The 57671-nt window shown below is 44.8% G+C and carries 52 protein-coding genes and 1 other RNA gene (2 of these 53 running past the window's edge); 29 read left to right on the forward strand and 24 right to left on the reverse strand.

Annotated elements, in window-relative coordinates:
- Positions 1-123: a transfer-messenger RNA gene (gene ssrA / locus BW716_RS02410) on the reverse strand (it extends 251 nt beyond the left edge of the window).
- 239 nt (positions 124-362) lie between these two features.
- Between ssrA and BW716_RS02415 the strand changes: the two genes are divergently transcribed.
- Positions 363-605 carry a hypothetical protein gene (locus tag BW716_RS02415; protein WP_143708695.1) on the forward strand — a complete coding sequence of 81 codons (243 nt, stop codon included), beginning with the start codon at positions 363-365 and terminating at the stop codon, positions 603-605.
- A 55-nt stretch (positions 606-660) separates the two neighbouring features.
- Here BW716_RS02415 and rseP read toward each other — a convergent pair whose 3' ends face one another.
- The 3 genes from rseP to BW716_RS02430 all read right to left on the reverse strand — a co-directional run bounded on the left by rseP (position 661) and on the right by BW716_RS02430 (position 4829).
- Positions 661-1995: an RIP metalloprotease RseP gene (gene rseP / locus BW716_RS02420; protein WP_083720586.1), complete on the reverse strand. Its 1335-nt coding sequence runs from the start codon at positions 1993-1995 to the stop codon at positions 661-663.
- Positions 1996-2103: 108 nt separating this feature from the next.
- The gene (locus BW716_RS02425; RefSeq protein ID WP_083720588.1) at positions 2104-3270 is read right to left on the reverse strand and encodes a 1-deoxy-D-xylulose-5-phosphate reductoisomerase; all 1167 of its coding nucleotides are present in this window, start codon (positions 3268-3270) and stop codon (positions 2104-2106) included.
- 62 nt (positions 3271-3332) lie between these two features.
- A complete protein-coding gene (locus BW716_RS02430; RefSeq protein WP_083720807.1) occupies positions 3333-4829 on the reverse strand; it encodes a GH3 auxin-responsive promoter family protein in 1497 nt (498 codons plus the stop codon).
- Positions 4830-5174: 345 nt separating this feature from the next.
- Here BW716_RS02430 and rplU point away from each other — a divergent pair, with 345 nt between their 5' ends.
- The 6 genes from rplU (at position 5175) to BW716_RS02460 (ending at position 9093) form a co-directional block, all read left to right on the forward strand.
- A complete protein-coding gene (gene rplU, locus BW716_RS02435; protein WP_072359712.1) occupies positions 5175-5477 on the forward strand; it encodes a 50S ribosomal protein L21 in 303 nt (100 codons plus the stop codon).
- Positions 5478-5505: 28 nt separating this feature from the next.
- Positions 5506-5778, forward strand: coding sequence for a 50S ribosomal protein L27 (gene rpmA, locus BW716_RS02440; protein WP_083720590.1), 273 nt, complete (start codon positions 5506-5508; stop codon positions 5776-5778).
- A 73-nt stretch (positions 5779-5851) separates the two neighbouring features.
- On the forward strand, positions 5852-6130 hold the full coding sequence (locus BW716_RS02445) for a hypothetical protein (RefSeq protein WP_083720593.1): 279 nt from the start codon (positions 5852-5854) through the stop codon (positions 6128-6130).
- 189 nt (positions 6131-6319) lie between these two features.
- Positions 6320-7972: a DNA polymerase/3'-5' exonuclease PolX gene (locus tag BW716_RS02450; protein ID WP_083720809.1), complete on the forward strand. Its 1653-nt coding sequence runs from the start codon at positions 6320-6322 to the stop codon at positions 7970-7972.
- A 6-nt stretch (positions 7973-7978) separates the two neighbouring features.
- Positions 7979-8602 (forward strand): DsbA family protein, encoded by a 624-nt coding sequence (locus BW716_RS02455; RefSeq protein ID WP_083720595.1) that lies wholly within the window; start codon positions 7979-7981, stop codon positions 8600-8602.
- Complete coding sequence (locus tag BW716_RS02460; protein ID WP_083720597.1) at positions 8599-9093, forward strand: GNAT family N-acetyltransferase; 495 nt, start codon at positions 8599-8601, stop codon at positions 9091-9093. Before BW716_RS02455 ends, BW716_RS02460 begins: the two co-directional genes overlap by 4 nt.
- Positions 9094-9380: 287 nt before the next feature.
- Here BW716_RS02460 and BW716_RS02465 read toward each other — a convergent pair whose 3' ends face one another.
- Positions 9381-10283, reverse strand: coding sequence for a type IX secretion system membrane protein PorP/SprF (locus BW716_RS02465; protein ID WP_083720599.1), 903 nt, complete (start codon positions 10281-10283; stop codon positions 9381-9383).
- 50 nt (positions 10284-10333) lie between these two features.
- Positions 10334-16378 (reverse strand): Calx-beta domain-containing protein, encoded by a 6045-nt coding sequence (locus BW716_RS02470; RefSeq protein ID WP_083720601.1) that lies wholly within the window; start codon positions 16376-16378, stop codon positions 10334-10336.
- A 524-nt stretch (positions 16379-16902) separates the two neighbouring features.
- On the opposite strand from BW716_RS02470, the gene ahcY reads away from it, so the two are divergent.
- Both ahcY and BW716_RS02480 read left to right on the forward strand, forming a co-directional pair.
- Positions 16903-18231: an adenosylhomocysteinase gene (gene ahcY / locus BW716_RS02475; protein WP_083720603.1), complete on the forward strand. Its 1329-nt coding sequence runs from the start codon at positions 16903-16905 to the stop codon at positions 18229-18231.
- Positions 18232-18316: 85 nt separating this feature from the next.
- A complete protein-coding gene (locus BW716_RS02480; RefSeq protein ID WP_083720605.1) occupies positions 18317-19054 on the forward strand; it encodes a pyridoxine 5'-phosphate synthase in 738 nt (245 codons plus the stop codon).
- Here the strand turns inward: BW716_RS02480 and porQ are convergent, their stop codons facing one another.
- The 5 genes from porQ to BW716_RS02505 form a co-directional block, all read right to left on the reverse strand.
- Positions 19055-20089: a type IX secretion system protein PorQ gene (gene porQ / locus BW716_RS02485; RefSeq protein WP_083720607.1), complete on the reverse strand. Its 1035-nt coding sequence runs from the start codon at positions 20087-20089 to the stop codon at positions 19055-19057.
- 129 nt (positions 20090-20218) lie between these two features.
- Complete coding sequence (gene lon / locus BW716_RS02490) at positions 20219-22621, reverse strand: endopeptidase La (RefSeq protein WP_083720609.1); 2403 nt, start codon at positions 22619-22621, stop codon at positions 20219-20221.
- 219 nt (positions 22622-22840) lie between these two features.
- Positions 22841-23464, reverse strand: coding sequence for a porin family protein (locus BW716_RS02495; protein WP_083720611.1), 624 nt, complete (start codon positions 23462-23464; stop codon positions 22841-22843).
- Positions 23465-23626: 162 nt separating this feature from the next.
- The gene (locus BW716_RS02500) at positions 23627-24574 is read right to left on the reverse strand and encodes a hypothetical protein (RefSeq protein WP_143708696.1); all 948 of its coding nucleotides are present in this window, start codon (positions 24572-24574) and stop codon (positions 23627-23629) included.
- A gap of 54 nt (positions 24575-24628) precedes the next feature.
- The gene (locus BW716_RS02505) at positions 24629-25888 is read right to left on the reverse strand and encodes a metallophosphoesterase (protein ID WP_083720616.1); all 1260 of its coding nucleotides are present in this window, start codon (positions 25886-25888) and stop codon (positions 24629-24631) included.
- 345 nt (positions 25889-26233) lie between these two features.
- On the opposite strand from BW716_RS02505, the gene BW716_RS02510 reads away from it, so the two are divergent.
- From BW716_RS02510 to BW716_RS02550, 9 genes are all read left to right on the forward strand, one after another.
- On the forward strand, positions 26234-26914 hold the full coding sequence (locus BW716_RS02510) for a metal-dependent hydrolase (protein WP_083720618.1): 681 nt from the start codon (positions 26234-26236) through the stop codon (positions 26912-26914).
- 95 nt (positions 26915-27009) lie between these two features.
- Positions 27010-27831: a ParA family protein gene (locus BW716_RS02515; protein WP_083720620.1), complete on the forward strand. Its 822-nt coding sequence runs from the start codon at positions 27010-27012 to the stop codon at positions 27829-27831.
- Positions 27815-28747: a ParB/RepB/Spo0J family partition protein gene (locus BW716_RS02520; protein ID WP_083720622.1), complete on the forward strand. Its 933-nt coding sequence runs from the start codon at positions 27815-27817 to the stop codon at positions 28745-28747. Before BW716_RS02515 ends, BW716_RS02520 begins: the two co-directional genes overlap by 17 nt.
- 28 nt (positions 28748-28775) lie before the next feature.
- Positions 28776-29468 (forward strand): DUF5683 domain-containing protein, encoded by a 693-nt coding sequence (locus tag BW716_RS02525; protein WP_143708697.1) that lies wholly within the window; start codon positions 28776-28778, stop codon positions 29466-29468.
- A gap of 25 nt (positions 29469-29493) precedes the next feature.
- The gene (gene dapB, locus BW716_RS02530) at positions 29494-30210 is read left to right on the forward strand and encodes a 4-hydroxy-tetrahydrodipicolinate reductase (RefSeq protein WP_083720626.1); all 717 of its coding nucleotides are present in this window, start codon (positions 29494-29496) and stop codon (positions 30208-30210) included.
- A 30-nt stretch (positions 30211-30240) separates the two neighbouring features.
- Complete coding sequence (locus BW716_RS02535) at positions 30241-30666, forward strand: Rrf2 family transcriptional regulator (RefSeq protein WP_083720628.1); 426 nt, start codon at positions 30241-30243, stop codon at positions 30664-30666.
- A gap of 144 nt (positions 30667-30810) precedes the next feature.
- A complete protein-coding gene (locus tag BW716_RS02540; protein ID WP_083720630.1) occupies positions 30811-31494 on the forward strand; it encodes a phosphoadenylyl-sulfate reductase in 684 nt (227 codons plus the stop codon).
- 80 nt (positions 31495-31574) lie between these two features.
- On the forward strand, positions 31575-32483 hold the full coding sequence (cysD, locus tag BW716_RS02545; protein WP_083720632.1) for a sulfate adenylyltransferase subunit CysD: 909 nt from the start codon (positions 31575-31577) through the stop codon (positions 32481-32483).
- Positions 32484-32516: 33 nt separating this feature from the next.
- Positions 32517-33764 (forward strand): sulfate adenylyltransferase subunit 1, encoded by a 1248-nt coding sequence (locus BW716_RS02550; RefSeq protein ID WP_083720634.1) that lies wholly within the window; start codon positions 32517-32519, stop codon positions 33762-33764.
- A 107-nt stretch (positions 33765-33871) separates the two neighbouring features.
- On the opposite strand, the gene BW716_RS02555 is transcribed toward BW716_RS02550, so the two are convergent.
- Positions 33872-34825, reverse strand: coding sequence for an NAD-dependent epimerase/dehydratase family protein (locus BW716_RS02555; RefSeq protein ID WP_083720636.1), 954 nt, complete (start codon positions 34823-34825; stop codon positions 33872-33874).
- Between the two features lie 235 nt (positions 34826-35060).
- Here BW716_RS02555 and kdsA point away from each other — a divergent pair, with 235 nt between their 5' ends.
- Together kdsA and BW716_RS02565 are read left to right on the forward strand one after the other, a co-directional pair.
- On the forward strand, positions 35061-35882 hold the full coding sequence (gene kdsA / locus BW716_RS02560) for a 3-deoxy-8-phosphooctulonate synthase (protein ID WP_083720638.1): 822 nt from the start codon (positions 35061-35063) through the stop codon (positions 35880-35882).
- A gap of 125 nt (positions 35883-36007) precedes the next feature.
- Positions 36008-36409, forward strand: coding sequence for a hypothetical protein (locus tag BW716_RS02565; protein ID WP_083720641.1), 402 nt, complete (start codon positions 36008-36010; stop codon positions 36407-36409).
- A gap of 58 nt (positions 36410-36467) precedes the next feature.
- Here the strand turns inward: BW716_RS02565 and BW716_RS02570 are convergent, their stop codons facing one another.
- Positions 36468-36689, reverse strand: coding sequence for a PspC domain-containing protein (locus BW716_RS02570; protein WP_083720643.1), 222 nt, complete (start codon positions 36687-36689; stop codon positions 36468-36470).
- A gap of 222 nt (positions 36690-36911) precedes the next feature.
- On the opposite strand from BW716_RS02570, the gene BW716_RS02575 reads away from it, so the two are divergent.
- Both BW716_RS02575 and BW716_RS02580 read left to right on the forward strand, forming a co-directional pair.
- Complete coding sequence (locus BW716_RS02575; protein WP_083720645.1) at positions 36912-39179, forward strand: aconitate hydratase; 2268 nt, start codon at positions 36912-36914, stop codon at positions 39177-39179.
- Between the two features lie 77 nt (positions 39180-39256).
- Complete coding sequence (locus BW716_RS02580) at positions 39257-39892, forward strand: hypothetical protein (protein ID WP_083720647.1); 636 nt, start codon at positions 39257-39259, stop codon at positions 39890-39892.
- Here the strand turns inward: BW716_RS02580 and BW716_RS02585 are convergent.
- Both BW716_RS02585 and BW716_RS02590 read right to left on the reverse strand, forming a co-directional pair.
- Entirely contained in the window at positions 39872-40237 is a 366-nt protein-coding gene (locus BW716_RS02585) for a DUF4421 family protein (RefSeq protein ID WP_083720649.1), read from the reverse strand. The genes BW716_RS02580 and BW716_RS02585 overlap by 21 nt on opposite strands.
- 21 nt (positions 40238-40258) lie before the next feature.
- Positions 40259-40750, reverse strand: a complete 492-nt coding sequence (locus BW716_RS02590; RefSeq protein WP_083720651.1) for a metallophosphoesterase — start codon at positions 40748-40750, stop codon at positions 40259-40261.
- Positions 40751-40869: 119 nt separating this feature from the next.
- On the opposite strand from BW716_RS02590, the gene purU reads away from it, so the two are divergent.
- The gene (purU, locus tag BW716_RS02595; RefSeq protein ID WP_083720653.1) at positions 40870-41733 is read left to right on the forward strand and encodes a formyltetrahydrofolate deformylase; all 864 of its coding nucleotides are present in this window, start codon (positions 40870-40872) and stop codon (positions 41731-41733) included.
- Between the two features lie 36 nt (positions 41734-41769).
- Here the strand turns inward: purU and BW716_RS02600 are convergent, their stop codons facing one another.
- The 7 genes from BW716_RS02600 to BW716_RS02630 all read right to left on the reverse strand — a co-directional run bounded on the left by BW716_RS02600 (position 41770) and on the right by BW716_RS02630 (position 48737).
- Positions 41770-42372 (reverse strand): hypothetical protein, encoded by a 603-nt coding sequence (locus BW716_RS02600; RefSeq protein ID WP_083720655.1) that lies wholly within the window; start codon positions 42370-42372, stop codon positions 41770-41772.
- 35 nt (positions 42373-42407) lie between these two features.
- Positions 42408-43352 (reverse strand): formimidoylglutamase, encoded by a 945-nt coding sequence (hutG, locus tag BW716_RS02605; protein ID WP_083720658.1) that lies wholly within the window; start codon positions 43350-43352, stop codon positions 42408-42410.
- Positions 43349-44554: an imidazolonepropionase gene (gene hutI / locus BW716_RS02610; protein WP_083720661.1), complete on the reverse strand. Its 1206-nt coding sequence runs from the start codon at positions 44552-44554 to the stop codon at positions 43349-43351. Before hutI ends, hutG begins: the two co-directional genes overlap by 4 nt.
- Complete coding sequence (gene hutU / locus BW716_RS02615; RefSeq protein ID WP_083720663.1) at positions 44551-46221, reverse strand: urocanate hydratase; 1671 nt, start codon at positions 46219-46221, stop codon at positions 44551-44553. Before hutU ends, hutI begins: the two co-directional genes overlap by 4 nt.
- The gene (gene hutH, locus BW716_RS02620) at positions 46199-47767 is read right to left on the reverse strand and encodes a histidine ammonia-lyase (RefSeq protein ID WP_083720665.1); all 1569 of its coding nucleotides are present in this window, start codon (positions 47765-47767) and stop codon (positions 46199-46201) included. The genes hutU and hutH overlap by 23 nt, the downstream gene beginning before the upstream one ends.
- 9 nt (positions 47768-47776) lie before the next feature.
- Positions 47777-48259: a MarR family winged helix-turn-helix transcriptional regulator gene (locus tag BW716_RS02625; RefSeq protein ID WP_083720667.1), complete on the reverse strand. Its 483-nt coding sequence runs from the start codon at positions 48257-48259 to the stop codon at positions 47777-47779.
- An 88-nt stretch (positions 48260-48347) separates the two neighbouring features.
- On the reverse strand, positions 48348-48737 hold the full coding sequence (locus BW716_RS02630) for an SET domain-containing protein (protein ID WP_083720669.1): 390 nt from the start codon (positions 48735-48737) through the stop codon (positions 48348-48350).
- 94 nt (positions 48738-48831) lie between these two features.
- On the opposite strand from BW716_RS02630, the gene BW716_RS02635 reads away from it, so the two are divergent.
- Positions 48832-49701 (forward strand): bestrophin family protein, encoded by an 870-nt coding sequence (locus BW716_RS02635; RefSeq protein WP_083720671.1) that lies wholly within the window; start codon positions 48832-48834, stop codon positions 49699-49701.
- Positions 49702-49752: 51 nt separating this feature from the next.
- On the forward strand, positions 49753-51129 hold the full coding sequence (mgtE, locus tag BW716_RS02640; RefSeq protein ID WP_083720673.1) for a magnesium transporter: 1377 nt from the start codon (positions 49753-49755) through the stop codon (positions 51127-51129).
- Here the strand turns inward: mgtE and BW716_RS02645 are convergent.
- On the reverse strand, positions 51126-51647 hold the full coding sequence (locus tag BW716_RS02645; RefSeq protein ID WP_143708698.1) for a histidine phosphatase family protein: 522 nt from the start codon (positions 51645-51647) through the stop codon (positions 51126-51128). The genes mgtE and BW716_RS02645 overlap by 4 nt on opposite strands.
- A 192-nt stretch (positions 51648-51839) precedes the next feature.
- Here BW716_RS02645 and glmS point away from each other — a divergent pair, with 192 nt between their 5' ends.
- The 4 genes from glmS to BW716_RS02665 all read left to right on the forward strand — a co-directional run bounded on the left by glmS (position 51840) and on the right by BW716_RS02665 (position 57364).
- Positions 51840-53675 (forward strand): glutamine--fructose-6-phosphate transaminase (isomerizing), encoded by a 1836-nt coding sequence (gene glmS, locus BW716_RS02650; protein ID WP_083720677.1) that lies wholly within the window; start codon positions 51840-51842, stop codon positions 53673-53675.
- Between the two features lie 15 nt (positions 53676-53690).
- Positions 53691-55901 carry a DUF4954 family protein gene (locus BW716_RS02655; RefSeq protein ID WP_083720679.1) on the forward strand — a complete coding sequence of 737 codons (2211 nt, stop codon included), beginning with the start codon at positions 53691-53693 and terminating at the stop codon, positions 55899-55901.
- A 243-nt stretch (positions 55902-56144) separates the two neighbouring features.
- Positions 56145-56684: a hypothetical protein gene (locus BW716_RS02660; RefSeq protein ID WP_083720681.1), complete on the forward strand. Its 540-nt coding sequence runs from the start codon at positions 56145-56147 to the stop codon at positions 56682-56684.
- A 116-nt stretch (positions 56685-56800) separates the two neighbouring features.
- Positions 56801-57364, forward strand: a complete 564-nt coding sequence (locus BW716_RS02665) for a DNA-3-methyladenine glycosylase I (RefSeq protein ID WP_083720682.1) — start codon at positions 56801-56803, stop codon at positions 57362-57364.
- Here BW716_RS02665 and BW716_RS02670 read toward each other — a convergent pair whose 3' ends face one another.
- Positions 57365-57671 carry the final stretch of a cytochrome-c peroxidase gene (locus tag BW716_RS02670; RefSeq protein ID WP_083720684.1) on the reverse strand. It continues 740 nt past the right edge of the window, so 307 of the gene's 1047 nt are visible here — the last part of the coding sequence; the start codon falls outside the window, past its right edge — the gene reads right to left on this strand; the stop codon is at positions 57365-57367.

Below are 57671 nucleotides of genomic sequence, written 5' to 3' on the forward strand. Positions count from 1 at the left end.
GGCAGCCATGGCGTAGTTAGATTCGCCTTTTGAAGTTTGGGTATTCAGATTTACGTGCTAATTATCCAACGCACGACATGCTTACACTTTCAAAGACCTATGCTGTCAAAACCGGGCAGCCCCAGATTTGCTTTCGCAGCTAACAAAGATAGGGGATATTTAGATATAAATAAAATAGAGAAATGCTCTTTTATCTTTGACAAAAGCCAATACTAATGATGAATACCTGCAGCAGGCTAAAAATGAGAAGCAGGGAATCAATACGATAACACACTTGTAATCAATATCTTGAGAGGTTTATTATTTGGAGGGCCAGGGAAAGTTAAGTAAATTAGAAGGTATAAACCATTAAACAGATTACAATGTCGGATTCACAATTTACTATAGTGCTGGGTGCACTTAGGTCAATGGAACAGAAACTGGACCTGCGGTTTATGGCCGTTTATAACAGGATAGAAAAACTCGAAAAAAGACTGAATTCAATGGAGATCAAATTTGACCACAAATTTGAAATGATGGATGTAAGGTCAGAAAAAACAGAATACAGTCTGGATGAGTTAGATAGACGATTATTAAAATTAGAACCTCAAATCAGTATCGCATAAAAAAAGAAGGAAGAAGCCTTTCGACCTCTTCCTTCTTCAAAATTTAAATTTATACTTACTTCCCAAATATACTTCTGTAAATATCTAACCCATTCGCATACAACAGCAACCCAAACAATATTACCATCCCCACGATCTGTGCATACTCCAGGAATTTCTCACTCGGCTTTCTACCTGTTACCATCTCATAAATCAGGAATAACACATGCCCCCCATCTAACGCAGGAATCGGCAGAATGTTCATAAACGCCAATATGATAGACAACAACGCCGTCATTTCCCAAAATGACATCCAATCCCACTCTCCAGGAAACAACTTCGCTATCGTCATAAAACCACCCAAAGACTCACTCGCCTTTACTTCTTTAGACACAAAAATCAAACGCAACTGCTGCACATAACCCACCAGCGTATTGATACACTTATCAAAACCAGCCGGAATCGCTTCAAAGAATGTAAAATGTTTGATTGAGAAGGTAAACATCTTCTCGATATTCACATTCAAACCTAACACCGCTTTTTCAGGTACACGCACCGTTAAGTTCACCGTATCTCCACCACGCAATACCTGCAGTGGTACGGATTTATTTACATCCTTTACTATTTCCTTTTTGTACTCATGATAATAATAAGCAGGCTGTCCGTTCAATGTCAGGATCTGATCGCCCTTACGGATACCAGCACTATCTGCCGGTGTATTGGCAGCTACTGTATCTACCAGGAAAGGCACTCTCACATCCATGAGAGAATTCTTATGCTTGATCATCTTACCCACAAATCCTTCCGGAATGGCGATATCTATTTTCTGTCCATCGCGGGAGATCTGGATAGTTTTTGCTTCACGCAGTACAATCTTACCAGGAATCGCTTTGAAGTTTTCCACAGGTTCATTCGCTACACTCACGATCATATCTCCATCTCTCAGTCCAATCGTCTGTGCCAGTGAATCGGCAGCAATACCGTAAGTGGTGTTTGCTGTAGGCAGGTAGGTTTCACCCCAATGCCATAACATCATGGAATAGATGAGGAAACCTAATAGCAGGTTCACCGTCACACCACCAATCATGATAATGAGGCGCTGCCATGCTTTTTTGGAACGGAATTCCCATGGCTCCGGTGGCTTGGCCAGCTGTTCGCGATCCATGCTTTCATCTACCATTCCGGAGATCTTAACATACCCCCCCAATGGCAACCAGCCTATACCATACTCCGTCTCACCTTTCCTGAATTTGAATAATGAAAACCAGGGGTCAAAAAAGAGATAAAATTTCTCTACGCGCGTCTTAAACAGTTTTGCAGGGATAAAATGTCCGAGCTCATGCAATACTACCAGTATAGATAGTGACAGTATCAACTGCGCGGCTTTAACCAATATTTCTTGTGTTGTCATGTATGCTTTGTCTGACAGTAAATATATGTTGTTTTTTCTCTATAACAGGGAATGGCAAAGATAGCCGGTATAACTGCGATATCGCAGCTATGCTATGTTATAAAGTTCTTAAATTATGATAGCGTTGATCATATTATTCGCGTGTTCCCTTGCTGCCAGGTCACTTTCATAGTAATCATGCAGGGTTGGCTTTTCGATGAATGGCACCTTGCCCATGATTTCTTCTATGACATCTGTCATCTGCAGGAAGCCGATACGGTTCTTCAGGAACGCATGTACCACCTCTTCGTTTGCCGCATTCATCACACACGCCGCATTACCCCCCTTCAGCATTGCCTCGATAGCGATACCCAGGTTACGGAAGGTCTTGGTATCAGGTTGTTCGAATGTGAGGTTGGAATAGTTCCTGAATGAGAAACGGGGGAAGTCATTTTCCAATCTTGTAGGATATCCCAATGCAAACTGGATAGGCAGTTTCATATCAGGCAGCCCCATCTGGGCTTTCATGCTACCATCTACAAACTGTACCAGGGAGTGAATGATGGATTGCGGATGGATCACCACCTCGATCCTGTCAGGATCAATGTTGAAGAGCCAGCGCGCCTCGATCATTTCCAGCCCTTTGTTCATGAGGGTTGCACTATCAATAGTGATTTTGGGTCCCATGCGCCAGTTTGGATGCTGGAGGGCATGGTCCTTTTTCACATTGATGAGGAAGTTAGTTTTTTTACCCAGGAAAGGACCACCTGAAGCGGTGAGGATCATCTTTTCCACTTTGGCCGAAGACTCGCCCATCATACACTGGAAGATTGCTGAGTGCTCAGAATCTACCGGTATTACGGGTACATTCCTTTTTCTGGCAGCACCCATTACGATATCACCGGCTACGACAAGGGTTTCCTTGTTCGCCAGGGCGATGGGGGTACCTTGTTCAATGGCAGCCAGAGTTGGCGCCAGGCCGGCAAAGCCCATGATGGCAGCCAGCATCATATCGATCGAGCTCCAGGCAGCCACTTCTACCATAGCTTTGGCACCGGCAAATACCTTGATGCCTTTGTCAAAGAGTACTTCCTTTACGCTTTCGTATTTTGATTCATCAGCGATCACTACTGCATTAGGTCTGAATTTGAGGGCCTGTTCTATGAGCAGATCTGCATTGACACCAGCGGTCAACACTTCGACACTGAACTTATCAGGATGCGCCTCTATTACCTCCAGCGCCTGGATGCCAATTGATCCTGTGGAGCCAAAAATGGCTATATTTTTCTTACTCATTGTTGCAATAATAAGGGAATTACAAGAAATGCGGACATGGGTAGTCCGACATCTGTCCTGCTTTATGCCAGATAATTCATCAGCTCGTCCGCTAATGTTCTGTCATTGCTCAGTCTGGGCACCTTGTTCTGACCACCAAGTTTGCCCACAGACTTCATATAATCTATAAAACCCTGTTTTTTTACTGTTCTGATCTTTAATGCTTGCAGAATGTTGCCGGTGAGCAGGTCGTCGTAATAAATATTCTTTTTACGAAGATTGTCATCCACTCTTTTTGCAAAGGCGTTGATGTCTGCAGGCGGGTTTTCGAACTCCACAAACCATTCATGGTAAGGTAGTTCGCCAGCTTCAGGACTTACCATAGGTGCTACGGTAAACTCCGTGATCTGTAAATTATCTTCCTTCGCTGCTGTCATCAGGCTGTGCTCAACTTCTTCGCCAATCACGTGTTCACCGAAAGCTGAAATGAAATGTTTAATACGACCGGTTACCAGCAAACGATAAGGATTGGTGGATACAAACTTCACTGTATCGCCAATGTTATATCCCCAGAGACCTGCGTTAGTGCTGACTACGAGGGCGTAGTTGACACCTACTTCCACCTCTTTCAGGGAAAGACGGGTAGGATGCTCGTTGAAGATCTCATTAGCAGGTATGAATTCGTAGAATATACCAGAGTTGGTATTGAGCAAAAGACCTTGGTGCTCCTGTGTATCCTGGAAGGCGAAGAATCCTTCGGATGCCGGGAAAGTCTCGATGGTATTGATCGGACGACCTACAGATGCCATGAGTTTTGCACGGTAAGGTTCAAAGTTCACACCACCATATACGAGTACATTGAGGTTTTTGAACAGTTCACCCACAGGCTTTCCACTACGCTCTATCAATCTGTCAAAGTACATCTGCATCCATGGTGGAATACCAGAGATGAGGGTCATATCCTGATTAATGGTTTCGTCTACTATTTTATCCAGCTTGGTTTCCCAGTCTTCGATACAGTTTGTTTCGTAAGTGGGCAGCTGATTGGTACGCAGGTAGCGGGGTACGTGGTGGTTCACGATACCACTGAGGCGGCCATAAGGAGTACCTCCCACCCTTTCCAGCACGGGAGAGCCGGAGAGGAAAATGAGTTTACCATCGGCAAAGTCAGTGTGCCCGGTTTCTGCCATGTAGTTAAGCAGCGCATTCCTGGCTGTATCAATATGATTAGAGATAGAATCCTTGGTGATTGGAATATACTTTACCCCACTGGTGGTACCAGATGTTTTGGCAAGGTAAATGGGCAAGCCTTTCCAGAGTATGTTCTGTTTGCCTTCTTTAATTTTATTTATATAAGGCTTGAACTGTTCATAGTCTCTGATAGGCACTGCCTGTCTGAAATCATTATAGGAATGGATATTGTCAAAGTGGTGGTCTTTTCCAAATTCGGTCTTCCTGCCTGTTTTAATCAACTCCTCCAGGATAGCTTCCTGGTCTTCTACCGCCCTCTGCATCTCCTTCCTGATCCTGTTGGCTACAATGGAAGCAAATGGTTTGGCAAGCAGTGATTTAAGCTTCATGCCCATTATTTTAGAATATGTGAAAGGACAAATGTATAAAATAAAAATTGTTATAAAAGGAATGGAATGAACTGCATGTGCGCAGTTTTTTTGCTGGTGTCAGCCCAATTTGCATATTAGTTAAATTGGCGCTGATTGTGGCTTTTAAGGAAATGTTGCGCATAGTGGTTCGTGGAGCTTACATATAATAACAAACTATATTAAAATAAACTACGTATCTTTGAAAATGTATGGTATTCTCCTTTAAAACGTATGCTTTGACGGCAAACGTATTTTAAATATGGAGAAAACTTTGTCAATTTAAAAACAAATCCTACTTTTGCAGGAAATTATTTTTGGATCACTATGTTTGCAGTTGTAAAAATCGCAGGTCAGCAATTCAAAGTACAAAAAGACCAAGAAATCTTTGTACAACAGTTGCAGGGAAATATTGGAGATAAAGTGCAGTTCTCTGAAGTGTTGTTAATAGATAATGGCGGCGCGCTGACCGTTGGCACTGATGTAAAATCAGTAGTTAAAGCAGAAATCCTGAGCCACGTTCAGGGAGATAAGGTTATTGCTTTTAAAATGAAACGCAGAAAGGGTTTCAGGAAGAAAGTTGGACACCGTACTCACTTTACGAAGATTCGTATTTCAGAAATTGCTTAATTAATTAAAGTTTTAAACTTCCATAGAAATGGCACATAAAAAAGGTGAAGGTAGTGTAAAGAATGGCCGTGACTCTCAAAGCAAAAGGCTGGGAGTAAAAATATTTGGTGGTCAACCTGCTGTATCTGGCAACATCATCGTTCGTCAGCGCGGTACAGTTTACCATCCAGGTCCTAACGTAGGAATTGGTAGAGATTTTACCATTTTTGCGGTAGCTGATGGTGTTGTTGAGTTCAGAAAAGGACGCGAGAACAGAACCATCGTTTCTGTAAAATCATTTGACACCACTGCCCAGGCGTAAGCTTGGCGCAGTGTTTGCCATAAAGTTTTTTTTAATACCCAATTTTAATTACTAACCCAAAATTCAAAAAACAATGGCAACAATTAAAAAAGCGGCTAAAAAAGCTGCTCCTAAAAAGGCTGCTGCTAAGAAAGCAACCGCTAAGAAAGCTGCTCCTAAAAAAGCTGCTGCTAAGAAAGCAACCGCTAAAAAAGCTGCTCCTAAAAAAGCTGCTGCTAAGAAAGCTGCTCCTAAAAAAGCTGCTGCTAAGAAAGCTGCTGCTAAGAAAGCTGCTCCTAAGAAGAAGGTTGCTGCTAAGAAGAAAGTGGTTGCTCCAGCTCCACAGACTGATGCTCCTTCAACTGAAGCATAATTACGATTTTACACACTGTGAAATAAAGGTTCTGGTGAATAACCAGGACCTTTCGTGTTTTTATAGGAGTTTGAATTGGCTTGCTGCAGTAAGGTAGAGGGATTTAAAATCTTTTTAATGAAAGATCTTTTATTTTTTGCCGTTGAAATTCCATCTTTAAAAACCGAAATTCGCAGTTCAAATCAAATTATGCCGGATAACAGCACTATCGCAGACAACTTCTCGTTGCTGTCCAAACTCATGGACATCCACGGTGAAAACAGCTTCAAAGCAAAGTCGTTCGCCAATGCAGCATTCACTGTAGAAAAACTCACCACTCCCCTACAGGAAATGCACACTGAGGAGATCGCCAAAATCAAAGGATTCGGCGAATCCATCAGCAAAAGCATCCAGGAAATGCTGCAAACCGAACAATGGAGCCTACTCGATACCTATATCGACAAAACTCCATCCGGCATTCTCGAAATGATGAAGATCAAAGGCCTGGGACCTAAAAAAATCGCTTCTATCTGGAAAGACCTGGAAGTAGAATCCCTCGGCGAACTTCTCTACGCCTGCAACGAAAACCGCCTCATGCTCCTGAAAGGCTTCGGCCAGAAAACGCAGGACAGCGTAAAACAAAGCATCGAATTTTATTTCAGTAACCGCGACCGTTACCTCTTCGCCGAAGTGGAAACCCTCGCCAATGAACTGGAAAAAGAAATACAAACACTGTTTGCACCAGCCGCCGTTTCCCTCACCGGACAAGTTAGAAGAAACGAAATCATCATCGATGAAATAGAACTGGTTGTAGACGCCGCACCTGAAATCATCAGAGAAAAATTAAGCCTCACCTTCATAGAAGAAACACCTCACTCCCTGCTGTTTCAACATGCGCAAAAGGTAAAAGTGAGGATCTATCCATCTGCCATCGACGATTTTGGTAAATCACTTTTTCTTACTACCGCCACTCCCGCTTTCATCGAAAGCTTTTTTGCCGCTGGCGGCGCTGCCGGCCTTACACCCGGTGCTACAGAAGAACAAATCTTCTCACAGGCCAACCTGCCCTACCTCCCACCCTGCCTCCGCAACGACGGCAGTATGCTGGAAGTACAGCAGCTCCCTCACCTGATCACACCACTGGATATCAAAGGCATCATCCACTCACACAGTACCTGGAGCGATGGTCAATATACCCTCGAAGAAATGGCCCTCGCCGCCAAAGCACAGGGCTTTGAATACCTCGTGATCAGCGACCACTCCCGTTCTGCATTTTATGCTAACGGACTTAGTATTGAGCGCATTGCTGAACAACATGCACAGATCGATGCACTCAATCAACAACTCGCACCTTTCCGCATTTTCAAAAGCATTGAAGCTGATATTCTCAACGATGGCAACCTGGATTATCCGGACGAAATTCTGGCTTCCTTCGACCTCGTTATCGCTTCTGTTCACTCCAATCTCAAAATGAGTGAAGAGAAAGCAATGAGCAGACTACTGAAAGCAATTGAAAATCCATATACCACTATCTTAGGCCACATGACCGGACGACTCCTGCTGAGCCGTAACGGTTATCCTGTAGATCACCGCCGTATCATAGAAGCCTGTGCCGAGCACAATGTTGTCATTGAACTGAATGCACATCCCCGCCGACTCGACATCGACTGGGAATGGATACCTTATGCACGCGAAAAAGGCGTACTGCTCTCCATCGATCCCGATGCCCACAGTATAGCCGGTTATAAAGATGTTTACTACGGAACTTTAGCCGCCCGCAAAGGAGCTCTGACTGCCGATGGTAACCTGAGTAGCTATTCAAAAGAAGCTTTAGAAAACTATATCCACAACAGGAAAAAATAACGAACAATGAAACTTATCTATATCTATGATCCCATCTGTGGATGGTGTTATGGCTTTACGCCCGTGATCCAGGAGATCCAGGAGCAATTTAAAGGAGAGATATCGGTAGAGATACTGTCTGGCGGCATGTTATTAAGTGCCAACCGCCGCCCTGCCTCCGCAATGTACAACTACATCAAGGAAGCACACAAACAGGTCGAAGCTACCACCGGCATTACCTTTGGTGATCCTTTCCTGAACGAATACCTGCGCTCAGACGATATCATGGACTCTGAAAAGCCCAGTATCGCACTGACCATATTCAAGCAATACCAACCGGAAAATGCCGTGAACTTTGCTCATGATATGCAGGTAGCACTCAACTTTGAAGGCAAGAGCCTTAATAATAACGATACCTACATTCCCATTCTGGAGAAATACAATATTCCGGTGCAGGCCTTCCTGAACAACATGAAGGAAGATGATAACAAATACGCTACCAACCAGGAGTTTAATATCGTACAGCAATGGGGAATCACCGGTTTTCCAGCTGCTATTCTTGAAAAAGACGAACAGTTATACCTGGTAGCCAGTGGCTTTACTCCTAAAGCAAGACTGTTGCAGGTGATTGAGGAGATAAAAAATAAATGATGTATCAGATCACGCATGCTACCACGCAGGAAATTCCCATTATACAGGAACTGACCAACCAGATCTGGCCAGCTACCTACCTGTCTATCCTTCCCCAGGCACAACTGGACTATATGATAGCCTTGATGTATAATACGGAAGAACTGACCAGACAACTCACTTCCGATCATACCTTTCTGCTGATATGGGATGGAGAAAGGACCATTGGTTTTGCAGGCTATAGCCCGAAAGAAGAGCCTGGTGTGTACAAGCTGAACAAAATATACCTACACCCTGACTACCAGGGAAAAGGCGCCGGCAAATTCCTGCTTAACACCGTGATCGATACAGTGAAAGCAACAGGTGCACACATACTGGAACTGAATGTAAATAAGTATAACAAGGCCCGTTATTTCTACGAGAAAACCGGGTTTGAAGTATACGAAGAGAAAGATATAGATATTGGAAATGGATACTGGATGAATGACTTCGTGATGAGGAAAGTGCTATAAAAAATCCAGCCTGGTAAAAATACCAGGCTGTTTCCCAAGTTAACCATTAAAAGACACAACTTTTCTAATTAAAATCTTTTGGTGTTTTCCAGCTTATAGGTTACTGGCTTTGCACCGCTATGAAAATACATACGATAAATGTTTAAACACGGATTTCCTTTGGATTTATTTTTTTTATTTTTTTCCAGCTCTTCATTATCAACTAGAAATCAAGCAGATAGAAAAATAAAATTCCCGCACTTTTGGTGCGGGAACTGATGACCCCGTAGGGTGTTTCGGTTATTAGACTAAAAAAGTCGGGGCAAAATCTCGTGATCGCTACTCCATCCAAATCTATAGCTAATCATCAGCTCATGTGATACTGATTGTGCGCCTTTGAGATTTGAATTTGTAGGTGTATCGTATGAATATCCCATTTCTAATTGTGGTGTCAATCTAACACCTACCATTCCAGTGACTGTCTTCTCTGATCTCCACGAAGCTCCCAGCCATACCAGCTCTTTTAAGAGTACACTGGCATTGAAATCGTAATTCAATCCTGATCCCTTCACATCTCTCAACAGCAATGTAGGCTTGAATTTCAGATCCTCATTGATATCAAATACATAGGCTGCCTGCATGTAATAGTGTGGTTTCGTCACAATCCTGTTTACACTTTTTCCAATGTCAAAACTCTTGAACATAGGCGCACCCAAACCTAAGTAAAACTTCTCTGTAAACAACGCAAATCCGAAGCCAACATTTGTTTTCATGTAACTCAGGTTGCTGGCAAATGTAGGATCTGTAGTAGTCAGTGTACTATTATTCTCCTTATACTGCGACATTCCTACTATCAATCCCATCGCAAGATGTAGCTCTTCTGTAAGGTCAACTTTCTGTGATGCAAAAATATTTAAATCTGTACGGGTATCTACTGTGATACTCTCCCTCATGGCAGATAATCCAAGTGTAGTTCCCCTTTCATTAAGTGGTGAATAAAATGAAAATGTAGCAGTTTTGGGGGCTCCGTCTACTCCCACCCATTGATTACGGCCATCTACTGTAAGTCGGGCTGACTCATCCATGCTTGCATAGGCAGGATTGATGGCCAGGCCATTGAACATATACTGGGAATAGATAGGATCCTGTTGTGCCTTTGAAGGCAGGTAGCAAGCAAATAGGACAAACAGGGTAATTATTACTTTCTTCATATATACGGATTACAGCGAATGGAGGCAGCTGCCTCCATTCGCTGGTTTTCTTATGATCTCTTTATGACAAGGAATCCGGTGTATTTAATCTTTTTACCTGACGCATCTGTTGCATGGATAATGAAGAAATAAGAACCATCCGGAACATCCTGATTTTTTGCACTTCCTGTATTCGCCTTTCCGTTGAAATTGTTTGAACTGTTATTATAGCCTTTCGTTGTAAATACAGTACCACCCCAACGATTGAATACTGTTACTTCATTATCAGTATAGGAATCAATATTTTCAATGTACATCACGTCGTTGCCCAATCCATCGCCGTTTGGAGACATTGAAGGATGTACGCGCAGATTACCGTTATTGTTGTCCTGCCATCTGCCATCGGTGATAAAACGCTCTACATAATCAGGTACACCATCACCATCTGAATCACAATCCATACAGATTTCAATCAGACCTGTAGCTGTGCTCACTGAATCGAGGGTTGGTAAGTTCTGCATAGAAGTTACTGTCGCTCTGAGCAAACGCATACCAAACATTTTGTTCTTTTCCACACTATTTACCAATACCGGAATTGAGGTAGAATTTGTATTTGGCATAATGAGCAATGGTGTTACTGATGCATCGTAATCCTTACCTGCAACTGCCACACTTGTACCACTCAGCAGTTCACTTTTCCCTGGTTCGTAGAACTCATAGTAGATGGTGATAATACGAGAGCTGGCGCGGGTCATAGACAGTTCGAACGGCAGTGGTACACCTGTTGTATCAAAAGGTACTACAACGGAGAACTGACTCTTGCTAAATGATATTTTCAGTGTGTCATTATCTGTTACAGAGTTCTTTACTTCATTTGCCAGACCTACATAGTAAGCAGGACCGCTGCTCAACGGATCGTATGCCTGTATGGTTGCCTGTACCCATCCATCATCATCATTCAGTTGGTTGTCGTCTACTACCACGGTAAAGGATGTTTCCTGTGAACCCGCAGGCAATGTTACGACTACTTTGTTCCCAGATGTTGTTCCTCCATGGATGGTCGTCGTTCTATAAACATCGCTCGTTACTGCTACTGTAATAGGTAGATCCAGGTTGATAGACTTCGTAGTTCTTAAGTAGAATTTCACAGAGTCGCCTTCCGCAATCGTACTGGTAGATGCAAACAGGTTTACTGAAGGTGTATCTACGTTATTGTTATAAATAAATACTGTTGAAATAGAAGCACTGGTGCTCAGCGGCCAGGTTACCAACGGAATGTTGGAGGTCACACCAGCCAATGCAGCAGTGACATATTTGACACTACCTGCTGTCAACAAACCGGAAGGCACAACATTGAATGTCGCCATGCTGGAACCGGCAGGGATCGTCACACTACCACTCAGTGCTACGTAATCAGTACCTGCTACTGCTGTACCTCCCACATTGTAAGTCACTTTTACATCCTGTGTAGCTACCAGTGTAGAGTCGTTGAACCTGACACGGAACTGCCCACTTGTTGATGGCTGATAAGCATCGGCCATACGTTCGATCAACATAGTACGTGCCTCTGCCTGTTCACCGGTATCACTGCTTTCATCATCAAATACGTTCATGTACATGGTAGAGGTGCTTACATACAGACTCTTCGTTGCACCACTTTGTACCGTTGTAGCACCTGTCAGATTTACCTGGAGTACCAGGTTACCCTGCAGGATAATGTCGTCTATGATATATACCGGTACTGTTACTTCAAGGCTGCCTGCAGGAATCGTAACGGTCGTTTGCACATTCTTGATATTGGTACCAGCGTAGGTAGTGGTCAGCGTTACACTTACATCTGTAGTTGATACAGCTGGCATCACGACTTTGAATGCACCGTCTGTAGCTGGTTCTGCGGCATCGGTTACTTTCTCAAGTGTGATTGGCTGACCTTCCGCATCCAGAATATTGAGCGGTGCGATGGATGCAAATGTGTATCCGGTTGCACTGTCTTTGAACTGTAATACGGTTGGACCTTCTATTTTATAATTGTTAGGTATGTTCAGGAATAAGGTGACATAGTTACTGTCTTTCGGCAGTGTCACGAACCTTGGCAGACCTGTATAATTTGTTGTATCGGCAGTAGATGATTCATCTGCTACTACTGTGATGATGATATCGCTCGCTGAAGTTACACTACTGTTTGCAAAACCGATGGTTACTTTGGTAGTGTTGCCTTTGTGAATGCTGCTTGAATCGATGATCATCTGCAGCTGTGTGCTGGTGCTTACATCGTCAATGTAAATATCCAGACTGTCTACAGTTACGGTGCTCATATCAGGTGTGTTCCCTAATATTCTCAGCAGTTCAGAACCTTCGATGATATTATCTGCTTTTGCAGTGATGACGAAATCAACATGACCAGAAGTATCAATCGTTACTGTAGTTGGTACACCTGCGTAATCGCTGGCACTTGCTACGGAGAGATTGCTTGCTGTTACATTCAGAGACACTGGTGAATACAATTTGATACCATCAGGGAAGCTGGCTCTTACTGTATATGTACTACCTTCTTCCACATGACTACCCTGTGATGCAGGTTCTGGTGTGAAGGTAATTTTCATATTTGCAGGATCATCAGCAGTTGCGTCTATCATATTCAATGTCACAGAATCACTTGGGTAACCTGCTGCTTCGATCAATACTACCAATGATTCATTGTCTCCTATTATATTATCAGTCAGTGCTGATACAGGAACAGGAATTGTCACTGAATTGGTTGTCAGCGTCACTGTCTGTGGCAGTCCGGCGTATCCGCTGCTAGCCTGTGAACTATTGCCACGGCTCAGGGAGATTGTCAACGGTGCTGTAGGTACATTGCCACCTGGTAAGGAGATCGTGATGTATGCACCCGTACCACCTTCTACTATATCCGTACGATCTGTAGTGATGACAAGGCTACCTAATTCAGTTACATCCTTGATGGTGACGCTTGCTGCCTGATTAACGGTAACACCTGCAGACAGTGTCGTTGCAGCTGTACCACCCAAAATCAATTGCTCATCGCTTTCCAGGATATTATCCTGAATGATTTTGATCGCAGTTACATTCGAAGAAGGATGCGTGGCATCGAGTGTGATCGTAGTTGAATCCAGTGTGAAGTCAGATGCATCAGCAGTAGAACCAGTTACAATCGTTGGTGTAATTGTAATCGGCACTTCGGTGGTGATACCTGAAGGCAGACTGAATGTATAGGTGTATGCACGACCTTCTTCCATCGTCGTTGCACTCGGTGTGATAGACACAATTCTGTTGGCAGCATTGTCGCTGGTAGCATCCTGTATAGAGCCGGAGATGGAATTGATCGTTAATCCTGAAATTGTAGTAGTAGCTGCATTGAAAGTAAATGCTTCGGTATTCTCCAGAATATTATCTGTCAGTGCGCTAAAGCCATTTGTCACCGTTTTGCTATTGACATTTGGTGGCATGTAAATCGTATTGCCAGCACCGATATAATAATCAGATGGAGAAGCTACGGTCGTACCACCAGGTGTGAGCACTATCGCCAGTGAATCGCCTGCCATGATACCACTCTTTGCAAATGCCAGGGTGAGGTTGGAACTATTTCCTTCTTTGAGAGAAGGTGTTGTCATAGTCAGGTTCAGCACCTTATTGCCGGAGATCAATCCGGTAGTATCCTTGATCGTGATCAGACAGGAGTCTTTGATATAACCTGATGGAGAAGCGACTACATAATATGATTCGTCATTTTCCAGCAAGCTGTCTTTCACCGCTTTTACTGTGAAAGTGGCATTTGTTTTATTCTTAGCGATGGTGATAGTACTGAGCGACAATGTCGCATCGGAAGCAATTGCTTTAGATGAAACACCTCTTGCGATAGGAATGCTCATGGCAGATGCTGCCTTCAGTCCATTTGGCAACGTTACTGTCACTGTACTGGTAGCACCTTCCAGCAATGTAGCCGGAGCAGGTGTCATGATCAGTGCCATAGCTGAATCGTAATCCGCATCCTTAATTTTAAGGGTATCACCTTTATAAGGATAAGAACGACCCGCACCTACATTATCTACTGAAGTAACATCCAGGATCAGGTATTCTGGTGTAGGACCTTCCAGTAAACCATCAGCGTAAGCTATGATATAGATGTTCGCACCTGTACCCAGTTTTGGAATTGTTACCGGACCATTATAATACCAGAAGTCAAAGTCATCTCCATCAGTGGCAGTTGATTTACTATAATTAAGATCTACGTTGACCGTGATGGGGACTTCGGTACTTACGCCGTCAGGGAGCTGGAACCGCACATAGCCTTCATAACCTTCCGTCATCGGATTGACTGAAGTTGGATTAACCAGGCTCGAAACGATTTTCGCATATGCAGCATTATAGTATGTACTATCGTTGATAGTCAAATTTTGCTGGCCTGTCACGTCAATACCTAATATGGTGCCCTTGAACTGCAATACCAGGTTCTCTGTATTTTCCAACACTTTATCGGATTTGGCAGAGATGGTAAAGTCAGAACTGTATGTACTGTTTGCAGGGATAGTGATGGAAGTAGGTACTACATAATCGGTATCACCTGCGGTAGAAGAAGTATGTGTAGAGAAACTTACCACTACATCTTCAGGAGAAGTAGAGGTCAGTTTCAATCTTGCTTTTGTAGCATTACCTTCCAGGATAGCAGTGCTATCCATGGTGAGGGTCATACCACGGGCTTCATCATCTACAATGGTGAAATCACACTGTGATGTACCGGATATGGAGATCAGGTCCGTACAGGTCGCCGTCAGTTTGAGGCGAAGGGTACGACTGTATTGCAACTGGTCGTTGCCGATGATATGAAGGTTAGGGATCTTTACGGTTTTGGCAGTCGTATAGTCACCTGCAGGAATCAGTGCACCCTGTTCTGCCAGGGTAAAGTCGGTACCTCTTACGGCCGGATGTGTGTAACTATAAGTTGAGTCGTACTGTAATAAAACATAAACCGGGGCATTGAGTTTGCCACCGGACACTTTTAACGTTACGCTTGAATCAATATGCTCTCCCTGCGCTGCACTACCTTCATTGGTAGATAGGGTAGCACTCGAAAACTGTACCGACACATTGCCCCATCCCGTGACAGGTATGGAATCGACCATCGCTGCTACTGTATCGAACTCCGTCTTGGTTGTACCATAACCGGATAATACACGGAAAGTCCTGTAGTTCACAGGAGTAGCGGTAAAGTTGTTGTCGTAGATCGGCATAGTACGCATGATACCCATAGAACGACCACGACCATCCACGCCATCAGCAATTACGTTGTGCGGATATAATCCATCATCATCCAGGTAGAACCTGTTTTCAGGAATGGATGCTTCCCAGGATTTGAATTTCCTGTACATGCGATACACATGGCTACGGGGAGATTCTGCTGTTTCAGAGCAGGCAGCATCTCTGTACATACCAATGGTAGTTGTATCACTATTGATAAATCCATATCCACATTTACTGGCTTCATCCGGATCGGCAGTCGCATTTGGCCCCATTACCACCTGCTCTGACAGATAGAACAAAACGCTGGTATAGTCGTTCGTACTTACCTGAGGCATGTGCATAACATAATCCAGGAAGAAGTAACTGGTATTCTTTACATAAGTAATAATACAGGTCACTGTACCCGTTTGTCCGGTTGGATACTTGTAATATGGATCTAGGATAGTACCTACTACATGAATTTTATAAGGATCGGCGTAAGAACCAGTACCAGATATAGGAGAGACATAACAACTGGCAGGAGCCTTTGGGGTGGTTTCGTCTGTCATATGTGACAGGTTCTTAAAATCGAAAAAAGCCCTCATACCCAGAGAACTATCTGCCCGGTTGTAGCTTTCCGTAAGACCATTGCGGGTCACCACGATGCTACCATCGGTATAGATATCGATCTTCAGGTCTTTAGAGCCGCTGGCACCCCCTGTAGGATTGATAGTAGCCTTTACAGTCTGCGCGATAACCTGACTCTGACTGCATATCAATAACAAAAGTACTGCAAAGAACATCCTTTTAAGTGTATGTGACACTTTCCGGGGTGTGGCAGTTGCATTCCTTTTCACAGAATTGGGAAGCTTGAACATAGTAAAGCGTGTAAAGTTCTATAATCCATCTAATTTCTTTAGTCAGCCATGTTTCAACCATTAGAGAAATGGCTAAAAGCCTTCACGAAAATGCAAAAAGGCATGGTAATGAAAACGTTACCTGCAACAGTATTGTAGGAATGAGGGATTGGGACACGATGCTGATTCACGAAAGGCAATTAATCAATCATTCACTGTACATCACACTGCGCAATAAGATAACCATAATATATCGAAATACAAACATATTCAATATTCCATATTTAGACAAAATATTTTATATTAATTGTTAATATGTTGACCCAATAAATGGGGATAAGTATCTCTCCTGATTCAGGATCATGTTATTGTGAATTCACATATTTATCCACATTCCATTATTTTAAGGCAAAACCGGTGGTATTTTAACGGGGGCTAATATTCTGTTTCAAAAAAACGCTTGTTCTGTTTTCCACAATAAAAAAAGAACAAATGCATTGTTTTTACCCATAAAATAAATTTAGATTTGCACAAAACAAGTAATAATGTCTACAATAGCTAAATCTAACATTGACTTTGCTCTTCCTTATAAAGTAAAGGATATGTCTCTGGCAGAGTGGGGACGTAAAGAAATCGAGCTGGCGGAAGCTGAGATGCCAGGTCTGATGTCGCTGAGAGAAGAATATGGTAACAGCAAGCCACTGCAAGGTGCGCGTATTGCTGGTTGCTTACATATGACCATCCAGACAGCTGTGCTGATCGAAACCCTGGTACACCTGGGTGCGGAAGTACGCTGGAGTTCCTGTAATATCTTTTCTACCCAGGATCACGCTGCTGCCGCTGTTGCTGCTGCAGGTGTACCTGTATTTGCATGGAAAGGTCTGAACGAACAGGATTTTGACTGGTGTATCGAACAGACCCTGTTCTTCGGTGGTGCTGACCGTCCGCTGAACATGATCCTGGATGACGGTGGTGACCTGACAAACATGGTGTTTGACAAATACACTGAACTGATCCAGCACGTGAAAGGGCTGAGCGAAGAGACTACTACTGGTGTACACCGTTTATACGAGCGTATGCAGAAAGGTACTTTGCCTATTCCTGCTATCAATATCAATGACTCTGTTACCAAATCTAAATTTGATAACAAGTACGGTTGCCGCGAATCCTGCGTAGATGCGATTCGTCGTGCTACTGACGTAATGATTGCCGGTAAAGTAGCTGTTGTAGCTGGTTTTGGTGACGTAGGTAAAGGTTCTGCTGAGTCTCTGAAAGGAGCTGGTGCACGTGTGATCGTTACTGAAATCGATCCTATCTGTGCGCTGCAGGCTGCTATGGAAGGTTACGAAGTAAAGAAAATGTCTGATGCTGTAAAAGAAGCTGATATCATCGTAACCACTACCGGTTGCCGCGATATCATCACTGGCGAGCACTTCAAACTGATGAAAGATAAATGTATCGTGTCCAACATTGGTCACTTCGATATCGAAATCGACGTTGCATGGTTGAACAAGAACTACGGTAATACCAAGGTTGAAATCAAACCACAGGTAGATAAATATACTATCGATGGTAAAGACATCATCCTGCTGGCTGAAGGTCGCCTGGTAAACCTGGGTTGTGCTACTGGTCACCCATCTTTCGTGATGAGTAACTCCTTCACCAACCAGGTACTGGCTCAGCTGGAACTGTGGTTACATACTGAAAATTATGAGAACAAAGTTTACGTACTGCCTAAGCACCTGGATGAGAAAGTTGCCCGTCTGCACCTGAAGAAAATCGGTGTGGAACTGGATATACTGACTCCAACCCAGTCTGAATATCTGAGCATTCCTGCAGAAGGTCCTTATAAGCCTGATTATTACAGATATTAATAGCGTTTTTAGCGCACAAAAAAAGGGGCTGCCAGTAGTGGTAGCCCCTTTTTGTTTTTAGTGGCTTAAAAGTTACTTTTGTTATATGACAAAATTGAGCGTAAATATTAACAAGTTTGCCACCCTGCGCAATGCCAGAGGCGGTAACCTCCCGGATATATTGAAAGTAGCACAGGATTGTGAACGTTTTGGAGCCGACGGTATCACCGTTCACCCAAGACCAGATGAGCGTCATATCCGTTATCAGGACGTACTGGACCTGAAGCCGTTAGTCACTACAGAATTCAATATCGAAGGCTATCCTTCGAAAGAATTTATCGACCTGGTCCTGTCGGTAAAACCAGAACAGGTTACACTGGTACCAGATCCCCCACATGCCATTACCTCCAATACCGGATGGGATACTATTGCTAACCAGTCATTTCTGAAAGAAGTGATCGGTACGTTCAAAACTGCTGGTATCAGGGTGTCTATCTTCCTGAATGCAGAACCTGAAAAAGTAGAAGCGGCTAAAACTGCCGGTGCTGACAGGATTGAATTGTATACCGGTCCTTATGCAGAGGAATTTACCAATGCAAGGACACAACAACAGAACTTTCAACTCCTGAACGATTATAAGAATACTGCCCGTGCTGCTACCGCTATCGGGTTGGATATCAACGCAGGTCACGATTTAAACCTGGACAACCTGCGCTTTTTCAAGCTGCATATTCCACAGCTGAAAGAAGTATCCATCGGTCACGCATTAGTATGTGATGCGCTGTACCTGGGGCTGGAAAACACGATTCAATTGTATAAGCGACAACTGAAGGTGACCGAGTAATTAATAACTCCATTCCTTCAGGGGCAAATTTATTCCGAACTGGTTCAGCGCAGCACTGCGCTGATACCAGGCCCTCGCATAACGAAGCTGGATCTTTCTCGTCACCACTCCTACCCCTGCCGAAAACCCACTCAAACCCCTTAACTGAGGATCTGATAATTCCTGCCTGCGCAAATGATTATACCCCGCTGTCAGCGTCACAAAACGCCCTATTTCCCAATGTGCAGCCAGTACAAAATGCCTGAATATTTTATCTACTGCCTGTCCACTTGTTTTTACCGTATCGCCGTTGGTGATTAAGCTGCTTTCCTGGAATCCGGGATCTGCATAACGCACGTCGTATTGATAAATGTGATGGAGCGTGGCGGATAACTGTAATGGAAGCTGATTCAGCTTTTTTGAGATACCTACCTGTAAATCAAATGGTAAAGGCTCCTGGTTACCGGGGGTATAAGTGCTAAGCTGTACCCCCATATTTTTTGCCAGAAGCCCTGCCTGCCAATGGTGGGTAGTGTCTTCGTAGGTAAGGCCAAAATGTAATACAAGCCCTGTGGAATTGTATTGCTGGTAGCTGGATTGTACGAATTGCAAGGTGGCTCCATAGTGCCATCTTTCTAAATACTGACGGGAGGCAGTCACCTGGATGGCCATATCGCGGGGCCGGAAAGCACCCTGGATACTACCGGTAGCATCTGTTTGTGTAATGAAACCGTAGTCGATATATTGAATGCCAGCGGCAAAGGTGGTTTGCAACCGATCGGAATGATAACCAAACAACGCATGGCCATACAGTACATCCGCAAAATAGCTGGTGTAGTTGAGTTGGAGATTTGTATGCATCTCCGGACGTAATAATGCTGGGTTCAGTGTAGAAAGTGCAATGTCATTTCCAAGCTGGCTTACATTGATACTGCCAAGGGAAGTTTGCGCCGGAGATACCGGAAGGTCTAAGAATGCAAATGTAGCTTTCCCTCCCAGTACCTGGGCAAAAGAGGATTTGGTAAGGAGGAGGAATAGGAATATGATTCGGTACATTCAGACAAATATACAAAAACAATAAGGCCATTCTGCCGGGGAGCAGCATGGCCTTACTATAAAACCCTTAAAACAATCAACATATATCCATCGCCGGTCCCAACTGTGAAAAGGGCCGGCATAGACTTGTTACTTCTTTAATAACGCAATATCGATCACTTGGTTCATTTCTTTTACAAAATGGAACTTTACCCCTTTGATATAATCGGGATTAATTTCCTTGATATCTTTTTCATTCTGCCAACAGAGGATGATTTCTTTAATCCCCGCCCTTTTGGCAGCTAAGATCTTTTCTTTGATACCTCCCACTGGCAATACCTGTCCGCGGAGGGTGATTTCGCCCGTCATAGCCAGGTAGGATTTCACCTTTCTGCCTGTGAATACGGAAGTTAAAGCTGTGAGCATGGTGATACCAGCACTTGGACCATCCTTCGGTACAGCGCCTTCAGGTACGTGAATGTGTACATTCTTTTCCCTGAACTGCTTTGAATTGATATTGAACTGGTGAGAGTTTGCCTGCAGATAGCTCAATGCTGTGCTGGCAGATTCCTTCATCACATTGCCCAGGTTACCGGTCATCTGCAGATCTCCCTTGCCTTCACTAAGGCTGCTTTCGATGAAGAGGATATCTCCACCTACATAGGTCCAGGCCAGACCAACGGCTACCCCGGGAGGATTACCCACCTTGTAAATTTCGTTTGAATAGCGGGCCTTGCCCAGTATTTCTTCTACATGTTCTTCGGTCAGACTGTCTGGTACCTCTTCTTCCAGCGCTACATCCTTGGCCAGGGACCGCATGATGGACGCCATTTGTCTGTCCAGCTCACGCACACCACTTTCGCGGGTATAGTCCTGGATGATCCTGTCCAGCACACTGTTACTAATCCTCATTTTCAGCTGCTTGAGGCCATGGGCTTCTTTCTGCTTAGGAACCAGGTGGCGCTTGGCGATTTCTACTTTTTCCTCGACGGAGTAACCGCTCAGGTCAATGATTTCCAGACGGTCACGCAGTGCAGGACTGATGGCATTGATATCATTGGCTGTCGCAATGAACAGGACCTTGCTCAGGTCATATTCCAGCTCCAGGTAGTTGTCGTAGAAGGTGCCGTTCTGCTCAGGATCCAGTACTTCCAGCATAGCGGAACTTGGATCGCCACGGTGATCGTTGCCAATCTTATCGATTTCGTCCAGTATCATCACCGGGTTAGAAGTCTTTATCTTGCGGATGCTCTGCAAGATACGGCCAGGCATCGCCCCGATGTAAGTCTTTCGGTGACCACGAATCTCGCTTTCGTCATGCAGACCACCAAGGCTGAGACGTACATATTTACGGCCAATAGCACTGGCGATGGAACGACCGAGAGAGGTCTTACCAATACCCGGAGGGCCTACGAAGCAAAGGATGGGTGACTTCATGTCACCTTTCAGCTTCAGTACGGCCAGGTATTCAAGGATACGCTCCTTGATCTTGTCCATGCCATAATGGTCATTGTCCAATATCTTTTTCGCCTTTTTCAGGTCGTAACTGTCTTCAGTATAATCCTGCCATGGCAAGTCCAGCATCAGGTCCAGGTGGTTGTACACCACCGAGTAGTCAGGTGTGCTGGGGTGCATACGCTCCAGTTTTTCAATTCCTTTGCGGAAAAGTTCACCGGCAGCTTCTGTCCATTTTTTCTTCTCTGCTTTGCGCTGAAGTTCCTTTACCTCACGGTCGTTGCTGTCACCTCCCAGTTCTTCCTTGATGGATTTGAGCTGTTGCTGCAAGAAGTATTCACGTTGTTGTTTGTCAAGATCCGCCTTCGTTTTGTTGGTGATCTTGTTCTTCAGTTCTGCCAGCTGTAATTCTACCTGCAACAGTTTGAGCAGGAGTTCTGCACGTGTGCGCAGGTTATTGATTTCCAGCAATTGCTGTTTTTCTTTCAGGTCGCAGTTCAGATTGGAGGATACGAAGTGCACCAGGAACGATTCATTTTCAATATTCTTGAGAATGATGCTGGCTTCTGATGGCAGATTCGGGGACAACTGAATGATTTGTCCTGCCAGGTCCTTGATAGTAGAGATGTATGCGTCAAACTCCGGATCGTCTGTTACAATCTCGTCGTTTAGTATATCTATACGTGCCTTGAAGTATGGATCTTCTGCAACGATCTCATTGATTTTAAATCTTTTGCGACCTTGTATGATGATGGTAGTACCACCATCTGGCATTTTGATCAGTTTTACGATGCGGGCCACAGTTCCTACATCTGCCAGATCGGCAATGATGGGATCTTCCACTGTGCTATCTTTCTGAGCGACTACGCCAATGAGCTTATCGCCGCGATAGGCATCGTTTACCGCTTTAATGGATTTATCTCTGCCAACCGTGATGGGCAATACCACACCAGGGAAAAGTACCGTATTTCTCAAAGGTAAGAGAGCTAGCTCCTCGGGTATATTATCTTCTTCCTGCCCCTCCCCGTCTTCATTTAGCGGGATGATTGGCATGAATTCCATTTCCTCTTCTGAATTCGTTAAGTAAAATCTATTCATCTCCGTAATTTAAATTCAAAAAGTAGCCATTTTGTCAGCCAGTGGCTATTCTTTTCGCCTTTTTTCTAAGCATAGGTATATTGTCAAGTTTAATGCCACGAAAAAAGAAAATGGCCTTCTATTATAAATATACATAATACCGTTTCCATTAAGTTTAAAATAAAAAACTCGCTTTTACAAGGCGTAAAAGCGAGTTTTTAGGAGGAAGATGATAGATGTTTACAACGTCACACCAACACCCAGTTGAATTGCCTGATTCTTCCAGTTGCCGGAATTGGTCACATCGTCTACTTTCTTCACATCGGTGAAGCCTACGATGTAACGGGCACTGATATTTACAATTGGCAGCTGGATCCACAGACCTGCTACGCCAGCAACATCGCCGCCATTGAATGCATCGTTCGCACCTTTGAATACATTTTTGTTAGATACCAGTGCACTGAACTGAGGACCTACCTGCAGTTTGATACGAGGGGTACCCAAAGAGAAGTTTGCCAGGATCGGAATACTCAGGTAATTCAGACTGATCTTTTTACTATTGTTTTCCGGATCATTCAGGTTATCAGAATTATACACTTCACTAAAGTCGCTGGTTGTTTTAGTTTTAGTAGATGAGAAGACCAACTCACCCTGTACACCGAAACCCTTAGTCAGGTTGATCTGTGCAAAACCACCCAGGTGGTAGCCAAGGTTAAAACCATCTTTGTAGCCTTTACCATCCAGTTTACCCAGATTGGCACCGCCTTTCAGACCAAAACGTAAGAATCCGGACTGGGCGTTAACAGTAGTAGAAGAGAATGCAGTTACACACAGTACTGCCACGGCGAAAAACAGTTTTTTCATATAGCGTTTTTTTTCAACAAGGTTTTTAAGTAAACGGATAAATGGTTTTTCTATTATTTATAAGACGGGCCACAAAAAAAATACCCTTACGCCGACATAGCGAAGTGAGCAAATTCTATGCTAAATTTCTTATTGTATGAAAATGTGAAGGAAACAGGAAACCTATTTTTTTAATGTATAGGCTACGCGTGCAGTGAAGTAGCTTACAATTTTCTTATCCTGCCCCTGGAATGGTTGGAATACGGTGAAAGATGGTGCTAATGTAAATTTACCCAATAGATAGGAGGTACTTACTGTCAGATCCAATGCCCGAATTTCAAATCCTTTGTTGGACGAGCGTTCCGCTTCAGGACGAAATATTTCCTGCGGCCCATCACCCTTCATCCAGGGAGAACGGGAGATATATTGAAATGCACGTAAGTTGCTGTAATAATGGGCGGTACCCATTGTCAGTCCCATTGAAGGAGTGAGCAGGAGGGCATCGTCCTTTTTCAGTACATCCACAAAAATAAATGGATGGCGGATGGCTGCTACGATATTAAAATCATTGCCAGATACGTTGCGGGTAGGCGCAGGTTCGCCGTTCTGACCTTTTGGTCCGGTCACTTCTTCAAAATTTCCCCAACCGAAATCCAGGCTGACACCAGGTTGTATCCACCAGTCACGGTAATAGAAGTAAGCGAATAATTCATTATTAATAGGTGTAGCAGGAACGTCGGCAGAATCAGCAAAAATATACCGGGTATAGGATATACCAGTCATAAAATGCTTACTCTTTGAATAATCGTACCCGGCAGAAAGATCCCATTCAAACCATGGCGTACCAATTGAGTTGAACAGATAATAATTACTGACGGTACCATAAAATCCACTTTTATGATAATATCCAACTGTAGGAGACAGGAAGGTTTTCATAACCACTGGTCGTTCTCCATTGTTCACTTTACTACCGTATGCAGGGTTGTTACCATATCCAAGCCCTACTATCAATTCACTTTTCTCCCGCTTTTTCAGCAAGGAGTCAAGTTGCTTTTCCAGTTCAGCCAAGGACTGGCTCCATACAGCCTGACTACAAAACAGAAATAAGAAAATACAAAAGCAGCGGCGCATGCACGTAGCGTTTAACTTAGCTGCAAGATAAGTGAAATTAATTAACAATGCTGTTTACACGAGTTCAATCACGGTTATTTCGGGCAGGATACCCACTCTGCCTGGGTATCCGAGAAACCCAAAGCCACGGTTTACATACAAGCGCTGATTCCCTTCTCTGTACAATCCTGCCCACTCTTTAAAGACGAAACGGGAAGGGCTCCATTTGAATCCGGGAATTTCGACGCCGAATTGCATGCCATGCGTATGCCCGGCCAGCATCAGATCAATATCGGGGTATTCTGTTCTGACCTGTGCATCCCAATGGGTGGGATCATGTGACATTAATATTTTAAAGGGCAGATTTTCAGCGCCTTCATAAGCTTTCTTCAGATCACCGTATTTTGGAAAACGGGCCATTGCACTCCAGTTCTCAATACCAAGCAACCCAATTTTTTCACCAGCTTTTTCCAGCACCACATGTTCATTCATCATCAGGCGCCAGCCCATATCGGCATGTACCTGTTTCAGGGCTTCGAGGTTTTGCATACGGAGGTGGCTAAAACCACTGGCATCTTTGTCGGGCCATGCGTGATAATCGCCATAGTCATGGTTACCCAATGTAGAATAAACTCCCATAGGGGCCTTAATCTGGCTAAACAGGGATTTATATTGATCCATTTCTTCCGTCAGCTCGTTTACCAGGTCCCCCGTAAACAACACGATATCAGCCTTTTGTGCATTTATCATTTCCACACCCTTGCGTACAGCGTCGTAATTATCAAAGCTACCGGAGTGAATATCAGAGAGTTGTAATATTCTCAGTCCTTTGAAAGCAGGTGGCAGATTTTTGAAGGCAAGCTTCATTTGCCTCACCTTATAATTATACTTATTGGAGAGACCATATATAAAGGTGGCGAACATCCCCCCACCGGAGATCAATGCTAACTGGGTGAGAAAACGGGAACGGGAGATACCTCTCACAGTCATGTCACTTGGAGCAGGTGCCGAAAACCGTTGTATAATCCAGGTAACTCCCCTACGCAGGTCATCTAATAATAAGAAGACAGCCACCAGCAATTTGGCGAACACTACGGCAAAGATGATGGTGAGTATATACCCCTTCAGATGTTTGGACCAATCCTCCCAATGGAGGTATGGCAAGAGCATCACCATGAGTAATACCAATGCCGAGATGACCCAGTAGGTAGTAAAAGCAATGGTTTTTAAACGGGCGGCCGCACCGTAAAAGACGGCCCTGATGGCCATAAATACATATAAATCAAGTAAAAATAGTAGCCCGGCTAGTATGAATGTGTTTAATCCTGCGCGCATCTGCTTATCTTATTCTTATTAAATTAGTCTTACAAAAATAGTGCGACCATTGCTAAAAATAGGTAGACGAATGAGCGTGGAACATATTGCATGGAACATTACTTTTTTTCTATTTCATTTAACATTATGCACTAAATTATTGAATTTCAATTTATTAACAATCAAAAGAGTGAAGTTCTGTGAATAAATAAATATACCCCCTCCGTTGAATTTTCTTTAATCGTTGTATTTTTGTCGAACTTGGGTTATTTATATATACTAATGAATAGTACAGTGGCATTGAATTTGCAGACTGGTGTATTCTAATTTATTGATTGTTAAGGCATAAAGACACTCTAGAAAGATATGGAGCTTACATTTTACGGTCATTCCTGTTTTGCAGTAGAAATAAAGGGTAAAAAGATAGTTTTTGATCCGTTTGTCACTTACAACGAGTTAGCGAAGTCTATTGACGTTAATACACTGGAAGCTGACTATATATTTATGTCACATGGTCACGAAGATCATATTGCTGATCTCGTTCCATTGGCTAAGCGTACACAAGCTACTGTCGTAGCTGTACCTGAAGTGTTAGGCTGGGCAAAGAAACAGGGCGTGGAAAAAGGCCACCCTATGAACATAGGCGGTAAATGGAACTTTGACTTTGGTACAGTAAAGTGTGTAGTAGCTACCCATTCCAGCTCTAATCCTGATGGGTCTTATGGCGGTAACCCGGTAGGCTACGTGTTCACCACAGAAGAAGGTAACTTCTATTTTTCGGGCGATACCGGGCTGACCATGGATATGCAGCTGATTCCCCGCTGGGCGAAATTAGATTTTGCAGTGTTACCACTTGGAGATAACTTCACTATGGGAGCAGAAGATGCGATCATAGCCGCAGAATTTATTGATTGTAAAAGAATTGTCGGCATACATTACGATACATTCGGTTATATAAAGATAGATCAGGAGAAGACGAAACAACAGTTTGCCCAGGCAGGTTTGGAATTGCTATTACCCGCAATAGGAACTACTATCGATTTATAAGAATAAATATATATTACACCTATGGTGAAGGACTATTGTCTCAACCATGATCTATTTATTATCCTATAGTAAACCTAAGAAATACCTAATCAACAATGGCAAGAGTAATTGCAATCGCGAATCAAAAAGGTGGGGTAGGAAAGACTACCAGCGCTATTAACCTGGCAAGCAGCCTGGCAGTGCTGGAGTATAAAACACTGCTGGTGGATGCCGACCCACAGGCAAATAGCACCACCGGTTTGGGCTTTGACCTCCGCAACATACATCACAGTTTATATGACTGTATGGTAAACGATGGTATGGCCAAAGACGTGACGCTGGAATCGGATACGCCGAACCTGAAAGTACTCCCCTCCCATATTGATCTGGTAGGTGCTGAACTGGAGCTCATCAACCACCCGAACAGGGAACAGGTGATGAAGCAGGTAATTGACGGTGTACGGGATGAATATGACTTTGTAATAGTAGACTGCTCCCCGTCTCTGGGTCTGATCACAGTAAATGCCCTCGTGGCATCTGACTCTGTGATCATTCCGGTACAGTGTGAGTTCTTTGCACTGGAAGGTCTGGGCAAGTTATTAAATACAATAAAAATCGTTCAGAGCCGCCTGAATACAAACCTGGCCATCGAGGGTATCCTCATGACCATGTATGATGGCCGCCTCCGCCTGAGCAACCAGGTAGTGGACGAAGTGAAACAACATTTTGAAGAAAGCGTGTTCAATACCATTATTCACCGTAATACCAAACTGGGTGAAGCACCAAGTTTTGGTAAATCCGTGATCATGTACGACGCGGCAAGTACAGGTGCTATCAATTACCTGAACCTTGCCAAGGAAATACTGCAAAAGAATAATTTCACACGTATTAACCTTGAAGATAAAATATTAGCAATCAACAATGAGCAATCAGAGTAAGGGCACTCCTAATAAGAAAGAGGCGCTGGGTAAAGGTATCCGCTCGCTGCTGGCAAACATTGATACTGACCTGAAGCAAACCTCCAACGCGCTCAATGAGCAGGTGGTGGTACAGGCCACTGGTATCGAGCGTCTTCCGCTGGACCAGATTGACATCAATCCAAAACAGCCGCGCCGGGACTTCGATGAGAAGGCTTTGCAGGAACTGAGTATGTCCATTTCTTTGCACGACGTAATCCAACCGATTACCGTGTCAAAACTGGGCCCCAAAAAGTACCAGCTGATAGCAGGTGAACGCCGTTTGCGCGCCAGCCGGATGGCAGGTCTGAAAGACATTCCTGCTTACATCCGCCAGGCCAATGACCAGGAACTGCTGGAACTGGCCCTGCTGGAAAACTTACAGCGCGAAAATCTGAACGCCATTGAAATTGGCCTGAGCTACAAACGCCTCATGGATGAGGTGATGCTCACCCAGGAACAGGTGGCTGACCGTATGGGTAAAGAAAGAAGTACGGTTACCAACTACATCCGTCTCCTCAAACTGCCACCAGATATACAGGTGTCCGTAAGAAACGGACAAATCAGTATGGGTCACGCCCGTGCACTGATCGCCGTTGAAAATGTGGAAAAACAACTCTTCATCTTCAACGAGATCATGCAGAATGGCCTTTCTGTACGCCAGACCGAAGAACTGGTACGGAAAGTATCCCATATCGATAAAGGGAATGTAAAAAAACCAGCTAAGAGCACATTACCTCCTCCTTATCAGAAAATTGAAGATAACCTGGCCAGCCACTTTTCCACAAAAGTAAAACTGGATAGAAACAAGAACGGTAAAGGAAGTGTAACGATCGAGTTCTACTCCGATGAGGAACTGGATAGTATATTAGAAAAAATAGACTTATACGGTGGCTAAAAAGTCCGGAAACATACTTCATTTTTTATTGCGCATTTGTTTCCTGGCCTTGCCGGCATTATGCATTCTGCATACTGTTGCCAATGCACAGGACAGTACCAAAGCTGAATGGTTGAAAAAACAACAGCCGGATAACCGTAAAGACAGTGCCCAGCTTTTTATTACTAAGAAAGATTCATCAGTAGTAGTCAAAAAAGACTCTGTTGGACCAATCGTACAACCACCCATTCATAGTCCCCGCAAGGCGGCCCTCTACTCAGCAGTACTGCCAGGTCTGGGCCAGATCTACAACCGGGAATACTGGAAACTGCCACTCGTTTACGCGGCAATGGGTATCACTACCTACACGTATATCTTCAATATGAACAAATACAGGACCTACCGCGATGCCTACCGTATACGTATGGACGGTAACGCGGATACCGTAGACGACTACGTAGGTCTGTACAGCGATGCCGGTCTGAAATACCTGCGTGACGGATACAGAGAGTATGTTGATTACTCCGTACTCGTATTCGTACTCGCGTATGGCCTGAATATCCTGGATGCAACCGTATTTGCCCACCTCCGTAACTTTGACATGAGCGATGACCTGAGTATGAAGATCACCCCTACCGTGATCGACAACCGTGCACTGGGCGTAAGCATCAAAATCAACCTCGGTGGTTCAAAAAGAAAGTCTGTGAGTTCACTGGCAATGGCCGCTCCTACCAAATGGTAAAACATATACAATCAACATACAAAGGATGAAAATAGCGTTAATTGGTTACGGGAAAATGGGCAAAACGATAGAAGCCATTGCCGTTGCAAAAGGACATGAGATCTTAGCCCGTATTGATAAGGATAGCCAGGAATTACTCAATAAGGAAAACCTGCAGAAAGCCGATGTAGCCATTGAATTTACCGGACCAGAAACTGCCTACAATAATATCCTGAAGTGTTTTGAAGCCAATGTACCTGTGATCTGCGGCAGCACCGGCTGGCTGGAAAATCTGCCAAAGGTAACAGCACTGTGTCTTGAAAAAAATCAGGCTTTCCTGTATGCAAGTAACTTCAGCATTGGCGTAAATATCTTCTTCGAGGTGAACAAGCGACTGGCCGAACTAATGGCTCACCAGCCACAGTACAATGTACAAATGGAAGAGATTCACCACACCCAAAAGCGCGATGCGCCAAGTGGTACGGCAATCACCCTGGCTGAACAGGTGCTGGCAAAAGTAACAAGGAAACAAAACTGGGTAAATACTGATACAACAGCACCCGCTGAACTGTCTATCATTTCCAAAAGAATAGATCCGGCACCAGGCACACATATCATCAACTATACCTCCCCTATCGACGACATCACCATCACCCATACCGCTCATTCCAGAGAAGGTTTTGCTTCTGGTGCAGTCGTAGCCGCTGAATGGATCCAGGGCAAAAAAGGAGTGTTCGGGATGAAGGATGTGTTAAGTCTGTAGTATTTAAAAAGGGGTTATCTTTGTATAAGTATGCTATCGAAAAAAACACAATACGCTTTTCATGCACTTATTCACCTGGCAGAGAATCAAGATAAAGGACCAATCCTGATATCTGAAATTGCGCAGGAAAAAAATATATCCATTAAGTTCCTGGAAAACATTTTGCTGGAGTTGAAAAACGCTGGTATTCTGGGAAGTAAAAAGGGTAAAGGCGGTGGCTATTATCTGATGAAGCCTCCAAAGGAGATAGCCCTGGCTAAAATCATCCGCCTGCTGGACGGGGCCATTGCCCTGCTGCCATGTGTGAGCCTGAACTACTATGAGCGATGTGAGAATTGTAAAGATGAGGCGGTTTGCGGGCTCAATGAGGTGATGAGTAAAGTGCGGGATGCTTCCCTGAAAATTCTGGAAAACAAGACTTTAAAAGATATCTTAACCAGACAGGTTACCATCTAATAAACTGATTATCAATTGAATCCCGCTACATTACGTAGCGGGATTCTTTTTTAAGGATAGTTTATCAAAATAAGTCTATCTTTTTTATAGAGTTTATGTAATTTTGTTGAATCAGTAGAAGCTAAGGAAGTTTTTTTTATTAAGATGAAAGACATCAGACAAGCAATCGAAGGCCTTGATGCACCAGCAGCAATGGCCTGGTTGGCAGCAGAGTTTCCTGGAGCCGTGGCATTTTCCACCTCCTTCGGACAAGAAGATCAGGTCATTGCCGACATGATCTGGCGCCACAAGATCCCTGTAAGGGTTTTTACTTTGGATACGGGACGTCTCTTCCAGGAGACCTACGATCTTATGGATCTGACCCGCGCCCGCTACAAGCAAAACTTTGAAGTTTACTTTCCTGAAACCTCGGGTGTCGAATCGCTGCTCCGGGAAAAAGGTCCCAACAGCTTTTACGAGTCGGTGGAAAACCGTAAGGAATGCTGTAACATCCGCAAAGTAGTGCCGCTGAACAGGGCACTGCAGGGGGTGAAAGTCTGGATCACAGGACTACGGGCCGAGCAATCGGAAAACCGTCAGTCTCTCCACGACATTGAATGGGACGAAAGCCGGCAGCTCTATAAATACCAGCCACTGATCAACTGGTCATTTGACCAGATGCTGGATTACCTGAAAACGAATAACGTACCTTATAATAAGCTCCACGACAATGGTTTCATCAGCATCGGCTGTGCACCTTGTACCAGAGCCATTGAACCAGGAGAACATCCACGCGCTGGTCGCTGGTGGTGGGAACTCTCCAAAAAAGAATGTGGCTTGCACGGTTAAAGGATTACGTGTATTTTTCAGTTAAAATTTGTTTACGGTAATAGGTCCCATTTGCGGGATGCGCAGTTAAACCAAGATATATGAGTAATAAAATACAGTGGGAGTTTCCGCAGGCATTGGAAGATGAGGCCATCTATATTTTACGTGAAACGGCTGCTCAGTTTGAAAAGCCAGCCATCCTTTTCTCAGGTGGTAAAGATTCTATCACTATCGTAAGACTGGCTCAGAAGGCTTTTTACCCTGGTAAGTGTCCTTTTCCTTTATTGCATATCGATACAGGGCATAACTTCCCTGAAACCATCCAATTCCGTGACTGGCTCGTTGAAAGCTTAGGCCTGGATCTGGTAGTAAGAAATGTGCAGGATAGTATCAACCAGGGAAAAGTACAGGAAGAAACCGGAAAATATGCGAGCCGCAATGCACTGCAAACGGTAACCCTGCTGGATGCCATCGAAGAGATGAAGTATGATGCTTGTATAGGTGGCGCCCGCCGTGATGAAGAAAAAGCCCGTGCCAAGGAAAGGATCTTCTCTGTAAGAGATGAATTCGGTCAATGGAACGCTAAAATGCAACGTCCCGAACTGTTCGACATGCTGAATGGTAAGATCAATATCGGTGAAAACGTTCGTGTATTCCCTATCTCCAACTGGACAGAGCTGGATGTATGGAACTATATACGCAGAGAAAAGCTGGAAATCCCTTCTATCTACTTCTCTCATGAAAGAGATATCATAGAAAGAGATGGCATGTATTGGCCAGCATCTCCATTCCTGAATACCACAGATGAAGAAGTACCGTTCCGCCAGAAAGTACGTTTCCGTACCGTAGGCGATATGACCTGTACCGCTGCTGTGATTTCCGAAGCTGACAAACTGGAAGATATCATCTCCGAAATACTGGAAGCCAAAATCTCTGAAAGAGGCGCCCGTATCGATGATAAACGCTCGGAAGCTGCTATGGAAAAACGTAAACAGGCAGGTTATTTCTAAACAATTACTCTTAACATTCTGAAATTTCAATAAATGGAGGTTTTACGTATAACTACATCCGGCAGTGTGGATGACGGTAAAAGTACTTTGATAGGTAGACTGCTGTATGATACAAACTCTATCCCACAGGATAAAATGGAAGCTTTGCATGCAGCCAGCAAACGCAAAGGACTGGACTTTACTGACCTGTCCCTGCTCACTGATGGTCTGGTAGCTGAAAGAGAACAAGGTATCACCATCGATGTGGCTCATATCTACTTCTCTACGCCTAACCGTAAATATATTATTGCTGATACTCCTGGTCACGTGGAATATACCAGGAACATGGTAACCGGTGCAAGCAACGCACAGGTATCCCTGATCCTGATCGATGCCCGTAAAGGTATCGTGGAGCAGACTTACAGGCACTTCTTTATTGCCAGCCTGCTGCGCATTCCTTACCTGGTAGTATGTGTGAATAAAATGGACCTGGTTGAATATAGCGAAGCACGTTTCAATCAGATCGTTGAAGATTTCCAGGCACTTGTAGACCAGGCAGATTACAAAGCTCCCTCTATCAAGTTCATTCCTATTTCCAGCCTGTATGGCGAGAACGTAGCCGGTAAATCTGAAAAGATCAGCTGGTATAAGGATGAATCACTGCTGGATTACCTGGAGCTGATCTCTTTTGACCATGCAGACAGCACCCACCCGGCACGCTTCGCTGTACAGTCAGTGATCCGCCCAAGAACTGAGGCTTTCCACGACTTCCGTGGCTTTGCCGGTAAGGTTACGAGTGGTCATTTCAATGTAGGTGATGAAATCATTTCCCTGCCTTCTCAACAGACCAGCAAGATCAAGACGATCGAACAGTTTGAAAAACAACTGGACATTGCTCAGGCACGTGAGAGCGTGGTGATCACATTGGAAACTGAAATCGATACTAGCCGTGGCAGCATGCTCGCAAAGGTGGACAACGCCCCTGCCCTGCTGAAAGATATTACTGCAAACATTTGCTGGATGGATCAGCAAAAACTGGTACCGGGCAAAACTTACCTGCTGCAACATGGTATTAACCGTGTGAAAGCAAAGGTGCAGCAGTTGCTCGAAGTGGTAGATGTAACAAGCAATCAACTGGTACCCGATAAGAAAGAGATGGGATTGAATGATATTGGTAAGATTGCAATCAGGACCGCTGCGCCGATCTTTGCAGATGCATATAGAGTGAATCCTGCAAACGGTGCGTTCATACTCATCGATGAGTTTAGTAACTCCACTGTTGCCGTTGGGTTCGTAGCATAATTTTATTAGAAAAAAGCCCCNNGGGGCTTTTTTCTAATAAAAATCCCACCATAAGGCAGGACTTTTCTGGATTATTCTGGTGTAGATGCTTGCCAGCAAATCTCTTACTACTGTACCGTTTCTTTCAGGTTCTTCAGCATATCTGTCGTCATCTTTTCCAGGCAATACTCCGGCTTCCAACCCCAGTCATTTCTCGCATTTTCATCATCAATACTCTGTGGCCATCCATCGGCAATTGCCTGCCTGTAGTCAGGTGCGTAGTTAATGGTAAACTCAGGAATGTGTTTCTTTATTTCAGCAGCGATTTCTTTCGGAGAAAAACTCATCGCACCTAAATTGTAAGAAGAACGAACCTTGATCTTGTCCTTATCAGCCTCCATCAGTTCAATCGTAGCGCGGATCGCATCCGGCATATACATCATAGGCAGGTAAGTGCCTTCAGACAGGAAACAGGTATATTTCTTTTCTTCCAGCGCCTCGTGGAAGATCTCAATTGCATAATCAGTAGTACCACCACCTGGTGCAGACTTGTAACTGATCAGACCTGGATAACGCAGGCTGCGTACGTCTACGCCATAACGGTGATTGTAGTATTCACACCAGCGTTCACCGGCAAACTTACTGATACCATAAATGGTAGTAGGCTCGATGATGGTATGTTGTGGTGTGTCTTCCTTTGGAGAATCTGGTCCGAATACAGCAATGGAACTAGGCCAGTACACCTTGTCAATACCTTCTTCTTTTGCTATGTCCAGTACATTCAACAGGCTGGCCATGTTAATATGCCATGCCAGCAGCGGGTTCTTTTCGCCGGTAGCAGAGAGGATCGCCGCCAGCAGGTAAATCTGGGTAATGTTGTGACGGATCACCAGCACATGCAGCATTTCCTTGTTCATCACATCCAGAGAGACATAAGGCCCGGAACCTTTTAGTAATTCATGTTCTTCCCGAAGGTCAGAGGCAATAACATTTGTGTCGCCATACATTTTCCTGAGCGCCAGTGTCAATTCAACACCGATCTGACCACAGGCACCAATTACCAGGATTTTGTCTTTCTTCATGCTAACTCGTGATTAATTTTCAGAACGTAATATTACTGGGTTCCGCAAATATTACGATCATCTTCATAAATCGCATGACAATGCGGTAACAATCTGTGAAGGTAGCTAAAAGCATAGACAGGCCCAGCAAGCTTTTTCAATAAGTGGATTACAAATCTATGACAATGTACACCTTCCCCCTTATCAGAGTAATCCCTGAGAATAACCTACCTTTGCATTCTCAAATCCAAAAATCATGTCTGTTTCACATTTGAAAGCTCTTTTTAACGAAAGATATAATCCAGAGAATTTTTTCCTGATAGCCGGCCCATGTGTGGTGGAAGACGAGGCGCTGCTGATGCACGTAGCTGAAAAAGTATCCCGCATTTGTGAGCGTTTACAGATACCATATATTTTCAAAGCCTCTTACCGTAAGGCAAACCGTACCAGTATCAGTTCATTTAGTGGTATTGGTGATGTGGAAGGACTGGACCTGTTGCAGAAAGTAGGTAAGACTTTCAACCTGCCGGTTACTACCGATATTCACTCTGCTGCGGAAGCTGCGATGGCTGCTGCTTATGCTGATGTATTGCAGATCCCTGCATTCCTGTGCCGTCAGACAGATATCCTGATCGCTGCTGCCGAAACAGGCAAAGTGGTGAATGTAAAGAAAGGCCAGTTTGTAAGTGGGGAAGCGATGAAGTTTGCTGTAGAAAAAGTAAGACAGGCGGGTAATGAAAAGATCATGCTGACAGAACGTGGTACCACCTTTGGTTACCAGGACCTGGTTGTAGACTACAGAAATATTCCTATTATGAAGGAACATGGTGTACCTGTGATCATGGATTGCACACACTCATTGCAACAACCTAACCAGACAAGCGGTGTAACAGGTGGTAATCCAAAGCTGATCAGCACTATTGCGAAAGCTGCGATTGCAACCGGTGCCGATGGTCTGTTCATCGAAACACATCCGGATCCTTCCTGTGCAAAATCTGATGGAGCGAATATGTTACACCTGGATCTGCTGGAAAAACTGCTGGAAGATCTTGTAAGGATCAGAGAAGTAGTAAGATAATGATAAAACGCTTTTGCCTATGGCAGAAGCGTTTTCCTTTTAAGGAAACCGGCTTGCCTGCTACCGGTCCGATTTTTGGGTATTTTTCGTAAATTCAAATAATAACACCCAAAAATATCCACACAATGATCAACTTACATGATGTAAAAGCAGGCGATACCGTAATAGTGGAATACGAAGGCGAAAAGCACGAGGGCCTCGTTCTTGAGGTCAACCGGGAAGACAAGCAGGTTTGTGTACAAACAGGCGAACAGGAATTCTGGTATGAGCTGGCCGACGTTTACCCTATTCCGCTCAGCGAAGAACAGTTACTTAAACTGCAATTCACAAAAGAAAACATCTCTCCTGATCCTGACAATCGCAGGATCTACGTTCGTGGGCCATTTTCCGTCATGTTTCATGAATTGGATGGCCGGGAAGCTATCCGGCTGGATTACAGGGATGAGCACCGCGAAATAAAGGGTGCATTGACTGTAAACCAATTACAGAATCACTACCACGCGATGACGAATTTCCACCTTGATTAAGAAAATAAGGGCTGATCAATAGCGATGTTGGTCAGCCTTTTTTGTTTGAATGTGGTAATTACAAATACCTTAGGGGGTTTCTTCTGGCATTGAGAATGTAGTTCTTCATGTTGACCCAAAAAGCCATGATCAGGTAAACAATGATTGGGGATCCCATCGTCAGGAAAGACACATAGATAAAGAACAAGCGGATGCGGGAAGTCGCCACTCCCAGCCTGTTGCCTATCGCGGTGCACACACCGAAGGCCTGCCATTCCACAAAATCTTTAAATCTATTCATATATCAAATTTATCACAAACTCATGTGAAAAACAAGTGCCAAATTTTCACGTAAAAGGCCACTTGCAGCGTGTTAGCAGTGATTTAACAAGAATTTAAAGGGATTACGGCATGTAATGGCATGAGATGTAGGGGGGTAGCGATCGACCACATATCTTTTATAAACTAGCCGGAATTAGTTAATTTTGCGGTGCATTTTTAATTGGTCTAAATATTTTTTTCCATGGTGTTTGATATCGAAATGATTAAAAAAGTGTATGCGGCACTCCCGGGTAAGGTGGAAGCTACCCGTAAGCTGTTAGGACGCCCGCTCACACTATCAGAAAAGATCTTGTATGCTCACTTATACTCGCCGACCACATCGGCATATGAGAGAGGTAAATCTTACGTGGAGTTTGCACCCGATCGCGTTGCGATGCAGGATGCCACTGCACAGATGGCCTTGTTACAGTTTATGACCTGCGGCCGTGCTAAGGTAGCAGTTCCCTCTACTGTACACTGTGATCACCTCATTCAAGCTAAAACAGGCGCAGTAGCCGATTTGGCAACTGCTAATGACACCAACAGGGAAGTTTACGAATTCCTTTCCTCTATCTCCAATAAATATGGTATTGGCTTCTGGAAACCAGGTGCTGGTATTATCCACCAGGTTGTTCTGGAAAACTATGCTTTTCCAGGTGGCCTCATGATCGGTACGGACTCCCACACGCCAAACGCTGGTGGTCTGGGTATGCTCGCTATCGGTGTAGGTGGTGCTGACGCTGTTGACGTAATGGCAGGTCTGGCATGGGAACTGAAAATGCCAAAACTGATCGGCGTAAAACTGACGGGTAAACTGAGCGGATGGGTTTCTCCTAAAGACATTATCCTGAAAGTAGCAGGTGTACTGACTGTAAAAGGTGGTACCGGCTGTATCGTTGAATATTTCGGTGAAGGTGCTGATAGCCTGAGCGCTACCGGTAAAGGTACTATCTGTAACATGGGTGCTGAAATCGGTGCTACCTGCTCCGTATTCGCTTACGATAGTAAGATCGCTGCTTACCTGCAGGCGACTGAGCGTAGCGAAATCGCTTCCCTGGCTGACGGTGTGAGAGATCACCTGCGCCCTGATGCAGAAGTGTACGCAGATCCTTCTAAATACTACGATCAGGTCATCGAAATCAACCTCGACGAACTTGAACCACATGTAAATGGTCCATTTACGCCTGATCTGGCATGGCCTATTTCTAAATTCGCGCAGGCAGTGAGAGAAAACAACTGGCCTGAAAAACTGGAAGTAGCCCTCATCGGCTCCTGCACCAACTCTTCTTACGAAGATATTTCCCGTGCAGCGTCCCTCGCTAAACAAGCTATCGACAAAAATCTGCCCGTTAAATCTGAATATACTATCACCCCCGGTTCTGAACTGGTTCGCTTCACGATCGAAAGAGATGGTCTGCTGGACACTTTCAACCAGATCGGTGGTGTAGTACTGGCTAACGCCTGCGGTCCCTGTATCGGTCAATGGGCACGTCACATCGACGATCCTAACCGTAAGAACTCTATCATCACTTCCTTCAACCGTAACTTCGCTAAGAGAAATGATGGTCTGGCAGGTACCCACGCTTTTGTAGCTTCACCTGAAATCGTAACCGCACTGGCTATCGCCGGTACTCTGACCTTCAACCCACTGACTGACACCCTGAAAAACAAGGATGGTCAGGATGTGAAGCTGGATGAGCCAACCGGTTTTGAACTGCCTGTGAAAGGCTTTGCTGTAGATGATCCAGGTTACCAGGCACCAGCTGCTGATGGTAGCGGTTTACAGGTAGTGGTTTCTCCTACCAGCGATCGTCTGCAACTGCTGGCTGCTTTCGCACCATGGGAAGGTACTGATCTGAAAGGACTGAAACTGCTGATCAAGGCGAAAGGTAAATGTACCACTGACCATATCTCTATGGCCGGTCCATGGTTGAAATTCCGTGGTCACCTTGACAACATTTCTAACAACATGCTGATTGGTGCGATCAACGCATTCAACGATAAATCTGATACCGTTAAGAACCAGCTGACTGGCGAATACGGTGCTGTACCTGCTACGCAGCGTGCTTACAAAGCTGCTGGTATCGGTTCAATTGTAGTAGGTGATGAGAACTACGGTGAAGGCTCCAGCCGCGAACACGCTGCTATGGAACCACGTCACCTGGGTGTTCGCGCGATCCTGGTAAAATCTTTTGCCCGTATCCACGAAACAAACCTGAAAAAACAAGGTATGCTCGGCCTCACCTTCGCTAACAAAGAAGATTACGATAAGATACAGGAAGACGATACATTCGATATCCTTGGTCTCACTACCTTCACTCCCGGCAAACCGCTGACTGTGGTGGCTAACCACAAAGATGGTAGCAAGGACGAAATCACAGTAAACCATACCTACAATGAACAACAGATTGAGTGGTTCAAAGCAGGTGGTGCACTGAACGTTATCCGTGCCGAGTTCGCGAAAGCATAATCAAAAGACTGTCATTAGTAATGATAAAAGACTGACTTAGCATTTAAGTCAGTCTTTTTTTTGTCTACATTTAGGCCATGAAATCCCATCCACTATTTTATGTCTGGGAAAGCCTCTTGAGCAACTATACCAACGACGAGTCGTTGGTGCAGGAGGGCTTTAATTCCATACTAGCCCATTACAGTGAATCACACAGGTATTACCATAATCTGGATCATGTTCAGACATTGCTCGTATTCATAGATGAATACAACCACCTCGTACACGATCTTGAAGCCCTGCAACTGGCCGTATTTTTCCACGACATCATTTATGATGTACAGAGAGCGGATAATGAAGAAAGAAGTGCATTGGTTGCTACCCAATTCCTGGAGCAAACCAGCTATCCTGCAGAGAAGATAGCACGCGTATCGGCATACATCAGAGCCACAAAATCGCATGAAAATCCCAATGGAGATGCCGACCTGGATTGCTTCCTGGACTTTGACCTGTTTATACTGAGCGGACCTGAACGTATGTATCAGACATATGCGAAGAATATACGGAAGGAGTATGGTATATACCCGGACACAGTGTATGTACCAGGCAGGAAAAAAATCTTACAGTACTTCCTGGATCAACCCTCTATCTATAAGACAGCTGGATTCAGAGAACGGTTCGATACTGTAGCGAAGGAAAATATACACAGGGAATTAGAAAAGCTCTCGCTTTAATCCAAACCGTCTCACGACACTTACCCTGAAGTTGCCTGCACCAATGGTCTGGAAAGTATGCTCAATGGGTGACTGACTACGCGTAGTCAGATTCACATAGTGAATGCCGGCAAAATACTTACTGGAATTATAGCCGATAGATGCACGGACCGTATTGTTTATCTGAACCCCAAACTTGCGGAGGTCATTCTCCTCATCTCTGAACAAATGGGTATAGTTACCACCCAAACTGCCGGAGAGTGATAATGTGAGGAAGAAATGTTGTTTGTAAACTAATGTATAGGCATACCCCGCATTTGCAGCAGCACTAAATATACTGGTGCCTGAATAATTAATACCATTAATGTGCGAGTGCCGGTTTCCGTATTATTTTGGCAACTCTATGACTTCCAGATTGCTGATATTTCCGTCGTTTACATCGAACCGCAATAATGTTTTTACCTTATGCCAGCCTTGCTGGCCACATGCACCCGGGTTCATGTGTAATAGTTGCAAAGCCGGGTCCGGCATCACTTTCAGGATATGCGAATGACCGCAGATGAACAGTTTGGGGGCATTTCTCAACAATAACTCTTTGACGCCCGGTGCATATTTTCCCGGATAACCGCCAATATGTGTCATAAATACTTTTACGCCTTCTACTTCAAAGAATAGATTTTCGGGATAACGCACCCGGATGTCCTTGCCATCGATATTGCCGAAAACGGCCCTGAAAGGTTTGAAAGCTTCCAGTTCATCCGCGAGGGATGTGGTACCAATATCACCTCCATGCCAGATCTCATCCACCTTTTCAAAGTATTTGAAAACCTGTGGATGGAGGTAGCTATGCGTGTCTGACATTAATCCTATCTTCTTCATGTATTTCCCTTAGCAGGCCCAAAAATAAAGTAAGTATTCGGGATTGATTGACCGTTAGAAAAAAATCCCCGGAATCCTTTCCCTTTCGTATTTTACATATCCATATATATTTCATTTTTATGCAGACTGATATAACCGGCAAGCTATTAATCTCCTGTCCAGACCGCCCTGGTATCGTGGCCGGTGTGTCCCAGTTCCTGTACGCCAGTGGTGCAAATATCCTTGACGCCAGCCAGCACAGTACGGATCCCAAAGAAGGACTCTTCTTTATGCGCATGTCTTTCCAACTGGAAAACCCCTCCTTTACCAAAGAACAACTGGAAAAAGATTTCCAGGAAAAAGTTGCCGCTCCCAGACAAATGGAATGGCGGATTGACTACACCGATCGTCGTAAACAAATGGTGATTATGGTATCCCGCTATGACCATTGCCTCATGGAATTACTATGGCGCTGGCGCAGTGGGGAATTGCCTGTAGATATTCCACTGGTGATCTCTAACCACCTTGAGTTAAAACAATTCGTGGAAGACTTCGGAATTCCTTTCCATTACCTGCCTGTAGATGCAGGCAATAAAGCATTGCAGGAACAGGAAGCGATTAAACTGATCAGAAGGGCGAATGCTGATTTTATCGTGCTTGCACGCTATATGCAGATCCTTTCCCCCGGTTTTGTGAGCGTATTCCCAGGTAGGATCATCAATATTCACCATAGTTTCCTCCCGGCATTTGCAGGAGCAAACCCTTATAGAAACGCTTATAACAGAGGTGTGAAGTTAATAGGCGCTACTGCCCACTATGTAACGGACGACCTGGACGAAGGGCCGATCATTGACCAGGATGTAGCGAGGGTGAGCCATAAACATGAAGTAACGGACCTGATTATGTTAGGTAGAGATATAGAAAGGCAGGTGTTAACAAGAGCAGTGATTGCACATATCGATGACCGGGTAATTATTCATGGAAATAAAACCATTGTATTCTAATTAAAAAGGCGGGTGGTACACACCCGCCTTTTTAAATTACTTCGCTTTTTTCTTAATCTTCTTCGCCATCGCTTTTGCTGCTGCTGCATAAGCTTCCTGGATCCTCACACCGGTATCAAAGTCAAAACCGCCATATACACGGCCTGGTGCTTTATCTACCTTAATCTTTGCAATTACCTTGCTGTGGTCTCCTGTTTCCACAATCCAGGCTTCACCATTTAATCTTGCATTCTTTCTCGTTACACCTACATTGTAACCAGGTTCAATGAAAGTAGTTTTGAAGATCAACGTGTACTTTGCTTTAGGATACTTTCCAGCAGACATTCCACTGTACTCAGTAAACAATTCGTTGAATTTTGGCTCGAACCTTTTAGGTCTGTCGTCCCTCCAGGCCTTGGCCCATTTGTCGCCTCTGCCAGGTTCTTTCTTGTTGTAGGCTTCTGATTTTTTTGCGATGTAATCATTTTCATCGGCATAGCTACCAACACCAACATGCTCATAGTCAAATTCAGTGTTCAGCTTTGTAGTACCTTTTAGTTGGGATAAATCGCCTTCGAGGACTTTAATTTTTTGTGCGTTCACGAACATCGGTGCTACGAACATTGCAGCTACCAATAGAAGCTTAGGGATTCTTTTCATTAAATATAAAAATTTGGGTTGACCCAAAGATAATATTATTTATTACTTAATAAATAAGTGACTGCTTCAAAAATTAATGCAGCGCCCAGTCTCGCCGTACGCTGATCAACGTCGAAAGAAGGATTCAATTCTGCTATATCCATGCCCGCTAGTTGGCCACTGTGAAGGATTGTACGAAAACATTCTAAAAACAAACCATCCGGGCGAATGCCATTAAATGCAGTTGCACTTACCCCCGGTGCATATGCTGCGGCGAATACATCCAGATCGATAGTCAGGTATAATTTGTCTGCCTTTTTGATAAACTCCTCTACCACTACTTTCAACAATGTACGATCCTGAAAGTGAAATGCATCAGCCTCTATATATTGTACATCCAGTTCTCCTGCTATTCTGAATAACTGTTGTGTATTGCTTAATTGCTGAATACCTAAAGCGAGATATTGAAAAGGTGAATGCTGCTGTGATAATTGCCAGAAACCTGTTCCGGAACTAACACCTTCCGTACGCAGGTCAAAATGTGCATCGAAGTTAATCAACCCTAATTGCTCACCGGGCAAGGATTGGTACAACCCATGTGCATGACCGTAAGTGATCTCATGCCCACCTCCTAATAGTATAGGAGTATGTCCCGCACGTTTTATTAATTGCACCGCGCCACTCAATGCTTGTTGTGCCGCTTCCAGATCCTCGTCAGGACAGATAATGTTTCCTCCATCCATCAGCAAACCATCAAAGTGTACAGGAAAACTACCCATCGCCTGCCGCAACGTAGCCGGACCTGCAGCAGCACCTACCCGTCCTTTGTTTCTCCGCACACCTTCATCTACAGCAAACCCCAGCAGCACTACACCATTGCCGGGAGGCAAAGGTTCCGATAAGTCTACACATTTCACCTGCTGATGCCAGCGGCTTACTTCTTCATCTGTGCCATCTATTCTGCCGGTCCATGCTACCGGTTGTTGATAATACGCTTTCATATTTTTTCTCCTCCTTTCCAGACCTGCGAAGGTTTCATTTTTCCCTGATAATACAAAAGGTCTCTGTAATCATTAGTAGAATATACCTGCATATCTGCCGCAAAGCCTTCGGCCAGTTGTCCTATATTATTTATATCCAAAGCCTTCGCTGCTCTGACAGTCAGGCCAGCCAATACTTCTGCCGTAGATAATTTTTCTGCTGCACTCATCACCGCCGCCTGCAATAGCAGATCTCCCATCGGCGCAGAACCCGGATTCCAGTCACTCGCAATGGCTACACAGGCACCCGCATCCAATAGCTTACGCGCAGGTGCATAGTGCATGCCTAAGCCTAAAGAAGCACCGGGTAGCACGACAGATACGATATCTGCATTGGCCAACCGTGTGATATCATTTTCATTACTGGCTTCCAGGTGATCTGCTGACAAGGCGCCTGCTGCTATCGCTATGGCAGAACCGCCACTACTAAACTGGTCGGCATGTACAGTTAATGCAAAGCCCAGTTCTTTTGCTTTTAGTAAATAAGGCAATGCTTCTGCTGCACTAAAGGCAGTTTCTTCTATGAAGATGTCTACTCTTTTACAATGAATAGCTGGTAGTAATTGCGCGACTACTTCTTCCAGATAATCAGCACCCGTGTAATCTTTCGGCATCATATGCGCTGCCAGACAAGTAGGCACCAGCGTAGCTTTCGTAAGCTCGCCAGCCTGTCTGATCGCCTGCAACATCTTGATCTCTTCATTTATTGACAGACCATATCCACTCTTCACTTCAATCGTAGTCACCCCTTCCTGCAAATGCCTGTTCGCTCTTTCAGCTGTATTTGTTCTCAATGTCTCAGTAGATGCCGCACGCGTCTTCATCACAGAATCCCATATACCACCACCTGCACGTGCAATTTCGAGATACGTCTTCCCCGCTATGCGCATGGCATAATCACGGCTTCGGTTACCATCAAAACAGATATGCGTGTGGCAATCAATAAAGCCCGGCAGTAATACCGCCGGACCATATATCAACACTGGCAGTGCATGGGAATACTGATTACGTAGTTCATTGTAATCACCGACTGCTAGAATCTTTCCTTCGTGCGTGACCACACCTCCATCTTCAATGACAGTGAGCTGTGCATCGGGCAATGCTCCCTTCAAAGGCAATCCTGTAAGGGGTATGATCTGTGAAAATGGTCCTATAAGTTTCATCTGTACAAATCAAATTGAATGGCTATTTCCTGTGCTTTTTCATATCCTGCATCTGCATGTCTGAAAATGCCTAATGCAGGATCATTGAATAATACCCTTTGCAAACAAGCTGCGGCCCTGTCAGTGCCATCTGCCAGTACCACCATGCCTGCATGTTGTGAATAACCCATGCCCACTCCCCCACCATGATGGAAGGATACCCAGGTAGCACCACCACCTGTATTGGCCATAAGGTTCAGCAATGTCCAGTCAGATACCGCATCTGAACCATCTTTCATAGATTCTGTTTCCCTGTTGGGAGAAGCCACAGAACCACAATCCAAATGATCTCTTCCTATCACAATAGGTGCTTTCACTTTACCACTGCGCACCAGTTCATTGAAGATCAGGCCCGCTTTTTCACGCTCTCCCATTCCCAGCCAGCATATTCTGGCAGGCAATCCCTGGAAGGCGACTTTCTCCTGTGCTTTTTTCAACCAGTTGATCAAAGGCTTGTTGTCAGGAAATGCTTCCATCAAGGCCTGATCGGTTGTATAAATATCCTGTGGATCACCTGATAATGCTACCCATCTGAAAGGACCTTTCCCTTCGCAGAACAGTGGTCTGATATAGGCAGGTGTGAACCCCGGAAAATCAAATGCATTCGGCTCTCCGCCTTCTCTTGCAAACTCACGCAGGTTATTACCATAGTCAAAAGTGATGGCACCTTTGCGTTGTAATTCCAGCATAAAACCTACGTGTCTTGCCATACTTTTCAACGATTGTTGTTTGTAAGCAGCAGGATCTTTTTTACGCAGGTCAGCGGCTGCTGCCAGTGTCAAACCGTTTGGTATATAACCATTGATAGGATCATGTGCAGAAGTCTGATCTGTTAATATATCAGGTATAATATTATCCTGCAATAATCTTTCCAGCATATCACCAGCATCACTCACCAGTCCGATAGACAGGGCTTCTCCTTTTGCCATCGCTTCTTTGGCCCAGCTAATGGCTTCTTCATAAGAATGCGTGATACGATCGATGTATTTAGTACCAATACGTTTTCTGATCCTGCTCTCATCCACATCTGCACCCAGGAACACAGCACCCGCCATAGTAGCGGCCAGTGGCTGTGCACCACCCATACCACCGATGCCGGCAGTAACCAGCAGTTTCCCTTTCAGGTCGCCATCAAAGTGCTGACGGCCGCATTCCACAAAGGTTTCGTAGGTACCCTGCAGAATACCCTGTGTACCTATGTAGATCCAGCTGCCAGCCGTCATCTGTCCGTACATCATCAGTCCTTTTGCACGCAGTTCGTTGAAATGCTCCCAGGTAGCCCATTTCGGCACAAGGTTACTATTCGCCAGCATCACTCTGGGTGCCTGCGGATGTGTACGCACGATACCTACCGGTTTACCTGACTGTACTAATAGTGAATGTTCTTCATCCAGTGTAAGCAGGGTTTCGATGATCTTTTGCAATGCTTCCTTATTGCGGGCAGCCTGACCTATACCACCGTAAACAACCAGTTCATCAGGGTTCTCCGCCACTTCATCATCGAGGTTGTTCAGGAGCATGCGCAGGGGGGCCTCCGTTTGCCAGGAGCGGGCGTGCAGCTCAGGGCCACGAGGGGCCTTGTAATGGGGATGCGCTGCGTATTGCTTAATAAAATCCAAACTGGTCATGATAAATACCGTTGAGTGATAAATGATTGGCCAGGGCTGTTTCATTGGCTACCCTGACGATGGATTGCTGGCGTACGATTGTATGTAACTGTTGTATGTCGTAAGCGAAAATGCGGTCTTTGGTAGCGAAAGGTACCGTCTCTCTTACAAAGGCATGTACGGCTTCCAATACCGGACCTGATGTGAGCGGACGTCTGAAATTCACTGCCTGAGCGGCATACAACAATTCTATAGCGAGTATATATTCGAGATTATCTATTACCTGGTGGAGTTTGCGACCACTGATAGAGCCCATGGATACATGGTCTTCCTGTCCTAACGAAGTAGGCACGCTATCTGCGCTGGCAGGGAAACAAAGCGTTTTGTTCTCAGTGACCAACGCTGCCGTGGTATACTGTGGTATCATAAAACCGGAGTTCAACCCGGCATCTTCAATCAATAATTTTGGCAATCCATACCTACCTTCTATCATCATATAGCAACGGCGATCTGAAATGTTGCCCAGTTCTGCCGCCGCCACAGTCGCGTAATCCAGTGGCAATGCCAGTGGCTGACCATGGAAGTTACCACCACTGATCGTATCGTCTGCACTAAAGATGATAGGATTATCTGTTACGGCATTCAGTTCAATCGTTACCAGGTCGAGCAAATGTAACCAGGCAGTGCGCGAAGCACCATGTACCTGTGGCATACAGCGCAGGGAATAAGGATCCTGTACCCTGCCACAATCCACATGTGCCGCCATGATGCCGGAGTTTTCGAGCATCGTCTTCAGGCGGTGTGCTACCAGCTGATTGCCTGGAAATGGCCTGATGGCATGAATCCTGGGGTCAAAAGGACGTGCAGTACCCATCAGGCCTTCCAGTGATAATGCTCCTACAATATCCGCGGTTTCCAAAGCATTGTGTAGTCGTTGTAATGCTGTCACCGCAAAGGCAAGAATAAATTGCGTTCCGTTGATGAGGGCTAATCCCTCTTTAGGGCCCAGTGCCACAGGGGTCAGACCTTCTGCCTGTAACACAGCTGCCGCAGGTTGGCGCTGACCTTTATAATATACTTCACCCAATCCGATCAATGGCAGGAAGAGGTGTGACAATGGCGCAAGATCGCCGGATGCACCCACTGAACCCTTCTCAGGTACAACTGGGGTGATATGCGCATCGATCATCCAGATGATGCGCTCCAGGGTAGCTGGTGCTACACCTGAGTATCCCTGTGCCAGGGCATGCACTTTGGTAATGAGCATGACTCTGGCTACCGTAATGGGGATTGGATTTCCTACGCCCACACTATGGCTTTGCAGTATATTATATTGTAAGGTCCGGGTATCTTGTTCATTGATGCGGGTATCGCACAGAGGGCCAAAACCGGTATTGATACCATATACCGTACTATGTTGCGAGACGATGGTCTGTACGTGACCATAACTGGTAGCGATACGATCAGCCACTTCCGGCACCAGTACCCCTTTTACCTGCCCATCGGCAATGGCAAGGGCTTTACCGGGAGTGAGCTGATCTACCCCGTATTTGAATTGGTGTATCATTATAATTAGTTATTTCATTGCTTTCAGGATCCTGGTGGATAAGGGTTCGGCTTCCACACTGTTTTCCACAGCAGTTACTGCTTCCAGTACCTGTTTACTCATTTTGTTTTCATCCGCCAGTTCGGTCATGGCCTTCGTAATTGCCTCCCATATTGGCTGTATCTGTTGCAGCATTTCCTCGCCCTTTTTACTGAGCATTACCAGTTGCCGGCGCCCATCGTCCGGACAGGGAGCGGTTCTGACCAGCCCTTTCTTTTTCAAACCTGTCACCAGCTGACTGATAGCCGAGTGACTTACTTCCAGCTGTGCAGCAATATCAATCAATGGCATGGGCTGTTCTTTGCCCAATATGTAAAACACCGGAAACCAGCTGGCTTCAAAGGGTATTCCAGCCTGCTCATATACCTTATTTACCTCGCTCAGGAAGTATTCACTCAATCGCCGTAACCGGCTGCCAAACACCAGGAAGCCCAAGGAAGAATAGAAACTCATGTAAATTATATAAGCACTTATACATTTAGATACAATAATAAGGAATTATTCAATTCCTTTTATTGAGACTAACCGTCTGGTATGTTAATTATTTTTTCCTGACATCGAACCAAACGGCTGATGAGTCAGATGGATCCCCATTATAGTTGATCTGCAATTCTTCTCCTTTCTTAATCTCTCTACGGGTGATGATACTCATGGTTTCTTCATCAAAATCCATTTCGTATATACAATTGGGGTCGTAGGAGTGATTATAGATGGAGCAAAAACCCAGTGCTATACAAGAACGGGTTTCACGCACACCCCATAGAAAAATGTAATTATGCAACTTGGTCTTATCCACGATTTCAGTGTCATCATAAGATAAAACGAGTACAGGCGAGGTTTCTATTCTGGTTCCCGCAGGTATTTTATCTTTTGTAAACACTCCACGACCTTTGCCTTTTGTCTTATCGACGTATAAATATGGTTTAATCATATAGCTGTAAAAACTTCGTAAAGTAAAGGTAAAGGAAGAAGTTATCAAAATCAGGCATAAAAATTTTAGGTTTGCGGAAATCTAACGTTCAAAGATGATTGATTACAATCCTAAGGCCTGGTTCACTTTTATATTCAGGATTCACAAGGCCGACACTGTACGCAAGTTGTTCCCCATGTTCATAGCCATTGGTTGTTATTCGGCTGTGGTTGCTCTTCTTGAGCTGAAATTACTGCACCTGTCAGACGTAGCTGAATGGAAAAATATAGTTTTTGTGCATAGTGTGCTGGGGTTTGTTATCTCCCTGTTACTGGTATTCCGTACCAATACGGCCTACGACCGCTGGTGGGAAGGCCGCCGGCTTTGGGGTAGCCTGGTAAACAACAGCCGCAATCTGGCTATCAAGCTACATGCGATGTTGCCTGCCAGCAATACTGCTTCGAGAGAGTTTTTCAGGGTCATGATCCCCAATTATGCGTATGCCCTTAAGAATCACCTCCGCACCAGATATATCCCTGAAGAACTGGACCTGAGCCAGGGTGCCCCGCTGGATGATAAAAAACACGTTCCTAACCAGATAGCTGTTCAGATTATTGCACATGTCAATGACCTGTACCGCAAGCAGCAGCTCTCCGGCGAACAGTTGATCCTTCTTAAAGATGAATTACAGGCTTTTACGGATGTATGTGGCGCCTGTGAACGTATCAGGAATACCCCCATCCCCTTTTCCTATAGCGTATTTATCAAGAAGTTCATTTTCTTCTATGTAATGACCTTACCCTTTGGATATGTATTTACCGTAGGTTTCCTGATCATACCGATCGTCGTTTTCATTTTCTATGTACTGGCCAGCCTTGAGTTGATCGCAGAGGAAATCGAGGACCCATTTGGTTTTGATGCCAATGACCTGCCGACAGACACTATTTCTGCCAACATTCGTAAGCATGTGGCAGAGATATTGTGATGTTCCCAATTCAACTTTCTTTAATTTCGCCACCTGACAGCCTTTTGGACTATGGAAAATGAAGCTTTACTGGAAAAATTTGAGCAGCTGATCAAAGAGCAAGGCTACCAGGAACTGAGAGTGTACCTGGATGATCAGCTCATTACTGATATAGCAGAACTCATTCATGAAATGCCGGAGCAGGCGGGCATTATTATTAATAATTTGTCCATAGGCCGGGCATCGGCTGCTTTCAGGATATTGGAATTCCATGTCCAGGAAGATGTGATCAGGGAATTGCCTGCTGCCAAAGTAGCGGAACTGCTCAACGAGCTCCCTGCCGATGACCGTACCTCCTTCCTGGGAGAACTGCATAGCGATGTGGTAAAAGAACTGATCAAGCTCCTGGATCCTGAGGAACGCAAGATCACCCTGAGCCTGCTCGGTTACAAAGAAACCAGCGTAGGCCGTATCATGACCCCCGACTACATCGCAGTCAGGGAGGAATGGTCCGTGAAGCATGTGCTGGACTACATCCGCGAATATGGTAAGGATAGTGAAACCATCGACGTAATATATGTAGTGGACGAAAAAGGCAAGCTGATCGATGACTTCAGGATCAGGGAATTCCTGCTGGTAGCCACCGACACCATGGTGCATACCCTCATGGACGACCGCTTTGTAGCCTTGCACGTGAACGATGAACAGGAAGAAGCCATCCAGATCTTCAGGATGGAGAACCGGGTAGCCCTCCCTGTAGTGGATGATGAAGGTATCCTGTTGGGAATCGTGACCATTGACGATATGTTGTGGATTGCGAACGAAGAACATACAGAAGATATCCAGAAGATCGGTGGTACCGAAGCCCTGGACGAACCTTACCTGGACATTCCCCTCCTGAAGCTGGTGAAGAAACGCATAGGCTGGCTCGTCATTCTCTTTATAGGCGAAATGCTCACTGCTACTGCCATGGCCTTTTTCGAAGGTGAAATCGCCAAAGCAGTCGTACTGGCACTATTCGTTCCACTGATCATTTCCAGTGGTGGTAACAGCGGCTCCCAGGCCTCTACCCTTATCATTCAGGCCATGGCCCTGGGTGAAATTACCCTGACTGACTGGTGGAGAGTGATGCGCCGTGAGATCGTTTCCGGCCTGCTGCTGGGTGGGGTACTGGGTATCATTGGTTTTATCAGGATCGTATTCTGGAATTCACTCTTCCATAGCTATGGAGAGCATTCTATACTGGTAGGTCTCACTGTAGGTATATCACTGGTAGGCGTAGTACTATGGGGTACCCTTTCCGGCTCCATGCTGCCCCTCATACTGAAAAAGCTGGGGGCTGACCCTGCTACCTCTTCCGCGCCATTTGTGGCCACACTGGTGGATGTAACAGGGTTGCTGATCTATTTCTCTGTGGCTTTTGCCCTTATGAAAGGAACATTGCTCTAATACCGGATACGCTTACATCTGGCCGTATCCCTGCTTTTGCGGACAATAAATAAACTACTGTAATCTGCTTCTTTTACCGAATCCACTGGTGCCTTTGCTTTCAATGAACGAATCACTGGCACCAGTGTTTTTTGTTGCCCGATTATCAACAATCGCTTGCCCCAGTCTTCTCTGCGGGTAATTTCATACAACAATCCCTCCCCTGAAGAATCAGGTTGATAAGTCACCGTATCTATATTTAAATAAATTCTGAGTGATTCTGCCGTTTCCTTTGCGGAAGCATATGGAGTAATATAAATACGTTGTACACCGGAGTCTTTCAGGAACCGGTACAGGGCACCTGCTTTTGCATAGCCACTGTCTGTAAGCATTATCGAATCACATTCCTGTGCATGCCTTACGAGATAAAAAACACCAGTCAGAAACGTACTGTCTTCTGACAGGGGTACCTGCTGCCGTTCTGGTAACGGCTGCTGGCATGCCATGCAGCAGAACAATAATATTACAACATATCTCATAGGATAACTGATTCAATTTCTGCGACAAATTACGCATTTTCTACGCATTTGAAACTGGATAAGTCCGCCTTTATATGCTTAACTATATCATGATCATTAGATTATCTTTAAACTTTATTACCCATTGTTTGTAGAATTTTCACATTTTTTAGGCATATTGCAACCCGTCTCCATGTAAAACTGAAAAACAATATGTGCGGAATAGTCGCTTATATAGGCCAACGAGAAGCCTACCCCATCGTTCTCAAAGGATTAAAAAGGCTTGAATATCGCGGTTACGACAGCGCCGGAGTGGCTTTAATAAATGATGGACTGAAGGTCTACAAGAAAAAAGGTAAAGTTTCTGAACTGGAAGATCACCTGACCGGAAAGAACACAAGTAGTCATATTGCTATAGGTCATACCCGCTGGGCAACCCACGGCGAACCTTGTGACAGAAATTCTCATCCCCATATGTCGGGCAATGGCAAACTGGCCATGATCCACAACGGTATCATTGAAAACTATACCCAGCTGAAACAGGAACTGCTGAACAAAGGACACGTGTTCACCAGCGATACAGATACAGAAGTCCTGATCCACTTTATCGAAGAGATTCAGCAAAGCAATCAATGCGGCCTTGAAGAAGCCCTGCGCATCGCCCTGAAAAGAGTGGTAGGCGCTTACGTGCTCGTGATCATGGACGAGGATAACCCTGATACCCTGATCGCTGCACGCAAAGGGAGTCCCCTCGTAATCGGCGTAGGCAAAGGCGAACACTTCCTCGCTTCCGATGCTTCTCCGATCATAGAGTATACTAAAGAAGTAGTATATGTAAACGACTACGAAATCGCCATCATCAAAGCCGATGAACTGATCCTGAAAAATATCTCCAACGAAAGGCAGACGCCTTATATCCAGAAACTGGATATCGAACTGGCTGCGATTGAAAAAAGCGGTTACGACCACTTTATGCTCAAAGAGATATTTGAGCAACCACAAACGATCCTCGATAGCTTACGTGGCCGTCTGGATGCCAAAAAGGGCACCCTCACCATCGGTGGTATCCGCGATCACCTGTCACAACTGGCAGGCGCTAAGCGCATCATCATCGTGGCCTGTGGTACCTCCTGGCATGCGGGCCTCGTGGCTGAATATATGATTGAAGAACTGTGCCGCATTCCCGTGGAAGTTGAATATGCTTCTGAGTTCCGCTACCGCAACCCGGTTGTTGGAGAAGGCGATGTGATCATAGCTGTATCTCAATCCGGCGAAACTGCCGATACACTAGTGGCCATTGAAGCCGCTAAGAAAAAAGGCGCCACCATCCTCGGTGTGTGCAACGTAGTCGGTTCTTCTATCGCCCGTATTTCAGATGCTGGTGCTTATACACACGCCGGTCCTGAAATCGGCGTGGCCAGTACAAAAGCCTTTACCGCCCAGCTGGCAGTATTGTGCCTCATTGGTCTGAAAGTAGCACAGGAAAAGGGCACTATCACCGAACAGCGCTTCCAGCACCTGCTGGATGAACTGGACAACATTCCTGAAAAAGTAGCCACCGCCCTGCAATTGAACGACCAGATCAAAAAAATCGCGGATAAGTACAAAGATGCCCGCGACTTCCTCTACCTGGGTCGTGGTTACAACTTCCCTGTAGCACTGGAAGGTGCACTCAAACTAAAAGAGATCTCTTACATACATGCAGAAGGATACCCTGCTGCCGAAATGAAACATGGCCCTATCGCCCTGGTAGATGAAAACCTGCCTGTGGTATTTGTGGCTACCCGCGACAGCTATTATGAGAAAGTAGTATCCAACATCCAGGAGATCAAGGCCCGCAAAGGCAAGGTCATTGCCGTGGTTACAGAAGGTGACCTCACCATTCCGCCTATGGCAGACGATGTGATCGTTATACCTGAAGCAGATGAACTCGTGGCGCCTATTGTTTCCGTAATTCCTTTGCAGTTACTCGCTTACCATATAGGCGTTCTGAAAGGATATGATGTGGATAAGCCAAGAAACCTGGCGAAGTCAGTGACTGTTGAATAATCTCAAAACGCTTACATGAACCTGATACAGAAAAAACCGCTCACTGAGCTGGGGTACAATTTTGTAGCAGCGCCTTATTTGCCGGAAGGAAAAGATGAATACTATCTCCGCGATCAGCAGTGGGGAAAGTCAAACATCTACCGGCATCTATCTGCATTGGAGATAGAGACGCTTGTTAGAAATGACAACACTTCTGACAACTGGAATAATATTTCTGTCACGAATGAGTTCAACCCCCAATTGGTTAAGCACTGCCAGTTCTTTGGTATTGTGCGTATTGGAAAACTGGAACCTTACTTCCTGGAATTCCATAACCTGCGCCTCCCTGTAGGATTGTACAACAGTACTATTTCTTCCTGCGACTTTGGCGACAATGTAGTCGTGCACAATGTGAACTTCCTGTCGCATTACCTGATCGGCAACGATGTGATGATCTGTAATGTAAATGAAATGGCCACTACCGGTCATGCTAAATTCGGGAATGGGATCGTGAAAGAAGGCGAACCCGAAAACCTGCGTATCTGGCTGGAGCTATGCAATGAAAACGGTGGCAGATCGATCATGCCCTTCGATGGTATGCTGCCCGGCGATGCATGGCTGTGGACCCGTAACCGTGACGACAAGGAACTCCAGGAAAAATTCAAAGCCTTTACTGAACAACAGTTTGATAAGAAACGTGGCTACTATGGTATGGTAGGCGATCGCTGTGTGATCAAGAATGTGAAGATCCTGAAAGACGTCATGATCGGCACAGATGCTTACCTGAAAGGCGCCAATAAAATTAAAAATGTCACCATCAATAGCAGTGCAGAAGCCTCTACACAAATAGGTGAAGGTTGTGAACTGGTGAATGGTATAGTAGGCTATGGCTGTCGCGTGTTCTATGGTGTGAAAGCCGTACGCTTCATCATGGCATCACATTCACAGCTGAAGTATGGTGCGCGACTCATCAACTCTTATTTAGGTAACAACGCCACCATCTCCTGCTGCGAAGTATTGAATTCATTGATCTTCCCGGCACATGAGCAGCACCATAACAACTCCTTTTTATGTGCGGCCCTCATCATGGGACAGAGTAATATGGCTGCCGGTGCCACCATCGGTTCCAACCATAACTCAAGAGGTCCGGATGGTGAAATCATTGCAGGGCGCGGTTTCTGGCCGGGTCTCTGCGTGAGCTTAAAACACAATTCCCGCTTTGCCACCTTTACACTGATTGCAAAAGGAAACTATATGCAGGAGATGGATATTCCATTTCCATTTAGTTTAGTGATCAATGATGAGCAGCATAATTGTCTGAAGATTATGACAGGCTATTGGTTCCTGCACAACATGTACGCACTGGCGCGTAACTCCTGGAAATACCTGGATCGTGACAAGCGTACAGATAAGACACAGCTGATAGAATACGATTACCTGGCGCCGGATAGCGTGGAAGAAATGATTCACGCCATGGCACTGATGGAAGCCGCTACTGGTAAGGCATGGCACCTGCATACAGAAACAGATTGCCCTGAACTGACGGAGCAACACTATCGCCAGAAAGGACAGGATCTGCTGCTTAATCATCCTGTGGATGTAGCAAAACTGAAGATACTGATCAAAGGAGTGGAGAACAGTAATCGGGAAGTACACTTATTGAAAGTGCACAAAACCTACCCGTTATTCCGTGCATTGATCGTACTCTATGCAGTAAAAAATGTGCTACAGTTTGTAGAAACAAATGAGGTTAAAACATTTGAATCGATTCACAACATTGCACTCACCGCACAGCGTGAACCCTGGTACAATGTAGGCGGACAGCTGATGCCGGCATCTACCCTGCATGATTTGAAATGCGATATCCGGGAGGGGAAAGTGAGCAGCTGGGCAGATCTGCATGCACAATACCAGGAGATAGGTCAACGGTATGCTACAGACAAATTGCAGCATGCTATTGCATCGCTCCTGTTTATACAGGAAAAAACAATCGCTGATTTTAATGCAGATTTCTTTATTGAATGTTTGCAGGCATCCATACAAACACAGACGTTATTGACAGAGGGAATTCAGAAATCAAGAGCGAAAGATTATGAGAATCCATTCAGGAAGATGACTTATGAAAATGAAGCAGAGATGGATGCGGTAGTGGGAAAGTTGGATGATAACAGTTTTATTAAGCAAACGCAGGAAGATCTGGTGACATATAAGCAAAAGGTAAAAGCGCTGATAAAACTCCTCGCATAAAATAAATGAACATATTATAAAAAAGCCCCATCACTAAAGTGATGGGGCTTTTTTTATACCCTTTGTATAGTAGAATGCCGTTTCTATAAGGGTACCATAAGGTCATTAAAAGGGTATTTGTATATCCTTTGGATATTGAGGTACCTATATAGTGAAGTAATAGTACTCATTTGGCGTTATTGTCGCGTTATTATTTCAATGAATAGTTTTAATATTGATCTTATAACCCCAAAATTGTTTGTTATGGCTATTGTCAAAGACAACTTACTACTTCAGGCCGTGGAGGGCACTCTCGGCAATCAATTCACCATTTACAGGCGGAACGGGCAAATTATTATAGCGAAGAAGCGCGGTCCGTCAAAGAAAAAACCGACACAAAAGCAGCTGGAAGCGAGGTACAAGATGCTCGTTGCGGCAGCTTATGCAAAGGCGATCATACAGGACCCTGAGATAAAGGCTTATTATAAGTCTTTGGCAGGCCCCGGGCAGAATGCTTATAATATGGCGGTGAAGGATGCTTACCGTGCGCCGGAAATTCAGAATATCAGGTTAGAAGATATGGATGTGGTGGTAACGGCAAAAGATGAATTCAGGGTAGCGGATGTGCAGGTAAGGGTGATAGATGATGCAGGTGTGATACTCGAAAGAGGATCGGCCATGTTAGGCAGGAACGGCGTGGATTGGTATTATAAGGCAGCTGTGTTGCCGCCGGGTGGCCGCGTCATTGTGGTAGCGGTAGATCTGCCGGGGAATGAAAGGGTGGAAGAATTACTGATCACCTGAGTGATTGCAAATTTTACCGGAAAATGAAACAGTGGAAGAATTGCTGATCACCTGAGTGAATTAAAAAGTCGCCTCATAATATTTATGAGTCGCCCCCTTTTTGATTAAATTGCAGGATGGAACCAAACCGCTGCTCATGGTCTACCAAAGACCAGCTCTACAAAGACTACCACGACAATGAATGGGGCGTTCCGCTTCACGACGATACCCGCCTGTTCGAAATGATCAATCTCGAAGGTGCTCAGGCTGGTCTGAGCTGGTATACAGTGCTCACTAAAAGAGAAAACTACCGCAAAGCTTTTGACAACTGGGACGCAAAAAAGATTTCAAAATACACGGACAAAAAGATTGAATCCCTCATGGCGGATGCCGGCATTATCCGTAACCGCCTCAAAATAAACGGTACCGTTCTCAATGCAAAAGCATTCCTTGAAGTACAAAAGGAATTCGGCAGTTTTGACAAATACATCTGGAGTTTCGTGGGTGGTAAACCGATCGTCAATCACTTCAAATCACTGAGTGAGGTACCAGCTAAAACCCATATCTCCGATGCGATGAGCAAAGACCTGCTCAAGCGTGGATTTAAGTTCGTGGGCTCTACTATCTGCTACGCCTTTATGCAGGCCACAGGTATGGTAGATGACCACGTAGCAGATTGCTGGAGGAGGAAGAAAAAGTAATTAATCCGCTATCATCACTTCACTGAAATCCGGGTTCTTCAAAAAATGTTTATCCGTAAGGGTGAGTAAGAACATATATAACTGCCGTTGTTCCTTTGGTGACAGTTGCATACCGCGTACTAAAGGATCAACGGTACTACCATTCTCCTGTCCATGATCATACATGGCAAACACCTGGAAAATATCAAAGAACCTTCCATCATGCATGTAAGGCGCACTCACCATTACATTGCGTAAGGAAGGTACTTTAAACTTCATATAATCTCCTGTATTGTTTGTAATACGCATACGTCCCATATCATTCATA

This window comes from [Flexibacter] sp. ATCC 35208 (assembly GCF_001975825.1).
Taxonomy (GTDB): Bacteria; Bacteroidota; Bacteroidia; order Chitinophagales; family Chitinophagaceae; genus Chitinophaga.

What these genes read in the sequence shown, in the direction of transcription:
- BW716_RS02415 (WP_143708695.1), top strand. Translation starts at nt 363, where the DNA reads ATGTCGGATTCACAATTTACTATAGTGCTGGGTGCACTTAGGTCAATG.
- rseP (WP_083720586.1), bottom strand. Translation starts at nt 1,995, where the DNA reads ATGACAACACAAGAAATATTGGTTAAAGCCGCGCAGTTGATACTGTCA.
- BW716_RS02425 (WP_083720588.1), bottom strand. Translation starts at nt 3,270, where the DNA reads ATGAGTAAGAAAAATATAGCCATTTTTGGCTCCACAGGATCAATTGGC.
- BW716_RS02430 (WP_083720807.1), bottom strand. Translation starts at nt 4,829, where the DNA reads ATGAAGCTTAAATCACTGCTTGCCAAACCATTTGCTTCCATTGTAGCC.
- rplU (WP_072359712.1), top strand. Translation starts at nt 5,175, where the DNA reads ATGTTTGCAGTTGTAAAAATCGCAGGTCAGCAATTCAAAGTACAAAAA.
- rpmA (WP_083720590.1), top strand. Translation starts at nt 5,506, where the DNA reads ATGGCACATAAAAAAGGTGAAGGTAGTGTAAAGAATGGCCGTGACTCT.
- BW716_RS02445 (WP_083720593.1), top strand. Translation starts at nt 5,852, where the DNA reads ATGGCAACAATTAAAAAAGCGGCTAAAAAAGCTGCTCCTAAAAAGGCT.
- BW716_RS02450 (WP_083720809.1), top strand. Translation starts at nt 6,320, where the DNA reads ATGCCGGATAACAGCACTATCGCAGACAACTTCTCGTTGCTGTCCAAA.
- BW716_RS02455 (WP_083720595.1), top strand. Translation starts at nt 7,979, where the DNA reads ATGAAACTTATCTATATCTATGATCCCATCTGTGGATGGTGTTATGGC.
- BW716_RS02460 (WP_083720597.1), top strand. Translation starts at nt 8,599, where the DNA reads ATGATGTATCAGATCACGCATGCTACCACGCAGGAAATTCCCATTATA.
- BW716_RS02465 (WP_083720599.1), bottom strand. Translation starts at nt 10,283, where the DNA reads ATGAAGAAAGTAATAATTACCCTGTTTGTCCTATTTGCTTGCTACCTG.
- BW716_RS02470 (WP_083720601.1), bottom strand. Translation starts at nt 16,378, where the DNA reads ATGTTCAAGCTTCCCAATTCTGTGAAAAGGAATGCAACTGCCACACCC.
- ahcY (WP_083720603.1), top strand. Translation starts at nt 16,903, where the DNA reads ATGTCTACAATAGCTAAATCTAACATTGACTTTGCTCTTCCTTATAAA.
- BW716_RS02480 (WP_083720605.1), top strand. Translation starts at nt 18,317, where the DNA reads ATGACAAAATTGAGCGTAAATATTAACAAGTTTGCCACCCTGCGCAAT.
- porQ (WP_083720607.1), bottom strand. Translation starts at nt 20,089, where the DNA reads ATGTACCGAATCATATTCCTATTCCTCCTCCTTACCAAATCCTCTTTT.
- lon (WP_083720609.1), bottom strand. Translation starts at nt 22,621, where the DNA reads ATGAATAGATTTTACTTAACGAATTCAGAAGAGGAAATGGAATTCATG.
- BW716_RS02495 (WP_083720611.1), bottom strand. Translation starts at nt 23,464, where the DNA reads ATGAAAAAACTGTTTTTCGCCGTGGCAGTACTGTGTGTAACTGCATTC.
- BW716_RS02500 (WP_143708696.1), bottom strand. Translation starts at nt 24,574, where the DNA reads ATGCGCCGCTGCTTTTGTATTTTCTTATTTCTGTTTTGTAGTCAGGCT.
- BW716_RS02505 (WP_083720616.1), bottom strand. Translation starts at nt 25,888, where the DNA reads ATGCGCGCAGGATTAAACACATTCATACTAGCCGGGCTACTATTTTTA.
- BW716_RS02510 (WP_083720618.1), top strand. Translation starts at nt 26,234, where the DNA reads ATGGAGCTTACATTTTACGGTCATTCCTGTTTTGCAGTAGAAATAAAG.
- BW716_RS02515 (WP_083720620.1), top strand. Translation starts at nt 27,010, where the DNA reads ATGGCAAGAGTAATTGCAATCGCGAATCAAAAAGGTGGGGTAGGAAAG.
- BW716_RS02520 (WP_083720622.1), top strand. Translation starts at nt 27,815, where the DNA reads ATGAGCAATCAGAGTAAGGGCACTCCTAATAAGAAAGAGGCGCTGGGT.
- dapB (WP_083720626.1), top strand. Translation starts at nt 29,494, where the DNA reads ATGAAAATAGCGTTAATTGGTTACGGGAAAATGGGCAAAACGATAGAA.
- BW716_RS02535 (WP_083720628.1), top strand. Translation starts at nt 30,241, where the DNA reads ATGCTATCGAAAAAAACACAATACGCTTTTCATGCACTTATTCACCTG.
- BW716_RS02540 (WP_083720630.1), top strand. Translation starts at nt 30,811, where the DNA reads ATGAAAGACATCAGACAAGCAATCGAAGGCCTTGATGCACCAGCAGCA.
- cysD (WP_083720632.1), top strand. Translation starts at nt 31,575, where the DNA reads ATGAGTAATAAAATACAGTGGGAGTTTCCGCAGGCATTGGAAGATGAG.
- BW716_RS02550 (WP_083720634.1), top strand. Translation starts at nt 32,517, where the DNA reads ATGGAGGTTTTACGTATAACTACATCCGGCAGTGTGGATGACGGTAAA.
- BW716_RS02555 (WP_083720636.1), bottom strand. Translation starts at nt 34,825, where the DNA reads ATGAAGAAAGACAAAATCCTGGTAATTGGTGCCTGTGGTCAGATCGGT.
- kdsA (WP_083720638.1), top strand. Translation starts at nt 35,061, where the DNA reads ATGTCTGTTTCACATTTGAAAGCTCTTTTTAACGAAAGATATAATCCA.
- BW716_RS02565 (WP_083720641.1), top strand. Translation starts at nt 36,008, where the DNA reads ATGATCAACTTACATGATGTAAAAGCAGGCGATACCGTAATAGTGGAA.
- BW716_RS02570 (WP_083720643.1), bottom strand. Translation starts at nt 36,689, where the DNA reads ATGAATAGATTTAAAGATTTTGTGGAATGGCAGGCCTTCGGTGTGTGC.
- BW716_RS02575 (WP_083720645.1), top strand. Translation starts at nt 36,912, where the DNA reads ATGGTGTTTGATATCGAAATGATTAAAAAAGTGTATGCGGCACTCCCG.
- BW716_RS02580 (WP_083720647.1), top strand. Translation starts at nt 39,257, where the DNA reads ATGAAATCCCATCCACTATTTTATGTCTGGGAAAGCCTCTTGAGCAAC.
- BW716_RS02590 (WP_083720651.1), bottom strand. Translation starts at nt 40,750, where the DNA reads ATGAAGAAGATAGGATTAATGTCAGACACGCATAGCTACCTCCATCCA.
- purU (WP_083720653.1), top strand. Translation starts at nt 40,870, where the DNA reads ATGCAGACTGATATAACCGGCAAGCTATTAATCTCCTGTCCAGACCGC.
- BW716_RS02600 (WP_083720655.1), bottom strand. Translation starts at nt 42,372, where the DNA reads ATGAAAAGAATCCCTAAGCTTCTATTGGTAGCTGCAATGTTCGTAGCA.
- hutG (WP_083720658.1), bottom strand. Translation starts at nt 43,352, where the DNA reads ATGAAAGCGTATTATCAACAACCGGTAGCATGGACCGGCAGAATAGAT.
- hutI (WP_083720661.1), bottom strand. Translation starts at nt 44,554, where the DNA reads ATGAAACTTATAGGACCATTTTCACAGATCATACCCCTTACAGGATTG.
- hutU (WP_083720663.1), bottom strand. Translation starts at nt 46,221, where the DNA reads ATGACCAGTTTGGATTTTATTAAGCAATACGCAGCGCATCCCCATTAC.
- hutH (WP_083720665.1), bottom strand. Translation starts at nt 47,767, where the DNA reads ATGATACACCAATTCAAATACGGGGTAGATCAGCTCACTCCCGGTAAA.
- BW716_RS02625 (WP_083720667.1), bottom strand. Translation starts at nt 48,259, where the DNA reads ATGAGTTTCTATTCTTCCTTGGGCTTCCTGGTGTTTGGCAGCCGGTTA.
- BW716_RS02630 (WP_083720669.1), bottom strand. Translation starts at nt 48,737, where the DNA reads ATGATTAAACCATATTTATACGTCGATAAGACAAAAGGCAAAGGTCGT.
- BW716_RS02635 (WP_083720671.1), top strand. Translation starts at nt 48,832, where the DNA reads ATGATTGATTACAATCCTAAGGCCTGGTTCACTTTTATATTCAGGATT.
- mgtE (WP_083720673.1), top strand. Translation starts at nt 49,753, where the DNA reads ATGGAAAATGAAGCTTTACTGGAAAAATTTGAGCAGCTGATCAAAGAG.
- BW716_RS02645 (WP_143708698.1), bottom strand. Translation starts at nt 51,647, where the DNA reads ATGAGATATGTTGTAATATTATTGTTCTGCTGCATGGCATGCCAGCAG.
- glmS (WP_083720677.1), top strand. Translation starts at nt 51,840, where the DNA reads ATGTGCGGAATAGTCGCTTATATAGGCCAACGAGAAGCCTACCCCATC.
- BW716_RS02655 (WP_083720679.1), top strand. Translation starts at nt 53,691, where the DNA reads ATGAACCTGATACAGAAAAAACCGCTCACTGAGCTGGGGTACAATTTT.
- BW716_RS02660 (WP_083720681.1), top strand. Translation starts at nt 56,145, where the DNA reads ATGGCTATTGTCAAAGACAACTTACTACTTCAGGCCGTGGAGGGCACT.
- BW716_RS02665 (WP_083720682.1), top strand. Translation starts at nt 56,801, where the DNA reads ATGGAACCAAACCGCTGCTCATGGTCTACCAAAGACCAGCTCTACAAA.